The sequence below is a fragment of the Photobacterium satsumensis genome (genome assembly GCF_050336935.1).
Taxonomy (GTDB): Bacteria; Pseudomonadota; Gammaproteobacteria; order Enterobacterales; family Vibrionaceae; genus Photobacterium; species Photobacterium satsumensis.
Genome location: NZ_JAKJSK010000011.1, coordinates 1 through 56664, shown reverse-complemented (window position 1 = coordinate 56664; position 56664 = coordinate 1). Strand labels below are relative to the sequence as shown.

Sequence of the window (56664 nt, the reverse complement as noted above, 5' to 3'; positions counted from 1 at the left end):
TTTTCTTACCGTGTTCCGCGTAAGGGCTGATGTATTCGCCATTCCACTCTGCCATTTTTTACCTTCTCAGCGATATAAAAGTGAAGAAATATAGTATGCCTGAATTTTAGCGGGATTTACTGCCATAAGCAAAGACATATAGACGTCTAGAAGTGTTGACGTCCTCTTCGTTTGTGGTTATGTTGTTGCATAAAAGTTATTCAGCAGGGCCGCCCTGACAAGGAAAGTAATTATGAGTGACAAGAAGCTAGCCACCGTCGCTGTTCGCACCGGCATCGAATCCGATACCCAGTACAATGCTGTGGTTCCCCCTCTCTATTTAACCTCAACCTATAGCTTCTCGCAATTAGGAGAGGTGCCGCAATATGATTACTCCCGTTCTGGCAACCCAACCCGCAACACGTTGGCCGATGCGCTGGCTGAGCTCGAGGGGGGCGCGGGCGCGGTCGTGACCAACTGCGGTACGGCGGCAATCAACTTGCTTGCTTCAGCATTGATTGGTCCTGAAGATTTGATTATTGCCCCGCACGACTGCTATGGCGGTACTTACCGACTGTTCAACACCCGCGCAGCAAAGGGCGACTTCAAGGTCCGTTTTATTGATCAGACCGATCCGACTGCAGTGGCCGAAGCATTGACATTGCAGCCCAAGTTGATCTGGGTCGAAACACCATCCAACCCGCTGCTGCGTGTGGTTGATGTGGCAGAACTCTGTGTAGCAGCCAAGCAGGCCGGATCGCTGGTGGCTGTCGACAATACTTTCCTGTCTCCGATCCTCCAGCAGCCTATCGCGCTGGGCGCCGATTTTGTTGTTCACTCCACCACCAAATACATTAATGGTCATTCGGATGTGGTCGGTGGCGTGCTGATCTCCAAGTTAGAAGCGCACGCAGAAGAGATTGCCTGGTGGGCAAACTGTATCGGTGCGACCGGGGCGCCATTCGATGCCTATATGACATTGCGGGGGCTGCGGACCCTGGCACCAAGAATGCGGATGCATGAAGAAAATAGCCGCCAGATCTTGGCCTACCTGCAGCAACAGCCACTGGTTGGCAACATTTACCACCCGAGCCAGCCTGAGCATCCGGGCCATGCCATTGCTCTCAAGCAGCAAAAGGGCTTCGGGGCGATGCTGAGCTTTGAAATGGCTGGCGGTATGGCGCAGCTGGAAGTGTTTGTAAAAGAGCTAAACTGTTTCTCATTGGCGGAATCATTAGGCGGGACCGAGAGCTTGATTTGTCACCCTGCCAGCATGACACACCGTGCGATGTCGGATGAAGCCCAGGCCGAAGCGGGTTTGAAGCCGTCGCTGTTAAGGCTGTCGGTAGGCCTTGAGGATCCTGAAGATTTGATTGCTGATCTTGAGCAGGCTTTCAATAAAGCCTCGGAGGTGGCCTAAATGAGCGTTTCTTTTGCACGTCAACTGCATAAGTTCGGGGGCAGTAGCTTGGCTGATCCCGAGTGCTATCTACGGGTGGCTGACATTTTGCGGGAATACTCGAGCGATAACGATTTAGTGGTGGTGTCGGCGGCTGGCAAGACGACTAACGGTTTGATTGAGTGGCTTGAACTGTTGGATAAAGATGGCCGTCAGGCCCATGAAGCTCTGCAGTCCTTACGTAGCTTCCAGCAGACACTGATTGAGTCGTTGCTAGACGGTGAGACGGCCGATGAACTGCTGACCCAGCTGCACCTAGAGCTGGGCGAGTTATCAAGCCTGGCGGAAAAGCCCCGGGATGAAGCCGAGCAAGCTAAGGTGCTGGGGCACGGCGAGTTGTGGTCAGCCCGTTTGTTGGCTGCTTTGCTGAGCAAACAGCAATTGCCTGCGGTGAGCTTGGACTCTCGTTGCTTCCTGCGTGCTGAGTGTTCGGCACAGCCGGAAGTTGACCGTGCACAGTCACGACCGCTGCTCAAGGCGCAGCTGGCACAATATAGCCAGCAGCGGGTGGTGATCACCGGCTTCATGGCCCAGAGCGGTACTGGCGAGACTGTACTGCTCGGTCGAAATGGCTCTGATTATTCGGCAACGGTGATTGGGGCGCTGGCCGATGTTGATCGGGTCACTATCTGGAGTGATGTTGCGGGTGTTTACAGTGCGGATCCGCGTAAGGTGGCCGATGCCTGCCTGCTGCCACTGTTACGTCTTGATGAGGCCAGTGAACTGGCCCGTTTGGCGGCACCGGTATTGCATAGCCGTACCTTGCAGCCGGTTGCCCAAAGTGCAATAGACCTGACCCTGCGCTGCAGTCATCAGCCGGAGCAGGGCTCGACCCGGGTTGAGCGAGTACTGGCCTCAGGGCGCGGCGCTAAGATCATTACTTCGCTCGATGAGGTGTGCCTGATTGAGCTGTCGGTGACCCGGGCTCATGATTTTGCGCCTATCGCTACTGATATCGAGCGTTTCCTGCAGCGTACTCAATTGCAGCCGCTTGCCAGCTGTTTTGAACCGGATAAAGGTCGGGTGCAGCTGGCTTATACCGCCGAGGTTGTAAATAGCGTATTGGCCCAGCTGCAGGACAGCGGCATTGCCGCGGAGTTGCGCTTACGTGAGGGCTTCTCGTTGGTGGCGGCAGTGGGCGCCGGGGTGGTGAACAATGCCGTCCATTGCTATGGGTTCTATCAGCAGCTCAAAGGTCAGGCGTTGGAGTTTATTGCCGAGTCTGAATCGGGCTTGAGCCTCGTTGCTGTGCTGCGCAAGGCCGATACTGACAGCTTGATCCAGGGGATCCACCAGAGTTTGTTCCAGGCCCAGAAACGTATTGGTCTCGTCCTCTGTGGCAAGGGCAATATCGGTAGTCGCTGGCTGGAGTTGTTCGAGAGTGAGAAGGCGACGCTGGAGAAGCGTCACGGCATGAGTTTTACCTTGATCGGGGTGGTTGATAGCCGTCGTCACTGGATTGATTTTGACGGTATTGATGCCGGCCGGGCTCATAATGCGTTTGATGATGAGTCGGTTGGATATGACCAAACCGATGGAGATTGGCTCTCGGTGCTGGCCCACCATACCTATGATGATGTGATGGTGCTGGATGTGACAGCCAGCAGCGAACTGGCTGCGCGTTACCCGCAGGTAGCAGAGTCAGGGCTACACCTGATTTCAGCCAACAAAGTGGCGGGCTCGGCGTCTGGCGAGGATTACCACCAAGTGATTGATGCCTTTGCCAAGAGCAGCCGTTTCTGGCTCTACAACGCCACCGTTGGTGCTGGGCTACCGGTCAACCATACGGTACGTGATTTACGTGAGAGCGGCGATGAGATCATCGCCTTGTCGGGGATTTTCTCCGGTACCTTGTCTTGGCTGTTCCAGCAGTATGATGGCTCGGTGCCGTTCTCGCAGCTGGTCGAGCTGGCTTGGCAGCAGGGCCTGACCGAACCGGATCCTCGCCATGATTTGGATGGCAGCGATGTGATGCGCAAACTGGTGATTTTGGCGCGTGAATCGGGTTTGTCGCTTGAGCCCGAGCAGGTCAAGGTTGAAACCTTGGTGCCCAATTCGCTGTCGACGCTTGGCGTGGATGATTTCTTCGAGCAGGCTGCGGAGCTTGATGAACTGCTGCATGAGCGTCTGCGCAAGGCTCAGAGAGAAGAGAAAGTGCTGCGCTACATTGCCCGCTTGGATCGCCATGGTAAGGCGGCGGTGGGGATAGAGGCACTGCCTCGTGAGCATGCTCTGGCCAATTTGCTGCCGTGCGATAATATTTTTGCCATCGAAAGCCACTGGTACCGTGATAACCCATTGGTGATCCGTGGTCCGGGTGCTGGTCGAGATGTGACGGCTGGTGCCTTGTTATCGGATATCAACCGTTTGGCTTCGATGCTGTAAATGCCTTCGGTGTGGGGATATATCGGAATGTGAGGCAAGTGGTATATGCTGGGGTGTGGGTGGTTATGCGGCGTATTTACCCAGGCATAACCATTCATCCAGCTAAAGTCTCTACAGGAATGATTTATAACCTTAAAGCCCGCTATTTGCGGGCTTTTTGCTATCTGGGGATGTTGAAGTTATTGCAATTTGAAGTTGAAAAATATTCATGATCATCATGTTGACAATAAATTGGTTACAAGACATTCTGTAGACATATAGACGTCTAAACGGTTATTTTGATGTCTCAGTTTAGGGAGTGGCCGCGAGCCAACAAAGTAAGGAAAGGATTATGGGGTATTCACACGCAAGCCACCTGGATTCACTGAACCAGAATATTGCTGACATTGACGGCAACATCAATGTGTCATTCGAGTTCTTTCCGCCAAGCAGTGAGCAGATGGAGCAGACACTGTGGAACTCCATTCACCGCCTGAAGACGCTGCAACCAAAATTTGTCTCGGTGACCTATGGAGCCAACTCGGGCGAGCGTGATCGTACCCACTCAATTATCAAGGACATCAAAGATCAGACTGGCCTGGTTGCAGCCCCGCACCTGACCTGTATCGATGCAACTCGTGATGAGCTGCGTACTATTGCCCGTGACTATTGGAATAACGGTATCCGCGACATTGTTGCCCTGCGTGGCGACTTGCCGGAGCAAGGCTCCAAGCCCGAAATGTATGCCGCTGACTTGGTTGAATTACTGCGTTCGGAAGCCGATTTTGATATTTCGGTTGCGGCTTACCCGGAGGTCCACCCTGAAGCCAAGAGTGCCCAGGCAGATCTTATCAATCTCAAGCGCAAGGTCGATGCCGGTGCCAGCCGTGCCATTACCCAGTTTTTCTTTGATGTAGAAAGCTATCTGCGTTTCCGCGACCGCTGTGTGGCGGCGGGTATTGATGTCGAAATTGTGCCGGGGATCTTGCCTGTGTCCAACATGAAACAGGCCAAGCGTTTTGCCAATGCCAATAACGTGAAAATTCCAGGTTGGCTTGAGAAGCAGTATGAAGGGCTTGATGATGACCTGCTAAGCCGTCAGATGCTGGGTGCCAGTAACGCTATCGATATGGTGCGGGTACTCAGCCGCGAAGGAGTGAAAGATTTCCACTTTTATACTCTAAACCGAGCCGAGCTGACCTACGCAATTTGCCATACGCTAGGAGTGCGCGCTAAAGGTTAACCTTGGCTAGACCGGATAACAGACAAAAGAAAAGCCGCATGAGCGGCTTTTTTTATGTTTGGTAGTTAGTGCTTAAAGTGCAACCGGGCTACCCGCTGAGTCCATGTCTTTCAGCTCGATCAATACTTCCTCGGCCCAGTCAATCCAAGCCTGGCGGTTGTGGATCGCACGGCGAAGGGTTAGACGGTCAAGGCGGGATTGGCGATCGAGATTTTTGTGGTCAGCAAAATGGATTTTTTCCATTTCGTTGTAGTGGTTGATTAGCGTGTGCGACTCTTCAATCAAACCTTCGAGCTGTTGTTGCATTGGCTCTGAATTGTGCACACCGCAAACGACCAGCTTGGCTGAAAACTCATCGCGGATGGTTGGGTTACGGGCAGGCTCTTGGAACCACTCAAATAGGGCCTGACGGCCCAGATCAGTAATGGAATATACCTTACGATCGGGTTTGCCTTCTTGTGGTTCAAGTTGACAGGTTACCTGGTTGTTACCGGCCATTTTATTCAGCTCGCGGTACACTTGCTGGTGGCTGGCTTTCCAGAAATAACCAATGCTATGGGAAAACTCTTTGGTGATATCGTAACCGGTGGCATCGCGGTTACTCAACACAGTTAAAATAACGTGTGGTAGTGACATCTCTTCTATCCGTTAAAATACTACATAAAAAAATAACTCGACTGGCATGGCCGTAAGTGGCCGCAACGTACCCATCGCTCATTGGCGTTTTTATAATCGTATTGTTGCAGTGCCTGATCGAGATCACGTAGCATACACATCAATGGGCTAATTTTCGACATCAGAGTGGGATATCGACGAAAACTGGTGCAACCAATTGCCCGTCTTGTGATGCTGGTCTATATAATGCGTGTTAATTCGTATTTATCATTTGATGCAAATTGTTTTTTATCAAATGGTTTCAGTGCGTGCTGTTTAGTTTAGCTAAGGGCGTATTGGTGGGGCTGTCTCATTAATGAGGCAAATGAAAAATAAGCGGAAAAGAGAAAGGGCTAGCATGATAGATGCTAGCCCTTGTGGTTATTTTACGGACTAATTAACCCGTGTTACGCATACCCGTTGCAATACCGGCAATAGTCACCATCAAGGCTTCTTCCAGCATCGGAGACGGTGTTTCCTGGCGGCGGTTACGGTAGAGCAGCTCAGCCTGAAGCATATTCAATGGCTCGACGTAGATATTACGCAGGCGGATAGACTCGGCACCCCATGGGTTTTGCTCCATCAGGTGGGCGCTGTTTTCCACGGTCAATACAGCCTTGATATCTTGCTGCAGCTGGTCGCGAAGCTTCTGGCCCGTAGGCCATAGCGATTCATCGGTCAGGCGTTGGTCGTAGTATTCGGCTATCCCGATATTGGTCTTGGTAAAGACCATTTCCAACATCCCTAGGCGAGTTGAGAAGAATGGCCACTCACGGCACATTTCTTCCAACTGCGGGGCATGGCCCTTGTCAATCGAGAACTGGATCGCTTCACCGGCACCCAACCAAGCAGGCAGGATCAAGCGGTTCTGACTCCAGGCGAAAATCCACGGAATAGCGCGTAGACTCTCTACGCCGCCTTTCGGGTTACGCTTGGCGGGACGTGAGCCCAGAGGCAGTTTGCCCAGCTCCAGCTCAGGGGTTGCGGCACGGAAGTACGGCACAAACTTCTCATTGCCACGCACCACATCGCGGTAGGCGTCGCAGGAGACTTCAGATAACACGTCCATGAGTTCGCGCCATTCTTGTTTCGGCTGCGGCGGTGGCATCAGGTTCGCTTCGAGGATCGCGCTGGCATACAGGCTCAGACTGTTGACCGCGACTTCAGGCAGACCCAGTTTGAAGCGGATCATCTCGCCTTGTTCGGTAACCCGTAGGCCACCTTTCAGGCTGCGCGGTGGCTGTGACAATAGCGCTGCGTGAGCAGGGGCGCCGCCACGACCGATAGAGCCACCACGACCGTGGAATAGGGTCAGCTCAACAGCGGCTTCTTCACACACATTAACCAGTGACTCCATCGCATGGTACTGGGCCCAGCCAGCCGCCATGACGCCGGCATCTTTGGCCGAGTCGGAATAGCCAATCATCACCATCTGGTGGTTCTGGATATAGCCACGGTACCAGTCGATATTCATCAACTGTTTGATCACGCTCTCGGCGTTATTGAGATCTTCCAGGGTCTCGAACAGCGGGCAGACATCCATACGGAATTTGCAACCGGCCTCTTGGAGCAGCAGGTGAACCGCCAGTACATCGGAGGCGGTACGGGCCATGGAAATTACGTAAGCACCCAATGCTTCACGAGGTTGGTCGGCAATCGCCTTGCAGGTGTCGATGACTTCTTTGACTTCGGCTGAGGGCTCCCAGTCGCGCGGTAGCAGCGGGCGCTTGGACGACAGTTCACGGACCAGGAAGGCCACTTTATCCTGCTCACTCCACTGATCGTAGTCACCCAGACCGAGGTAGCGGGTTAGCTCCGAAATGACGTTGGAGTGGCGGGTGCTTTCCTGGCGGATATCAAGGCGAACCAGGTGCACACCGAAACATTTGATACGGCGCAGCACATCAAGCAACAGGCCGTCGGCAATGATCCCCATGTCGCACTCGTGGAGTGAGCGGTAACACGCGTATAGCGGGTTCCACAGCTGCTCGATATCATCAATGATCCCGAAGCTTGGCGCGTCGAGGCCTTTGATTTTGGCATCCAGTACGTCCCGGGTGTTGGTTAGCTTGGCACGAAGAACCTTGAGGATGGCACGGTACGGTTCATGTTCGTCACCAGCCAGCTCGCGTACTTCGTCGTTGCATTTGACCATCGACAGCTCGCTGACCAGCTCTTTGACATCCTGAAGGTAGAGATCGGCCGCTTTCCAGCGTGAAAGCAACAATACCTCACGGGTCACTTCAGAGGTCACAAATGGGTTACCGTCGCGGTCGCCCCCCATCCATGACGAGAAGGTCACTGGCGCGGCATCAATAGGGAGCCCTTCACCGAGGTGAGTCGTTAGCTTCTCATCAAACTGGCGCAGGAACTCCGGTACGGCGTGCCACAGTGAGTTTTCAACCACCGCAAAGCCCCATTTGGCTTCATCGAGCGGAGTCGGGCGTTGTTTGCGGATCACATCAGAGTGCCATGCCTGGGCAATGAGCTGCTCAAGGCGGCGTTCAACACGCTGGCGCTCGCTGGCCGACAGTTCGCTCAGCTCCAGCTTGGAGAGGCATTTATTGATCTGCACCAGCTTGTGGATCATGGTACGACGGGCAATTTCCGTCGGGTGGGCTGTCAGTACCAGATCAATATTAAGGTCGCGAACCGCCTGAATAGAATCGAATTGGCTGATGTCTTGCTCATCCAGTTTGGCAAACAGGGCATCGATAGAGTCTGGGCTGCAGATATGTTCTTCGCTATGGCGAGACACCGTGTGGTACTGCTCGGCAATATTGGTCAGGTTCAGGAACTGGCTGAAGGCCCGGGCAACAGGCAGTAGCTGGTCGTCTGGCAGGTTCTGCAGTTCGTCGATCAGCTTGGCACGATCGTCCTGGCTACCTGCGCGGGCAGATTTGGACAGTTTGCGGATGGTTTCTACTTTACTTAGTAGCGCTTCACCATGCGCATCCTTGATTGTCGTACCCAGCATGTGGCCGAGCATACTGACGTTGCTTCTAAGCGCGCTGTACTTTTCGTTCATATCGCATCCATCTCGTAAATTTATTACATCCAATTAACTCAATAGACAACAATCTAGCCGTGTTCAGGCTTTGAGGTCAACATTGATCGTCATAACTAGTAAGAAAACGACAGTGCATTGATTTTTATCATGTTATGAAACGGAGGGTGTAACAAAGTGTCACTAAAATGGCGTGATAAAGCACAAAACCTGCGTGCTTGTTGCGCAATATGTCGCGAAAGGAGGCACTTTACGGTCGATTCAGTGCTTTGTGCTGCGCTATATAGAGAGGGCGTTGGTGAAGAGGTGTCGATAAAGGGGGAATTATTATTTTTTCTCCACGAAGAGTTGACACCGGTCATAAATCTCGGTAAAAACATATTAATTCAAAAGATATGAATAAAAATATTCATGTTGAGTGATGGTTAACAACGGCATTATGTTAACCGAGCGGTATCAAGAATTGTAACGAAACTGAAATAGGTACGAACCCCATGAACCAAGCGACTAGCCAATCACAAAACACCCTCCGACGACGCTGAGTTTCGCTTGGTGCCTCTGCGCACCCCATCCCGAGACAGCCCTGCTGTCAGCTATACCTCCAACACCCATAAATCAAACAAACGGACTTATTATGTTGAACACCCATATTATCGGTGCCAGCGGCTACACCGGCGCAGAGCTGGCCAAAATGGTACACCTGCATCCCAATCTCAACTTGGCGGGATTATATGTTTCAGCCAACAGTACCGACGCCAACAAGCCGATCAGTGATCTTCACGGTCAGCTAAAGGGGATTGTCGATATGCCGCTGCAACCATTGGTCGCACCGGCTAAGGTCGCAAAGACTGGAGATATTGTGCTGCTGGCAACGGCCCATGAAGTGAGCCATAACTTGGCGCCGACGTTCTTGGAGGCAGGTTGTCAGGTGTTTGATTTATCGGGAGCCTTCCGGGTTCAGGGCGACCTCTTCTATACCCAGTATTATGGCTTCGAACATCAGTTCCCGGCTTGGCTGGAGCAAGCGGTGTACGGACTTGCCGAGTGGAACTACGATGCTATCGCGACCGCCCAGCTTATTGCTGTACCGGGTTGTTACCCTACCGCCTCGCAATTGGCGTTGAAACCCCTGTTGGAAAAGCAGCTATTGAATACGCAGCAGTGGCCGGTGATCAATGCGGTAAGCGGCGTATCCGGTGCCGGCCGTAAGGCTTCGATGACTAACAGCTTTTGCGAAGTTAGCCTGCAGGCTTATGGCATTTTTACCCACCGTCACCAGCCTGAAATCACAGCCCACCTCGGCCAGGAGGTGATCTTTACCCCGCATCTTGGCAATTTCAAACGGGGCATTCTGGCAACCATCACGGCAAAACTGGCCGATGGCGTCACGGCTAAGCAGGTCGAGGCGGCAATGGTTGCGGCCTATGGTGCGGAAGGTGATAAGCATGCCGTTCGTCTGCTGGGCCATCAGGCCGCGAAATTACAGAGCGTGGTCAACACTTGCTTCTGTGATATCGGTTGGCAGATACAGGATGGACACATAATCTTAACGTCTGCGATTGATAACCTACTCAAAGGGGCATCATCGCAAGCGATGCAGTGCATAAATATTCGAAATGGTTTCCCTCAGCTTACAGCGTTGGTATAAAGGTAGGAGAGTCGCGATGAATCAGGTTCCTTTGGTAATAAAGCTCGGCGGTGCAGTACTGTCTTGCGGTGACACCCTAGAAAAATTGTTTGGTGCTATCAATGCTTACCAGCAGCAGGCACAGCGCCCTCTGGTGCTTGTCCATGGTGGTGGTTACCTGGTCGATGACCTGATGGCCAAGCTGCAGTTGGAAACGGTGAAGAAAGAAGGGCTGCGGGTGACCCCGGCTGAGCAAATCCCTTATATCGCCGGTGCGCTAGCGGGTACAGCCAATAAGCTGCTACAGGGGCAGGCACAAAAAGCGGGTGTTGCAGCCGTAGGCCTCAGCCTTGCCGATGGCGGATTGTGTGAAGTGACCGAGCTGGATCCTGAATTAGGCGCAGTGGGCAAAGCCCAACCGGGCGACAGCAGTTTGGTTAGCCAAATTATGCAGGCGGGTTTCTTACCTATTGTCAGCTCAATTGGCCTTGATAGTCAGGGTCAGCTTATGAATGTGAATGCTGATCAGGCGGCCGTTGCGGTGGCCGCTGCACTCGACGGGGAGTTGGTGTTGCTGTCGGATGTCAGCGGGGTTTTAGATGGTAAGGGACACCTTATCAGCAAGCTGACCGAGTCTGAAGCCGAGGCGTTGATCGCCCAGGCGGTGATCACCGATGGCATGGTAGTGAAAGTCCGCGCCGCATTTGAAGCGGCGAATGCGCTAGGGCGTTCAATCGAAGTTGCGACCTGGCGCTACCCAGATAAGTTGGCTGCGTTGTTTGATGGCCAGAGTATCGGTACCAAATTTTCACCTCAGGCGTAATGCCTGCGGTTATTGAATACCTACAAATGTAGTACACATGGATTGATAAATCGCCTGAACGGGAAGACCGTCGAACAGGCAATCAGGAGAGAGTTATGAGCAAAGTAAATAAAGTGGTATTGGCTTATTCCGGCGGTCTGGACACCTCGGCGATTATTCCTTGGCTAAAGGAAAACTATGACTGTGACGTGGTGGCGTTTGTGGCCGATGTTGGCCAGGGCGAAGAAGAGTTGGAAGGCATCGAAGAAAAGGCGTTGGCCTCAGGGGCATCCGCTTGTTACATCGCCGATCTGAAAGAAGAAATGGTCAAGGACTATATCTACCCAAGCTTGAAGACTGGGGCGATTTACGAAGGCAAGTACCTGTTGGGCACGTCAATGGCCCGTCCTATTATTGCCAAGGCGCAGGTTGAATGTGCGTTGGAAGTCGGGGCCGATGCGCTATGTCACGGTTGTACTGGTAAAGGAAATGACCAGGTGCGTTTCGAAAGTGCCTATGCGGCACTGGCACCACAGCTGGAAGTGATTGCGCCGTGGCGTGAGTGGGATCTTCGTAGCCGTGAGGCGCTGCTGGACTACTTGGCTGAGCGTGATATTCCGTGTACGGCTTCGTTGGAAAAAATCTACTCGCGTGATGCCAATGCTTGGCATATTTCCACCGAAGGTGGCGTGTTGGAAGAGACGTGGAACCAACCTAACGAGCTTTGCTGGGTATGGACCAAAGATCCTGAAGATGCACCGGAAAAACCTGAACAGGTTTCTATTCTGGTTGAGAAAGGTGAAATCGTCGCTGTCGATGGTGAAGCTATGTCGCCATACAATGCGTTGGTTTACCTCAACGAGAAAGGTGCCGAGCACGGTGTTGGCCGTATCGATATTGTCGAGAACCGCCTGGTAGGGATCAAGTCCCGTGGTTGTTACGAAACGCCGGGGGGGACCATCATGAATGAAGCCCTGCGTGCCGTAGAACAGCTGGTACTGGACAAAGACGCATTTGAGTTCCGTGAGAGTGTCGGCCTGAAAGCGTCGCACCTGATCTATGATGGCCGTTGGTTTACCCCGCTGTGCAAGTCCTTGCTGGCTGCTGCACAAGAGCTGTCACAAGATGTGAGCGGTGAGGTTGTCGTGAAACTTTATAAAGGTCAAGCTACGGTAGTCCAGAAGCGTTCGGTCAATAGCCTGTACTCCGAAGAGTTTGCAACCTTTGGCGAGGACGAGGTATACGATCACAGTCATGCGGGTGGCTTTATCCGCCTGTACTCGCTGGCAAGCCGTATCCGTGCGCTGAACGAACAAAAAAAATAATCCAGAACACGACATCATAAATCACAGCAAGTCGAGCAAGATACATAGGAGATAGGCCATGGCACTATGGGGCGGACGGTTCAGTCAGGCGGCTGACACACGGTTTAAGCAGTTCAACGACTCATTGCGTTTTGATTACCGTTTGGCGGAGCAGGACATTGTCGGCTCGATCGCCTGGTCGAAGGCGCTGCGTCAGGTCAACGTGCTGTCGGACGAAGAGCAGCAACGGCTGGAGCTGGCGCTCAATGAGCTTAAGCTGGCAGTGATGGAAGATCCGGAGCAGATTTTGCGTTCTGATGCCGAGGATATCCATAGCTGGGTTGAGCAGCAGCTGATTGGCAAAGTCGGTGATCTGGGCAAGAAGCTCCATACGGGTCGCTCGCGTAACGATCAGGTGGCGACGGATCTCAAGTTGTGGTGTCGCCAGCAAGGTCAGCAGTTGTTGTTGATGTTGGATCAGCTGCAGAACCAGCTGGTGACCGTGGCCCGAGAGCATCAGGCGACGGTATTGCCGGGCTATACCCACCTGCAGCGTGCGCAGCCGGTAACTTTCGCCCATTGGTGTTTGGCCTATGTCGAGATGTTCGAGCGTGATCACTCGCGCCTGTCCGATGCGCTAGAGCGGTTGGACACCTGCCCGCTGGGTTCTGGTGCTTTGGCCGGTACTGCCTATCCAATTGACCGTGAAGTGCTGGCCCATAGCCTGGGCTTCCAGCGCGCGACGCGTAACAGTCTCGATTCGGTATCAGACCGTGACCATGTGATGGAGTTGCTATCGACCGCTTCGATTTCCATGCTGCATCTCTCCCGGATGGCGGAAGATTTGATCTTCTACAACTCTGGCGAGTCCAACTTTATTGAACTGGCCGACACCGTGACTTCGGGCTCGTCCCTGATGCCGCAGAAGAAAAACCCGGATGCACTGGAGCTGATCCGTGGTAAGTGTGGCCGGGTCTACGGGGCGATGACCGGCATGATGATGACGGTCAAGGCATTGCCGCTGGCCTATAACAAGGACATGCAGGAAGACAAGGAAGGCCTGTTCGATGCGTTGGACAGCTGGTATGAATGTATGGAGATGGCTGCACTGTGCTTTGAAGGCATCAAGGTCAACAAGGACAGAACGCTGGAAGCGGCCATGCAGGGCTATTCCAATGCGACTGAACTGGCCGATTATCTGGTGGCGAAGGGGATCCCGTTCCGTGAAGCCCACCATATTGTCGGTGTCGCGGTTGTCGCGGCCATTGCGAAGGGCTGTGCCCTTGAAGAGTTGTCACTGGACGAGATGAAAGCCTTCTCCGAGGTGATCGATGAAGATGTCTACCCGATCCTCACCATCGAGTCCTGTCTTGAAAAACGCTGTGCCTTGGGTGGTGTGGCACCAAATCAGGTCGATTTTGCCATTGGCCAAGTCGAGAAGCGCCTCGAGAAGCGTTACTCACCGGGCGTGAAAGTGCGTGGAGCCCGCCTGACCGATCTCGATGCTATCGAGGGCATGGTGGTGTACTGGGCTGGCCTTGGCGAGAACTTACCACGGATGCGCAACGAACTGGTGCGGGATATCGGCTCGTTTGCAGTGGCTGAGCATCACGGTACGGTTACCGGTTGTGCGTCCTTGTATGTGTATGACTCTGGCTTGGCAGAAATTCGCTCCCTTGGCGTGGAGGCTGGCTGGCAGCATCAAGGGCAGGGTAAGGCTATCGTTGATCACTTGATTGAAAAAGCGGGTCAGATGGCCATTAAGAAGGTGTTTGTCCTGACCCGTGTGCCTGAGTTCTTCATGAAGCAGGGCTTTGTACCGACGTCGAAATCCTTGCTGCCGGAGAAGGTGATGAAAGATTGCGACCGCTGCCCACGCCAGCATGCCTGTGATGAGGTGGCGCTGGAAGTGCGGATGGATCAAGAGCAGGCCATCCCTACAGTAAATGTGGCATAAGTCTGTTCGGGGCTGACCCCAAATAATGAATTCTCTTAGTCTATTTGCCCGGCTTTATGTCGGGCTTTTTTATGTTTTTTGTAGGGCGGTTGGGAAAGTCGTTGTTTAAGAAACGGCTATTTGGAAATCGCTGTTCGGGATCTAAGCTGCCAGGCCCGGATACCATGGGCAACCAGCAGTAAGGTCGTGCTACTGGCGGCGACAAAGAGGGTGATAGCGTCGATAGTCGTCGGCTGGTGGCGGTAAAAAATGAACCATCCTACCCAGCACAGTGGGCTCAATACTGACAGCTGGCGGATACAGCGCTGGCAGCGCCCGAGCTTTTGCCAGAAAACAGAACGGGTACAGGCTTGGCATCCCATCTTGATCTCATCCGTTAGTCCCTTGAAGTTATCGGCAGTTTACTCTGGTCATAAAGGGTAAAGCAAAAAAAGCCCTCACGAGGAGGGCTGTTCGGTAGTGCAAGGGAGAGTTTTCACGTTAATTGTTGTTATTAGCAGCCTGGGCCACAGTCGAGGCAGTGCTTGACCATTTCCGGGCCTAGGTGCAATTTGGCGTTTAGGTCACGCAGGGCAGTACGGACACCCTCTTCTATAACTGGATGGTAGAACGGCATATCCAGCATGTCGGCAATGGTCATTTTATTCTGGTGTGCCCAAGCTAACAGGTGAGCGAGGTGTTCGGCATTCGGGCCCATCATTTCTGCGCCGAGGAAGCGGCCAGTACCTTGTTCACCGTAAACGTGCAGCATGCCTTTGTTGCGCAGCATGACACGGGAGCGGCCTTGGTTTTCGAACGAGACTTCACCGGTCTCGAAGCAGCCACACTGGCCCTGCCGGGTCGTGATTTCTTTGTAGGTTTCACCGACCATGGCAATTTGCGGATCAGAGAACACGGCTGAAATCTTCGAGCGGCGATGGCCGGCACGGATATCTGGGAAGCGTCCGGCATTGTCACCGGCAATACGGCCCTGATCAGCCGCTTCGTGCAGTAAAGGGAGCTGGTTGCTGGCATCACCTGCTACGAAAATTGACTCGACAGACGTTTGCATGGTGTAGTAATCCGCTGTCGGTACACCGCGGGCATCAAGTGTCATCGTGGTATTTTCGATATCTAGCTTGTCGACATTCGGGCGGCGACCGGTGGCGGCCAGTACATAGTCGACATTGATCACCTGCAGGGCACCAGCCTTGTCGAGGTACTGGATCTCAACGTCGTCACCGATACGTTTCATGCTTTCAATACGTACGTCAGCATCGAGGTAGAACTCGTCGTTGAAGGCTTTGTCTGCATAGGCCATTACTGCCGGATCGGTCAGAGGGCCGACTTGGCCACCAAGGCCGAACATCACGACTTCTACCCCAAGGCGCTTGAGAGACTGGCCAAGTTCAAGGCCGATAACGCCCGGGCCGAATACCGCAACCGCTTTTGGTAAATCATCCCAGTCGAAGACATCATCATTGATGATCAGGCGATCGCCCAGCTCATTCCACACGGCAGGGTAAGCAGGGCGGGAGCCGGTCGCGATCACAATACGCTTGGCATGGATGGTGGTATGGCCGTCAACAACCAGTGTGTTGTTATCGATGAATTTGGCGTAGCCGGCAATTTTGTCCTCGGCTGGAATTTCTTCAACCCCTTCCAGGACAAAGCCGACGAAACGGTCACGTTCGCGCTTCACACGGTCCATGACTTCACGGCCGTTGATCACGATGTCACCTTGTGGGTGAACGCCGAAGGCCGGGGCTTTTTCAATCTGGTGAACGCTTTCTGCTGCTGCAATCAGCAATTTTGATGGCATACAGCCTACGCGGGCACAGGTGGTGCCGTATGGGCCGCCTTCGATCATTACTACGCTGTCGGTATGGGCTTTGGCTGCACGGTACGAGCCAAGGCCAGCGGTACCACCGCCGATTACAGCAACATCAACATTCAGGGTTTTCATAGGTTCTCTCCAGTCCAGCACTTGCCGGTCAAATATTGCAGCATATTTTTGCTGGTTTGGGCCCGTCGAGCGGGCCCTTATCGTTATCGGTAGGGTATTAGCCTAGGTAGCTTTCCAGTTCTTCGCTGCCACCGATGTGCTTACCACCGATGAAGACTTGAGGTACCGTGCTGCGGCCAGAGATAGCACGCAGGCTGATGGTGGTTGCATCTTTGCCAAGAATAATTTCTTCGTAGTTCAGGCCTTTATCGATAAGGCTCTGCTTCGCTTTGACACAGAACGGACAACCAGGCTTGCTAAATACCGTGATTGACTCTTGCAGTTTGTGCTCAGGTGCGATGTAGCCCATCATCGTATCAGCGTCAGAAACCTTGAACGGGTCGCCCGGCTCGTCGTTTTCGATGAACATTTTTTCGACCACACCGTTTTTCACCAGCATGCTGTAGCGCCATGAGCGAGCACCGAAGCCTAGGTCATCCTTACCGACGAGCATGCCCATACCTTTTGAGAATTCACCGTTGCCATCTGGGATGAAGGTAATGTTGTCCGCTTCCTGATCGGCTTTCCATGCATTCATGACGAAAGTGTCATTTACAGAAACACACAGGATGTCATCAACACCGTGCTCAGCGAATACTGAAGCTAGCTCGTTGTAGCGAGGCAGGTGGCTAGAAGAACATGTCGGTGTGAATGCGCCTGGTAGGCTGAATACGATGACTGTCTTATCAGCAAATAGCTCTTGAGTTGTTACGTCAACCCACTGATCGCCTTGGCGGGTATGGAAAGTAACCTGAGGGACTGCTTGGCCTTCTTTTGATTCAAACATAATTTTTTCCTTTGGATTAAGTTAGTTGTTTAGTGCAACTGGAGCCTAATCTGTCTTGCTCCCTGTTGATGTGATGATTATGCAATTTTGATATTGATAGATCTAATCGTTTGGTGTTATGGTTTTGATAGTTATTTTCTATCAATGTGGTGAGTGATGAATATTCGGGATCTTGAATATTTGGTGGCGTTGTCTGAGCACAAGCATTTCCGCAAGGCGGCAGAAGCCTGTTTTGTCAGCCAGCCGACCCTGAGCGGCCAGATCCGTAAGCTGGAAGAAGAGCTGGGTGTTGCGTTGCTGGAGCGAACCAGCCGTAAAGTGTTGTTCACCGATGCCGGTTTGGCGCTGGTAGCCCAGGCACAGAAAGTGCTGCTCGAGGTCAAGGTACTGACTGAGCTGGCCAGCGAGCAAGGGGGGAGTATGTCCGGTCCTTTGCATATTGGCTTTATTCCGACCGTTGGACCGTACCTGTTGCCGCATATTATTCCCAAGATGAAGGCGAACTTTCCTGAGCTGGAACTATTCCTCCATGAAGCGCAAACCCACCAGCTGGTACAGCAATTAGAAGACGGTAAGCTCGACTGCATTATTTTGGCCGCGGTGAAAGAAAGCGAAGCGTTTATCGAATTGCCGCTATACCATGAGCCGATGGTATTGGCGGTGCCAGAAGATCACCCTTGGTCAGATCGCCAATCTCTGCCAATGGAAGAGTTGCATGGCCATACGCTATTGATGCTGGGCGACGGCCATTGCTTGCGCGATCAGGCTATGGGGTTCTGTTTTGCGGCTGGCGCACAGGAAGACGGCAGTTTCAAGGCCACTAGTTTGGAAACCTTACGTAATATGGTGGCCGCCGGTAGCGGAATTACTCTGATGCCAAAACTGGCGACGCCGAAGGAGCAGCGCCGGGACGGGGTATGTTATATCTCGGCAGAAGACCCAGTACCGAGCAGGCTGATCACCCTGGCGTATCGTCCCGGCTCACCGCTCAAAGGGCGTTACGAGAAACTGGCCGAATTGATCCAGGGCCACCTTGAAGCGCAGTTGCCCACTTAATATTGATTCATAAAAAAAGAGCGCCGAGGCGCTCTTTTTTAGATCTAAAGTTTAAGCTCTTGGTTTCTGTCTTAGGCTTAAACTTCCAGAGAACTAGAACAGCTCGTCAGAACTATCTGATTCGAAAATCCCTTCAGAAGCCGATTCGCTGACCGATTCAGTCGGCTCGGTGCCTTCCTCAAAGTACTCGAACATCGATGTGTAATCATTCTGGTTGCTGAGCTTACCGCTATCGCGGTCGATACGAACTTGAATGATATCTTCCGGTAATTGCTTACGCTGGACCGGAACACCCTCCAAGGCATTCTTCATAAACTCAATCCAGGCTGGTTGGGCTGTTTTGGCACCGGCTTCAGCACCGGAGATCTGGTTCTTGTCCTGGTTGTTGTTCCATGATGTACGGCCGAGGTTACGGCTGTGGTCATCGAAGCCAACCCATGCGGTTGCGACGATGCCTGGACCGAAGCCTGAGTACCAAGCATCTTTCGAGTCATTGGTGGTACCGGTTTTGCCACCGATATCACGGCGCTTGAGCACCTGGCCACGCCAGCCGGTGCCGTTCCAACCCGTACCATGGCGCCAGTCACCGCCACCCCAGACGTTGCTTTCGAGCATTTCACGCACCAGGAAGGCATTCTGCTCGGAGATCACCTGCTGGGCATAGTGAGGGCCTTGGGTTTGCTGATCATCACCCAGTGCCTCTTCGCTGATCGCGATATCATTGAGGATCGGGCTGGTTGTGTTTGATTGTCCAGCCAGCCCTTGCTCCTGCTGGCACTCGGTGCTGCAGACGACGCTTGGGCTAGCTTGGAAAACCACGTTGCCATATGGGTCTTCTACACGCTCAATAAAGTAGGGATCGACGTAGTAGCCACCATTGGTAAACACGGCAAAACCTTGTGCCACTTCCAGTGGGGTCAGGCTACCGGCACCCAGTGCCAATGGTTCTGCACGCGGTAGATCTTTCTTCTTGAAGCCGAAACGGGTCAGGAAGTCGATAGTTTCATCGAGGCCGACATTCTGCAGTACGCGCACTGCCATGACGTTCTTTGACTGAGCCAAACCGATCCGCAGGCGGGTTGGGCCATTATAGGTTGGTGGCGAATTCTTCGGACGCCATGCGGTGCCCATGCTCTGATCCCAGCGGTTGATTGGCGCGTCGTTGACCAGGCTGGCCAGGGTCATACCGTTATCCAAAGCCGCCGAGTAGATAAACGGCTTGATTGCCGAGCCAACCTGACGGACTGACTGGGTGGCACGGTTGAACTTGCTGTGGACGAAGTTGAAACCACCGACCATGGCTTTTACAGCTCCATCTTGCGGCGAGACAGCCACGAAAGCGGTGTTGGCATCGGGCACCTGGCTCAGTACCCAGTTGTCACCACGTTGCTGAACCCAGATCTGCTGGCCGGTCGCCAAGATATCGCTGGCGGTTTTGGGGGCGGGTCCTTGACGGTTGTCGGTAATGAACCTACGGGCCCATTTCATGCCATCCCACTCCAAGGTGTGTTGGCTGCCGCCTTTGGCTTGGACTGTTGCCGTTTTGCCTTCTACCTGGGTAACGACTGCAGGTAGAAGCTGGCCGTAAGTCGGCTGCTTGGCAAGGTGCTCATTGATTTGCTCACCCGACCAAGCGGCTTGCTCCGGTTTCCACAAGGTGGCAATGGCACCGCGGAAACCATGGCGCTGATCGTAGCCAAGCAGGTTATCAATCGCCGCCTGTTGGGCAGCATTCTGCAGCTTGGGATCGACAGTAGTAAAGACGCGCATGCCCGACGTGTAGGCATCTTCGCCGTAACGGCTAATCATCCAAGCGCGAGCCTGCTCGGCAAAGTAAGGGGCACTTAGCTCGATCTCTGCAGAGTGGTAACGGGCTACCACGGGTTCGGCACGAGCTTGGTCAAACTCTGCTTGAGTAATATGGTTTTCAGCGAGCATCCGGCCCAGCACGACATTACGGCGAGACGTTGCTCGACTGACTGAGTAGATTGGGTTCATGGTCGATGGGGCTTTCGGCAAGCCGGCTATTACCGCGATTTCACTAAGGGTTAGCTGACTGACTTCTTTACCGTAATACACTTGCGCTGCGGCACCCACCCCGTAGGAGCGGTAGCCAAGATAGATTTTGTTCAGGTAAAGCTCAAGGATTTCATCTTTGCTGAGCAACTGCTCGATGTGGATAGCGATGAAGATCTCTTTGACCTTACGCATGATCTTTTTCTCGTTGGAGAGGAAAAAGTTACGCGCAAGCTGTTGGGTGATGGTACTCGCGCCTTGCTTGGCCGAACCGGATGTTGCGACAACAAATGCGGCACGGGCAATACCAATCGGGTCAATACCCGGGTGATCGTAGTAGCGGCTGTCTTCTGTCGCGAGGATCGCATTGATCATTTGCGGTGGGATCTCATCAAGAGTGAGCGGGATCCTGCGCTGCTCGCCGAATTGGGAAATCAACTTTCCGTCTGCACTGAACACCTGCATAGGTGTCTGTAATTCAACATTTTTCAGGGTGGCGACATCTGGCAGTTCTGGCTTGACGTAGAGGTAAAAGCCAAAAATTGTAGTGACTCCAAGAATAATGCAAATCAATGCAAAAGTTAGTAATCGCTTTATGAACTTCACTTGAGATTTCCCGTTACACCAGTATTCATGCGTTTCTTCGGTTTCCGCGAGTAGTATAAAGGTAACTTAAGGAAAATTAACGCTAAAAAGCTGGTGTTTGTTTTAAATAAGTAATTTGCTTTTCTGTCTAAAGGGAGCATAGCACGGTATGTTTCGTAACCCACTAACAATTGGGGTCGATATTGGTCATCACAGCATTAAAGCCGTGGTCTTACGACAGAAGAAGTCAGAGCTTGAGCTTGTCGCTTTTGCCGAAGTTGTATTGCCAGCTCCAGTGTTGAACAAGCAGCATAGCGTAAATGCCCCCGCTTTGTTGTCAGCGATGCGTAAATTAAAAAAGGCCCTGCCTTTTGGTGCAAGGCAGGCAGCACTGGCCCTGCCTGACAGTGCGGTGATCAGCAAGGTTGTCCAACTTGATAGCCATCTAACTGAAGACGAATCGGTATTTGCCGTCGAGCAGGCTATCAGTGCCTCATCTCCCTTTCCCGTTGAAGAGCTACGACTGGACTTTTTCCCGATGATGGGGGATACGTTCGGCGAACAATCACAAACTCACCCGGTACAGGTTTACGCCACTCGGAAAGAAGCGGTCGATAGCCGGGTGGCGGTGATGCGCGAAGCCCGGCTGGAACCGACAGTGATGGAGCTGCAGACCCATGCACTGGTATGGCTTGAGCAATATCTCGCCGAGCAACAAGGCACCGAAGGGGATTGGGGAGTGGTGGATATTGGCCACACGACAACGGCCATCGGGATCAGGGGACCTGCCGGTACAGTATATCGGCGTGAAGTATCATTTGGTTGCGAAGCGATGGAGCAGGTCGACAGTACCTTTTCCGGTAGTGGGGATACTACTGCTCGGGCTGAACAGTTCACCAAGCTACTGGCAGACAACCTAAAGCGGCAGCTACAGCTTTACAGTACGACCTACCCACGCTCTGCCTTGCAGGGGATCTGGTTGTCTGGCGGCGGGCAACATCTGATCCTTGAAGAAATGTTGGCGAGGATGCTGTCAATATCGGTACGTAAGATCCACCCACTGTCCGGCTTCCAGCGTTCGGCCAAGCTTGATCTTGCTTTGGATGAGGGGGCAAACGGCCAGTATGCGGTTGCGGCTGGTTTGGCGATTCGAGGGGGGAGCGCATGATAGCCAAGGTCAATTTACTGCCGTGGCGGGAAGAGGGACGAAAGCGCTACAGGCAACGCTTTGGCTTGATGCTAGCCGGCACTGCCACAACCGTTGTCGTACTGGTCGGCCTCGCTGGCTGGTTGCTGGATTGGCAGCAGGATATTCAATCGGGACGCAATGCCCAGATAAGGCAAGAAGTGACGTTGCTTGAGGAAAAGTTGGCCCTGCTGCCGGAAATGGATACCCAGCGAGAAGCCTTGCTCAAGCGTTTATCTGTCATCACCAATATTCAAGAAGGACGCAACCATATTACCCAGTTGCTGAGCTTGTTGCCCGGTCTGGTTCCTCAAGGGGTCTATCTTGACGACATTTCGTTGACCGGAAACCATGTCAAGCTCAGTGGCAAAGGAGAATCAAACGGGCATTTGGCCACTTTGCTGGCCAATGCCGAGCAATCCGCATGGATAGAGGGGATTACCATGCACTCGATAGTGCGTGCCGAGGAGGAGCAAGCTCTGATTCATTTCAGGGCTTCATTTGTGATCAACCCGGTTCAGCAGGCCCACAGTACTGATAAGGGGCCCCAATGATTGACTGGCGAGAGTTGGAACTCGATGAAATGGCGGACTGGCCGGTGGCTGCCCAAACGGTCGTGGTTATTGTGCTGGCGGGGTTGCTGTCATTGGCGGGGGCTTGGTATTGGGTATCCCCAAAACTGGAAGCACTCGAGGGGCTCAAATCACAAGAGCAGGAGCTGAGAATGCACCTTTCCCGTAGGGCAAGCCAGGTGGCGGCGCTGCCCAAGGTGAGGGAACAGGTTGACATTTTGCAAAACCGTTACCTGCAGGTGGTCGAACAACTTCCCGAAGAGGAGGAGCTATCTAGCTTGTTGGCCAGTGTGAATGATAGCGGGGTGCGCAATGGCTTGGTGTTTGAGCGGATCGAATGGGCGGCCAGAAGAGATCATCCTTTGTATTTTGAATTGCCAATCCACATCAATGTGGTTGGCCAGTATGAAGATATCGGTCGCTTTGCTGCTGATATCGCGCACTTGCCCCGGATAGTCCTGCTCAAGGATATCGATCTGCGAAGGCGCGATCCGGAGCAGGCACAATTGCAGCTCAAGGTCTCTGCAACAACGTTTCGTTTTAAAACGCCGCCCATGGAGGGAGGACGATGAATATCAAACGCTGGGTTTGGCTCGGGCTGTGGCTCGGGTTAATGGGATGCCAGGCCAATGATGACTCTGTCGAGCAGTTTATCAACCAGGCCCACCGGCATGCGGTGGCACAGGTTGAGCCGTTGGATGAACTCGAGGTGTTCCGGGCCGAAGCGTTTGCCATGAGCCGCGATCGGGTTCCGTTTCAGCTTCCCAAACCAGAGCCGGACGTAAAGCTACGCAAGGAAGAGAAGGTGTGCTGGCAGCCAGCTGCGCGCAAGCGTTCTTCACCCTTGGAGAGCTATTCACTGGAACAGCTCAGTATGCGTGGGGCCATTGGTGGTGCGAACCAGGAGTGGGCGTTGATTTATACCCCTCAGGGTAGCTTGGTCCGGGTTCGCGAGGGGAGTTATATCGGCCGTAACCATGGCCGGGTGCTAGAGGTCACCGCGAATAAAGTGGCTATCGAACAAATCATGCCGGACGGTGACGGGTGCTGGCTAAAAATACCCGCCACACTGACATTGGCGTCGCAATAAGTACCAGAATAGAGATGGAATGATGACAAGGAATCTGTTGCAAGTCCTGCGGTTGATGGGTGGGCAGGCGTTGAGGTGGGCGGGCATAGCATGGTTCGGGCTGCTATATAGCTCTGTCGCAGCCGCTGAGCCTTTGCCCCAAGTAAGCAGTATTGACTTTTCCCGTGGTGAGCAGGGGGCGGGCGTGTTGGAAGTGGTACTGGCTAGCGGGACGGTAGACGTCGGTGCTCGGCGGCTTGATAACCAACTGGTCCTTGAGATCCCCCAGGTTGAACTGCCACAAGAGCTAGTCTATGTACTCGACGTCAACGATTTCGCTACCCCGGTGCTAGCGGTTGAGACTTTCCAAAGTGAAGGTGGGGCCCGATTGGTTCTGTCGGTAGAAGGCGACTACAGCTATGACTATGCGGTGAAAGGAACCGCGCTATTGGTAACGGTTCAACCGACGCAGCTTCTCACTGGTGACTCAGTGGCGAACCCTGCTATTGCTTATAAGAGCAAGCCGATATCGATCAACTTTCAGGATGTGCCGGTGCGTAATGTGCTACAGCTGGTTGCTGAATATAACGATTTCAATCTGGTGGTATCGGACTCGGTTCAGGGCAACCTTACTCTGCGGTTGGACAATGTGCCTTGGGAGCAGGTACTGGATATTATCCTTCGGGCCAAAGGGCTGGATAAACGCGAGCAGGGATCTGTATTGCTGGTTGCACCGAAAGAGGAGTTGGCACGGAGTGAGCAGCAAGTGATGGAGTCAAAGCGAAAAGCCGAAGAATTGGCCTCCCTGCGGTCGGAAATCTTCAAGATAAACTATGCCAATGCCCTTGAGCTCGGAGAGCTGTTGCAGGGGGCCGATGACGGGATCAGCATGTTGTCTGGTCGTGGCTCTCTGCATATCGATGATCGGACTAATTCACTGATTGTAAATGATATATCAGACAGTTTGGCTAATATTCGCGATATCATCGCCGCACTGGATGTGGCTGTCCAACAGGTTGAGATTGAAGCTCGGATTGTCACCGTCAATGAAGGGGATGTGGATGAGTTGGGGGTACGCTGGGGGATCCTCAATACCAACGGTAGTACGACTGTGGGTGGTTCGATTGAGAGTAATCTCAATTCCGCTGGGCTGTTGAGTGAGGAAGCAACTGTTACCGATTTTCTCAATGTTAATTTGGCGGCGACCCAGCCTGGGGCATCAAGTATTGCCTTCCAGGTGGCAAAGGTCGGTGACATCTTGCTGGATTTGGAGCTGTCGGCGTTGCAATCGGAGCAGAAAGCAGAAATTATCTCTAGCCCAAGATTGATGACCACCAATAAAAAGACCGCGTTTATCGAGCAGGGCACTGAGATCCCTTACCTCGAAGCAGCTTCCAGTGGTGCTGTCTCGGTCAGTTTTAAAAAAGCGGTCTTGAGTCTGATGGTGACCCCGCAAATCACCTCGGACGGCAATTTGGTGCTGGATTTAGTGGTGACCCAGGATAAAAAAGGCGAAGTGGTACAAACCGGGACCGGTGAAGCGGTGGCGATCGATACCCAGCGTATTGGCACCCAGGTGCTGGTGGCAAACGGCGAGACGGTTGTGCTGGGAGGTATTTATCAGCACGCAATAAGTAATGCTGTGCGCAAAGTGCCGCTATTGGGTGACCTCCCGGTACTGGGGACCTTGTTCCGCCATAAACTCGAAGAGCTGCAGAAGAAGGAGCTACTGATTTTTGTGACGCCAAAAATTGTCTATCAGTGAGTCACTTGGCGCAATGCTGGGGCAATAATTGTCCCAGCATTGCGCCATAAATGAATAAATCCCCACCTAGCTATTGCCAACAGCAGCCCTGTCCTGAGATAATTTTCGATCTTATCACGAATTAAATGTGAGGAAGTTGGCGCCTCGGGCTTGATTTATCGAAGCCTGCGGGCGGTGTCGTTTTATTAACCGCGCGTAAATATTGCTAAAAATGGCTGAAAAACGAAATATTTTCCTGGTCGGCCCAATGGGTGCCGGCAAAAGTACTATCGGTAGACACCTTGCACAGCAGCTGCATATGGAGTTCTTTGATTCAGATACTGTGATTGAAGAACGTACCGGTGCTGATATTAGCTGGGTATTCGATGTTGAAGGTGAAGACGGTTTCCGTATTCGTGAAGAAAACGTGATTGACGATCTGACCCAGGAACAAGGTATTGTTCTGGCAACGGGTGGTGGCTCAGTGATGAGCAAAGAAAGCCGTAACCGTCTTTCTGCCCGTGGCATTGTCGTATACCTAGAGACGACGATTGAAAAGCAGCTGGCACGTACTCAGCGCGATAAAAAGCGTCCTTTACTGCAAACAGATACGCCTCGTGAAGTGCTGGAATCACTTGCAGGCGAGCGTAATCCATTGTATGAAGAAGTAGCTGACTATGTGGTTCGCACTGATGATCAGAGCGCCAAGGTAGTGGCAAACCAAATCATTAAAATGCTAGAAGAGCGCTAATCGAAAAGAGAGCTGGCCATGGAACGGATCAACGTCAATCTTGGTGACAGAAGTTACCCAATATCAATCGGCGCCGAGTTATTTGATAACCCGGCGCTATTCTCCCCTGCCATTCCGGCAGGCCGACGCGTTGTTGTGGTCAGTAATGAAACGGTAGCCCCGCTGTATGCTCAGCAGATCATCGGGACTATCCGCTCGCTGCCATGCGAGGTCGCTTTACTTTCATTGCCTGACGGCGAGCAGTACAAGACCCTTGATACCTTCAACCAAATTATGTCCTTCCTGCTTGAGGGCAACTATGGCCGCGATGTGGTTCTGGTTGCTTTAGGGGGCGGTGTGATTGGCGATGTTGTTGGTTTTGCGGCGGCTTGTTTCCAGCGAGGGGTGGATTTTGTCCAAGTCCCGACCACGTTGTTGGCGCAGGTCGACTCGTCGGTGGGTGGCAAGACTGCGGTGAACCATCCGTTGGGTAAAAATATGGTTGGGGCGTTTTACCAGCCAAAAGCGGTGGTGATTGACAACCATTGCCTGAAAACACTACCAGCCCGTGAGTTTGCTGCCGGTATGGCCGAGGTGATCAAGTACGGCATCATTGCCGATGGTGATTTCTTTGTCTGGCTCGAGCAGAACATCGACAAGCTTCAGGCGCTGGATAATGACACACTGAGCTATGCGATTGGCCGTTGTTGCCAGATCAAGGCAGATGTCGTGGCCGCTGACGAAAAAGAGTCTGGGGTTCGTGCTTTGCTCAATCTTGGTCACACGTTTGGTCACGCTATCGAGGCCGAAATGGGCTATGGCAACTGGTTACACGGCGAAGCCGTTGCTGCCGGTACGGTCCAGGCTGCTCGTGCTGCTCAATTGCAGGGGCTGATCAGTCCGGCTGATGTTGAACGTATTATTCGCTTGCTGGAAAAAGCCAACCTGCCGGTACACGGTCCGGAAGGCATGGGCTTTGACGCCTACATCAAGCACATGATGCGTGACAAGAAGGTGCTGTCTGGCCAGCTACGTTTGATCCTGCCGACCGGTATTGGCAGTGCTGAGGTTGTGGCTGGTGTACCGGAAGATGTACTGCGCCAAGCGGTACAAGCCTGATCCTGTAGGTTGCCTATGAGTCGCGGCCTACACCTTACCCCGCTGGATTTGGACTCCCAAATCCAGCTCCTTTCTCGACTGCAGTTTCTCACCCGCTTCAGCTCTAACCTTATCCAGGTAACGGGCACCGAGGGAGCTGGTAAAACCTGGTTGTCCCAACGTTACCTCGAACACTGGGCCGGAGACTCCCGTCAGTCTTTGTTGCTTTGCCACCCAAACCAGCAAGATGGTCAACACCGCGCTATCATCCTTCAACAGCTCGCTCCCCGTGCTGTATTCAACGAACAAGACCCGTTAGGCCAGAGCCTTGAACGCCTGTTCGAGCAACAGCCTGTCAATGTCCTGATTGTTATCGATGACGCACATTTGCTGAGCCCTGATCTGCTTGCAGAGTTATGGGGGGTCGTGCAGCAGGCTCGTTTGTACCCTGACTGGCAGGTCAATGTGTTGCTGTTTAGCCATAACGGCAGGCTGGATAAATACTTGGGCCAGTTGGTTCAGGGGCAGGGGAATGCGCCATTAGAGGTAGAAATAAGTCCATTGTCGGAACAAGAAGCCCAATTGATGGTCGAAATGATGTTCGATGGCGAGCACCTTGATGCACCAGGAAGGCGCAGGATCCGCGAGCATGCTTCAAGCTGTGCCCCGGCTCCGGGGGAACTGCTCAAGCTCGATTTAGCAGAGGATAAGGATATGTCAGAGAGTACATCCCGTTTGGTTTCGCCAATGGCGCTGCTGGGTGGATTGCTGGTGGTGATGATCGCCGTGATTGCGTGGTGGTTTGTACCGGCTGGTGAAGATAAAACACTGGCAACCAATGGGATCCCGCAAGAACAGCTGGACAAGCTGTCCGAAGAGCCGGTGAGTGTTGCCACCGCGGAAAGCAACGTGGTAGGTGATAAAGGACAAGAACCGGCGCTGGTATTTGAAGACGATAGTGATGCCCTGCCGCCGGATGTTTCAGTCGAGGGCCTGACTGTAGGCCGGCGCGATACCAACCCTAGGGTGGTGGTGCCTTCCGATGTCGTTGATGCGATGCTTGATGAGCAGAAGCTTGGCGGTACCGGCGAGAAGGCAGTGGAAGAAGGCAAAGAGAGTCTGCAACCGGTATTGCCTGAAGGGCAGCCAATACAGCGGCCTGAAATGGTTCTGCCAGACTCAGCGGCTCAGGTATCGTCGCAGGGAGATACAATCTCGGCTGATATTGCTGAGGGAGATGGGTCTACGATGGCGCCCCAAACTGCGGCCGCTGAACCGTCTGTCGAGGAGATCGGCAGCAAGTTGCGCGGCGTTGCCCCCGAACACTATGCTCTGCAACTGGCGGCAATGCGTTCATTACCGACAGCGGAGCAGTTTATCGCCGATTATGATATTGAGGCATTGGCCGAGGTGTATGAAACCCGCCGTAACGGGGTAGCATGGTTCATTATCGTGACCGGTGATTACGCGGATGTACAAGCGGCCCGTATTGCCGAAACTCGTTTACCGTCCCAGCTCCAGTCGGTCGATCCATGGGTGAAATCCTATCGCCAGATCCATACCGAAATGGATCGGGCTAAATAACCCGTTTCTTTCTCAGATATTTCCCTCAAGCGGTACAGACACAGATTGAAATGGTGTACAATCCGCCACCTTTCGTTACAAAGTCGGTATTGGTGGTCAGCTGAATGAAAAAGCATCGTGCATTCCTGAAATGGGCTGGAGGAAAATATTCCCTGGTCGAGGAGATCGAGCGCCGCTTGCCGCCAGCACGAAAGCTGGTTGAACCTTTCGTTGGTGCCGGTTCAGTATTTCTCAATACTGACTTCGAGCAGTACCTGCTTGCCGATATCAATCCTGACTTGATTAACCTCTACAATATCCTCAAAAATGATCCCGAGCAGTATGTTCGTGACAGCAAGGCGTTGTTTACCCCTGAATACAACCAGAAGGGGGCGTACCTTGAGATCCGTGAGGCCTTCAATAAAACCAAAGATCCATATTTGCGTTCTTTGTACTTCCTGTACATGAACCGCCATGGCTTCAATGGCTTGTGCCGCTATAACAAGAAAGGTGGCTTTAACGTCCCGTTCGGCTCATACAAAAAGCCTTATTACCCGGAAGATGAGCTGTATTTCTTTTCAGAAAAAGCCAAGCGGGCGACGTTTGTCTGCGAAGGCTACCACCAGACATTTTCACGAGCTCGCAAGGGCTGTGTGGTATATTGCGATCCGCCTTATGCGCCGCTATCGACCACGGCAAACTTTACCTCTTATGCCGGTAATGGCTTCAGTCTCGATGATCAGGCTGCCTTGGCCGATGCCGCCGAGAAAGCAGCGAACGAGCGTGATATTCCGGTGCTGATTTCCAACCATGACACCACATTGACCCGTCGTTTGTATCATGGTGCCGATTTGTCGGTGGTCAAGGTAAAGCGAACGATCAGCCGCAACGGTGGCGGTCGTAACAAGGTCGATGAGCTACTAGCGCTGTTCAAGTCTTCTCAAGACTAGGTGTTAACCGCGCAGTTTCTTGTTAACCACATAGTCTCTTGTTAATCACGTCGTCTCTTGTTGGCCAGCCCCTCGCTGGCTACCCGCTCGCTATCAAGTAACTGAACGCGATCAGTAGCCCGACAAATACCGCAATAGCAGCGATACCGGCCAAAATAAATGGCAGCGGACGCTGCTGGCTGAAATCAATTTCCCTGTTCTTCTCCGACTGTACCCCGAACAATGCCCCGGCAATGCTTTTGATTAAATTGGGGCGCGGTGGCTTGTTCCCTGCCATGGTTCATCTCCTTAGTACCCAAGTCATATAAATAGCCGTAACCCCTTGCTACATCGGTTCGCTAGAACATAAGTGTAGCTGCCCTGTGGCACACCCGCCTTGAAATCCGGTAAGACATCATCTTGATGATCGGGTAGAATTGCGCCGACTTCCGATAACGTTTTCGTTTGTACCGTATAGAGGCTGAACATGAAGGACTTTTTGATCGCTCCATCTATCCTGTCTGCAGATTTTGCTCGTCTTGGCGAGGATGTAGAGAAAGTATTGGCTGCTGGTGCCGATGTTGTGCACTTTGACGTGATGGACAACCACTACGTACCTAACCTGACTTTTGGTGCCCCGATATGCAAGGCCCTGCGCGATTACGGTATTACTGCACCGATCGACGTACACCTGATGGTGAAACCAGTGGATCGCATTATCCCTGACTTTGCCAATGCGGGCGCTACCATGATCACTATCCATGCCGAGGCCAGCGACCACCTGGACCGTTCGCTGCAGTTGATCAAAGAGCACGGTTGCCAGGCGGGTGTGGTATTCAATCCGGCGACACCGCTGCACTACCTTGATTACATCATGGACAAGGTCGACATGATCCTGCTGATGTCGGTTAACCCGGGCTTTGGTGGCCAGTCATTTATCCCGTCAACCCTAGACAAGCTGCGTGAAGTGCGTAAGCGCATTGATGCGTCTGGCCGTCAGATCCGCCTTGAGATCGACGGTGGGGTGAAGGTTGACAACATCCGTGAAATCGCCGAAGCCGGTGCTGACATGTTTGTGGCGGGCTCGGCGATTTTCAGCCAGCCAGACTACAAAGCTGTGATTGACGAAATGCGTGCAGAGCTGGCCAAGGTTGAGCGTTAATGAGTCAGCTAAGTGGTATTGATTTTATTGCCTTTGATCTTGATGGCACGCTGCTCGACAGTGTGCCTGATTTGGCTGATGCTGCGGATAAAACCATGCGCGCCCTGGGGCGTGCAGGGGTGACCGTTGAGCAGGTGACGACCTGGATTGGCAACGGGGCTGATATCTTAATCGGCCGTGCGTTGAGCCAGAGCGTCGAGGTTGACCCTGAACTTGACCCGGCGCTGCACCGCGAGGCCCGCCAGCTGTTCGATCGCTACTACGAAGAAGGCGGTCACGAGAAGAGCGCGCTGTATCCGGGCGTTAAAGAGACACTGGCAGCGTTTCATGATGCTGGCTTGCCAATGGCTATCGTCACCAACAAGCCGGCCCAGTTCGTGCCTCATTTGCTTGAGGAGCATGGCATTGCTGATTACTTTGTCGATGTGATCGGCGGTGATACCTTCCCGCTGAAAAAACCTGATCCGTATGCCCTGAACTGGTTGCTCGATAAGCACAGCCTGACGGCAGAGAAAATGCTGATGGTCGGTGACTCCCGCAACGATATCTTGGCGGCGAAAGCGGCGTCATGTTATGTTGTTGGGCTGACTTACGGCTACAACTATGGCCAGCCGATCAGCGAAAGTAATCCAGATATTGTACTGGATCACTTTAGTCACTTGGCAGAAGTGGTTAAACTAGGTAGCTAGTACGCTTGGCATTGTGCCGGGCTCAGAATGATATTATGCCGGCGGCAGATGGCCGCGGCTTTTTTGTGACATAGGAAAATCTCATCATGACCAAACCCATTGTATTGAGTGGCGTACAGCCTTCAGGTGAATTAAGTATCGGTAATTATCTGGGTGCGCTGCGTCAGTGGGAACAGATGCAGGATGATTATGATTGTCAGTACTGTGTCGTAGACCTGCATGCCATTACCGTACGCCAAGATCCGAAAGCGCTGCATGAAGCAACGCTGGATGCGCTGGCAATTTGCTTGGCTGTGGGTGTCGACCCGAAGAAAAGCACCTTGTTTGTCCAGTCTCACGTACCTGAGCATGCCCAGCTAGGCTGGTTGCTGAACTGCTACACCCAGATGGGTGAGCTAAGCCGTATGACCCAGTTCAAGGACAAGTCGCAGCGCCACGCTAACGATGTTAACGTTGGCCTGTTTGGCTATCCGGTACTGATGGCGGCCGATATCTTGCTATACGGTGCCCACCAGGTCCCGGTAGGCTCAGATCAGAAGCAGCACCTTGAGCTGGCGCGTGATATCGCGACCCGTTTCAACAACATCTACGGTGATGGTGAGGCGATCTTCCAGGTCCCAGAGCCGTACATTCCGACGGTTAATGCCCGTGTCATGAGCCTTCAGGATGCAACCAAGAAGATGTCTAAGTCGGATGATAACCGTAAGAACGTGATCACCCTGCTGGAAGAGCCGAAATCGATCATCAAGAAGATCAACAAGGCCCAGACTGATACCGAGACCCCACCGCGTATCGCCCATGATATCGAGAACAAAGGCGGTATCTCTAACCTGATGGGCTTGTACTCGGCGGCAACTGGTAAGACATTTGCTGAAATTGAAGCCCAATACCAGGGCGTTGAGATGTACGGCCCGTTCAAGAAAGATGTTGGTGAAGCCATTGTTGCGATGCTGGAGCCTATCCAGTCAGAGTACCACCGTGTTCGTGCTGACCGTGCTTACCTTGATGAAGTGATGAAGGCGGGTGCTGAGAAAGCGTCTGCTCGTGCGGCCGAGACCTTGAAACAAGCGTTCGCTGCTGTCGGTTTTGTTGCGCGTCCGTAGTGATGCAATCAGATCTATAATGTAAAGATAGGAAACCGGCCCCAGGCCGGTTTTTTTTCGTCTATGCTTGCCTTTCTGCTGTCCTGTTGCAAAATAGGCCGCTGTAATTTTCAGGGAGCAGAAGTACCCATGCTATTGATGATCGATAACTACGACTCGTTTACCTATAACCTGTATCAGTATTTCTGTGAGCTGGGGGCCGAGGTAAAGGTAGTGCGTAATGACGAAATCGACATTGCCGGTATCGAGGCTTTAGCCCCCTCCCACTTGGTGATCTCGCCGGGGCCCTGTACGCCGGATGATGCGGGGATCTCACTCGAGGCGATCCGCTATTTTGCGGGCAAACTGCCGATCCTCGGGGTTTGCCTCGGCCACCAGTCAATTGCTCAGGTGTTTGGTGGCGATGTTGTCCGTGCCCGCCAAGTGATGCACGGCAAGACCTCCCCGGTCGTCCACACAGATAGCAGTGTATTCTCTGGGTTGAATAACCCGCTTACGGTGACCCGTTACCATTCGTTGGTGGTCAAGGCTGATACGCTACCCGATTGCTTTGATATCACCGCATGGACAGAAAAAGACGGTGAGCGCGATGAAATTATGGGGATCCGCCATAAAACCTTGCCGATTGAAGGGGTCCAGTTCCACCCCGAGAGCATCCTGACCGAGCAAGGTCATCAACTGCTGGCGAATTTTCTCCGTCGCTAAGTTATCAAGAGAGCAGAGCAGCAGAAAATGCTGCCTTGCTAAGCCACAGCACCATTTTTTGCCAATCAAACTGCTTCTTCCTCCGCCGCAAACAGCCAATCTAAGGCTTTTTGCTATCTTAATGGCGCGATCCTTGTCACCTTTCTTAACATTTCCTTATCTTTTTTGCTTTTTTTGGCACGGAAAAATTATGCACAATATCGCTGTGTTTGATTTTTATTTCCTTGCAGGAAAAACACCTTTTAATGAATTGGGCTTAATAAGTTTTCCTCAGTCTCGCATAAATATGTATTTTGTAGGTGATTAACCGTTAACCGAGAGGGAATAAAAAATATTCTGCTATTGGAATTGGTTAATAAAATGTAAATACTATGCTTAGGGCAAAAACATTAGAAGGAAACGATAATGGCAAAGGAGTATAAAGTTGATCGTCAGGTATTTGATGACGTGATGGTGCCGTGCTACGCGCCGATGCAAATGATCCCGGTGAAGGGAGAGGGTGCACGGGTGTGGGATCAGGAAGGGCGAGAGTATGTCGACTTTGCTGGCGGTATTGCAGTGAGCTGCTTGGGCCACTGCCACCCGGTAATGGTTGATGCCCTCAAGGCACAGGCCGAGAAAATCTGGCATCTCAGTAATGTGATGACCAATGAGCCTGCATTGCGGTTGGCGACGTTGCTGACCGAGCACAGTTTTGCCGATAAAGTATTTTTTGCCAACTCCGGAGCTGAGGCCAATGAAGCGGCGCTGAAACTGGCCCGCCGTTATGCGGCCGATACGTTTGGTCCGGAGAAATCTGAAATTATCTCTTTCAAACAGGGCTTCCATGGCCGTACCTTCTTTACCGTCACTGTCGGTGGCCAAGAAGCGTATTCCGATGGCTTCGGGCCGAAGCCGGGCGCGGTAACCCATCTTGCCTATAACGATTTGGCTGGTTTGGCCGAACATATGTCGGAGCGTACTTGTGCGGTGATGATGGAGCCGTTGCAGGGCGAGGGCGGTATTGTGTCGCCGACGGCTGAATTTATCCAAGGCGTGCGCGAGCTGTGTGACAAGCACAATGCCTTGCTGATCTTCGATGAGGTACAAACCGGTAATGGCCGTACGGGGGATTTCTATGCCTATCAAGGTTTAGGAGTCACACCGGATATCCTCAGCACGGCCAAATCCTTGGGCGGCGGTTTTCCAATCGGCGCTATGCTGACGACCACCGAGCTGGCTGCACACCTGAAAATTGGCACCCATGGCTCGACCTATGGCGGCAACCCACTGGCTTGTGCCGTGGCCGAAGCTGTGGTCAGTGAAGTCACCAAGCCGGAAGTACTGGCTGGCGTCAAGCAGCGTGAGCAGTGGTTCCGCGAAGCACTTGAGGCGATCAATACCAAGTATTCGGTATTTGCCGAAGTACGAGGCAAGGGCTTGCTGTTGGGCGCCGCTCTCAATGATGAGTGGCAGGGCCGGGCAAGAGATATCTTACTTGCCGCTGGTGAAGAAGGCCTGATGGTACTGGTTGCCGGTACCAATGTGGTGCGCTTCACACCGTCATTAGTGATCGACAAAGCCGATATTGACGAGGGGATGGCCCGCCTTGAGCGCGCGATCGCCAAAATTTACTCATAGTTTGATTCAACGGGAGGCGGCTGGCAGGAGCTAGGCCGCAACCTCCGGCCCAGTGCCGGTCTTATCATTAGTTGGCAGCCATGCTGCAGCTTGCATCAGGAGGGAGTTCGATGCTGGTTATACGTCCTATTACTGCCGCGGATCTACCGGCACTGCTACAGTGCGCGGAAGAGTCGGGCCATGGTTTCACCTCGCTACCGGTTAACGAGGAAATTCTCGCTAATCGAATTCAGCATTCCGAAGAGAGCTTTGCCAAGTTGGTCACCCAACCTGGCTCGGAAGGTTACCTGATGGTGGCAGAAGATACCGAGACCGGGGAAATTGCAGGGACGACGGCGATCGAAGCCGCGATTGGGCTGGACAACCCGTTTTATACCTACCATCTCAGTACCGTGGTGCATTCATCGCGCCGCCTCAATGTCCACAATGTGGTGAAAGTGCTGACGTTCGGCAATGACTACACTGGGGTGAGTGAGCTCTGTACCCTGTTTCTACGCCCGGAGTGGCGTGAAGGCCTCAATGGCCGTTTGCTGTCGAAGTGCCGCTTCCTGATGATGGCCGAGCACCCTGAGCGCTTTGACAACACGGTGATTGCCGAGATGCGCGGGGTGTCAGATGAAGACGGCAATTCCCCGTTCTGGGAGTGGCTAAAAGAACACTTCTTCTCGATTGACTTCACCTTGGCCGATTACCTGACCGGTATCGGTAAGAAAGGTTTTATTGCCGATTTGATGCCCAAGTTGCCGATCTACGTCAACTTGCTCAGCCCGGAAGCACAGGCGGTGATCGGGCAAGTGCATGAGAAAACCCGTCCGGCACTTCGTCTGTTGGAGAAGGAAGGTTTCACCTGCCGTGGTTATGTCGATATTTTCGATGCCGGCCCGACGGTAGAGTGTGATGTCAGAAATATCGAGTCGGTACGCCACTCGCAAGTGTGCCGGGTTGAGATCGGCCAACCGGTCGCACAGACGGATTGCATCGTCAGTAACTCTTCGTTTACCCATTTCCGCGCTATCGTCGACAAGGTCGACGTACTGGATGGCACGGCATTGATGAGTGCAGCAGCGGCCAAGGCGCTGGATGTTAAACAAGGGGATCAGGTTCGCCTGATCGCCCAATAAAGGAGTAGACCATGACCCAATGGATTGCAGGTCGCTGGCAAGACGGCGAAGGACAAGCGATGCAGTCGCTCAACCCGTACACCAGTGAAGTCGTATGGCAAGGTTTGTCGGCAACCGCAGAGCAGGTTGAGCAGGCTGTTGCTGCCGCAAGGACGGCACTGGTGAGCTGGCGTAGCCTACCTATTGCTGAGCGTCAGGCGATTGTTGAGCGCTTTGCCGAGCTGGTCAAAGCGCACAGTGAAGCTATTGCGGTGGTTATTGCCGAGGAAACGGGCAAGCCATTGTGGGAAACCCGTACCGAAGCTGGCGCGATGGTGGGTAAGATTGCCATATCGCTGCGTGCCTACCATGAGCGTACAGGCGATAAGCAAAAAGACGTTGCTGGCACCCAAGCCGTGCTTCGTCACCGTCCATTGGGTGTCATGGCGGTCTTCGGACCCTATAATTTCCCGGGACACCTACCCAATGGCCATATCGTCCCGGCCTTGCTGGCAGGGAATACCGTGGTATTTAAGCCATCGGATCTGACCCCTAAGGTGGCTGAAGAATGTATGAAGTTATGGCAGCAGGCCGGTTTGCCTGAGGGTGTGATTAACCTGGTTCAGGGCGCACGGGCAACCGGTGAAGCCCTAGCGGGTGCCAAGGGCATTGATGGACTGCTGTTTACCGGTAGTGCCAATACCGGCCATTTGCTGCACCGTCAGTTTGCCGGCCAGCCGGGTAAAATGCTGGCGTTGGAAATGGGCGGCAATAATCCGATGGTGATCTCCCGTCACTATGGCGAGTTGGATGCGACTGTCTACACTATTATTCAGTCTGCCTTTATCAGTGCCGGACAGCGTTGTACCTGCGCTCGTCGTCTGTACTTACCTCACGGTGTGGAAGGCGATCGTATTTTGGCGCGCTTGCTCGAGTTAACCCGCCAGATCCGCGTCGGTGGCCAGTTCGATGAGCCAGCACCGTTTATGGGGGCACAAGTGTCGCTTCAGGCGGCTGATAATATTGTGCAGGCCCAGTCGCAGTTGGTCGAGCTAGGTGGTGAAGTGCTGCTGCCAGCGACCCGTGGCCAAGGGGCGATTGTCACACCGGGGATCATCGACGTCAGCAATATCGATGAACTACCTGATGAAGAATACTTTGGTCCGCTGCTGCAGGTTGACCGTTATCACGATTTGGACGAAGCGGTAGAAAAGGCCAATGATACCCGCTATGGCCTATCGGCAGGCTTGGTATCGACCGATGACAGTGAGTGGCAGTATTTCATTGAACATATCCGGGCCGGCATTGTAAACCGCAATCGCCAGCTAACGGGAGCTAGTGGCGATGCGCCATTCGGTGGACCTGGCGCGTCGGGTAACTTACGGCCAAGTGCGTATTACGCGGCAGACTACTGTGCATACCCGATGGCGTCGATGGAAGGTGAACAGCCGGAGCTTCCCGCTCAGCTATCACCGGGTCTTTCGCTTTGATGGCCATCAATCATTCACCAGCCAAAGAGGATAGCGAGCACATGGAAAGGGTAGAGCAACTATTTGCCGGGCTATGGCAGGATTACATCCAGCGCCTATGCCCATCAGCCGCTCAGGTTCATGATCTGCTGACCGAAGAAGAGCCGCTGCTCAACGATCATATTGCGCTGCGGACATTCAACCTGCCGAAGGTCGGGCTTGACCGGCTGGCGGCCCCGTTCATTGCCATTGGCTACAAGCCGTGTGGCCGCTATCACTTTGAGGCCAAAAAGTTGTATGCCGAGCATTTTGAGCATCCGAACCCGCTGGCACCCAAAGTGTTTATCAGTGAGTTGATGGTTGGCCAGTTCAGCTCGTTACTGCAGCAGACGGTTAGGGATTTGGTCGATCAGGTGCCGGAGCAGGCCATGCATGATCCGGCCTTTCTCTATGGTGGGCGGTTATGGGACTTGGACTACGCGACCTATGAGCTATTGGCGGCTGAAAGCGAATATGCCGGCTGGCTGGCCGCCCATGGTTTCGGTGCCAACCACTTTACTGTTAGCCTGAACCAGCTTGAGCAGTTTACCGAGGTCGATGAGGTCAATCACTTGTTGCGTCATAATGGCTTTGAAATCAACAGTGCAGGCGGTGAGGTCAAAGGCAGTCCTGAAGTGATGCTCGAGCAGTCATCGACCATGGCAGACCGGGTCGAGGTTGGGTTTATCGATGGCGTGCATACTATACCGGGCGGCTTCTATGAGTTTGCCAAGCGCTATCCGAAAGAGGACGGTGAGCTATATACCGGCTTCGTTGAAGCGTCGGCAGATAAAATCTTTGAAAGCACGGATGCCAGTTAAACCAACTGAATCAGCAAGGCCCTTTCATGAGGGCCCCTGCATTATCATAACTGGGTAAAACATAAAGCGCCTGTGGCTGATAGGGTCACAGGTTTTTTTGCGCCCGACTTTAGTGTTTGAGGCTGTCGAGCGGATACCCAAAGTGGGACTCCGGTGTATGGCGCTTTACCTTCTCGTGTTGCTCAAGGTAGTGACGGCTGTCGCTGAAACCGGTCATTTCAATTGTATCGGGTAGTGGCGAAATGACGCCGCGCTGCACGTGGTGGGAGCTATGTGGTGAAAAGCGTTCGATGTCCATACCGGTATTCCATTACAGGTGATGAGAATTGATATGCACAATGTAGCACTAAGCCGGGTAGATACAAGCACAAAAAGAGTGATGGGGTAGACAGTAATGCCCTGTAAGTATGAAAGTGGGCAGGGTAGGCAATAAAAAAGCCGCATAGTGCGGCTTTTTGAGTATCTGGCAGTAAACCGGATGGTTTAACGGGTACCGTAAACAACGATAGTTTTACCGTGGGCAGAGATCAGGTTCTGCTCTTCTAGCATCTTCAAGATACGACCAACAGTCTCACGGGAACAACCAACGATTTGGCCGATTTCCTGACGGGTGATCTTGATTTGCATACCATCTGGGTGAGTCATTGCATCTGGCTGTTTAGCCAGGTTCAATAGTGTCTGTGCGATACGGCCTGTTACATCCAGGAATGCCAAGTCACCGACTTTCTGGCTCGTCACCTGTAGGCGGCTTGCCATCTGTGCTGAAAGGCGCATCAGGATGTCTGGGTTAACTTGGATTAGCTGGCGGAACTTCTTGAAAGAAATTTCTGCGACTTCACAAGGGGTCTTAGCACGAACCCATGCAGTACGCTCTTGGCCTTCTTCGAATAGGCCTAATTCACCGATGAAGTCACCTTGGTTTAGGTAAGACAGGATCATTTCCTTACCTTCTTCATCCTTGATCAGGACCGCAACAGAACCTTTGACGATGTAGTAGAGCGTCTCGGCTTTTTCACCCGCGTGGATCAAAGTACTCTTTGAAGGGTATTTATGAATGTGGCAATGGGAAAGAAACCACTCTAGAGTTGGATCTGTTTGAGGTTTACCTGGAACCATATTACTAACTTCCTCTGCGTTTGTTGCCCAACAACGACGTCCTTTAAAAAATGAGGCTGGGCCTAACCATAATGAGTTCGTCGTTTAGGATATTCAGTCAACCGCTGGGCTGCAAGCTCACGTGAATAATTAGTTCAGATTTTATCTTTTTTCGGCGCGCTTTTCTTGATATTGATCTATGTGAAAAGGCCATTTTGTAGTCATAAGTGTGCACATGATCACACAGTTGCTAGATAGTGCCGAAACCCCCTATAAGTTGTAAGGAGAAACCAATGCAATCACGAGTGAAATGGGTCGAGAATATGACCTTCCTTGGACAGTCAAATTCCGGCCACAGCGTGGTTATGGACGGCAATGGCGGAGAAAAAGCCCCGAGTCCAATGGAGCTGGTACTGATGGCTGCGGGTGGGTGCAGCTCGGTGGATGTGGTTGACGGACTCAAATCTGCAGGACAGAAGATCACCGGTTGTGAAGCGCAAATCAATTCGGTGCGTCGCGAGCAGGCTCCTCGTATTTTCACCACCGCCAACTTGCACTTTGTGGTGACGGGTGAAAACCTCGATGAAGCCGTTGTGGCCAAAACAGTGGCCGACTCGCTGGAAAAATACTGCTCGGTGTGCCTGATGCTGGGAGAAGGAGTTGAGATGACCCACTCGTATGAGGTGGTGGAAGAGTAATATAGCGGCAAGAAATGGCGATGGGCCCGGGGCGAGAGGAAAATCACGCCTATCGCCTATCGCCTATCGCCTATCGCCTATCGCCTATCGCCGGTCTTAACCTATTTTCCCCGTATCAATCAGCTGCTGGATCAGCGGCCGCATGATCAGCTCCATGGCAAAACTCATCTTGCCGCCAGGTACCACCAGGGTGTTGTGGCGCGACATAAACGACCCTTGGATCATCGATAGCAGGTAGGGAAAGTCCACCTTCTTGATCCCGCGGAATCGGATCACCACAAAGCTTTCGTCGAGGCTTGGAATGGCCTTGGCACTGAACGGGTTGGAAGTATCTACCGTCGGTACCCGCTGGAAGTTGATGTGGGTACGGGAAAACTGCGGGGTGATGTAATTGAGGTAGTCATCCATCGAGCGGACAATCGACTCCATTACCGCTTCGCGGGAATGGCCACGATCCCGGGTATCCCTGACAATTTTCTGGATCCATTCCAAGTTGACGATCGGCACCATGCCAATCAGCAAATCGACATGCTGGGCGGCATTGACCTCACCGTCGACGACACCACCGTGCAGGCCTTCATAGAACAGCAGGTCGGTATTTTCCGGTAGGGTCTGCCAAGGCGTGAAGGTGCCGGGCATGAGGTTGTAAGGCACGGCTTCGTCGAATGTGTGCAGGTAACGGCGGAACTGGCCGCTACCGTCTTCACCGTACTGGCGGAAAAAAGTCTCCAGCAACGGGAAGTCGTTGGCTTGGGGGCCGAAATAACTGATATGACGGCCTTGCTCTTTGGCTTTACGGATCTCGACGTCCATCTCCGGTCGGGTAAACCGGTGGAAACTGTCGCCTTCAAGCCAAGCAGCATTGATGCTCATCATATTGAACATCTTACGGAAAGCTTCGGAGGTGGTCGACGTACCTGCCCCCGAGGACCCTGTTACTGCAATAATCGGATGTTTTGCAGACATGACAAACCCTGTCGTTAACATTAACGGAAAGAGTTATTAACAGGGCTGGGCGGTAAGGTCAAGCCGGGATGTCAAAAATGCCGGGTCTACAAAGCTTACGTAGGGTTAATGTTGCCCCAGTTGGCGCTTGGATTTGATGTCGATGGTTTCATGCAGCTCGGAGTAAACAATCACCGCCTCGCCTTTTTCCAGCTGCTGGCGCACTCGGGCAACCTTGGCGGCCATCGAGAGTTCGCGCTCGCCGTAGTCGGTGCCTTCACGCAGGACAAAATGCTCTATCAGGTTAGTCAGGGTATCGGGATCAATGTCTTGCCAAGGGATATTCATGGTTACAGCTTTTTGGTGGCGGATGGTTAGGACAATTATATTGGCAAAAGCATCAGTTGTAGAGAGGGAAGAGCCTAGTTCCTAGTTCCTAGATCCTAGGCAGAGAAAGAGCGAGAGATTTAAGCCCGAGACAATTAGGAGCCAGAAAAGCAGGGTTTCTTCTCTAGGATCGAGGATCTCGAACCTAGGATCTTGTCAAACCACTCCGGTATTGTCTTCTCCAGCCAGAAATCCGGTTGGCGCCACGAGCCGGTGACAAAACCGACATGGCCGCCGTACTGGTACAGGTCATATTGGATATGCGGTGGCAGCGGCTCGGTAGGGATCACCGCCTCGGTCATAAACGGGTCGTCCTTGGCGTGGATCACCCGCAACGGGGTCTTGACCTCTCTCAGGCGAGGTAGTCCGCTACAGCGCTGGTAGTAATCGGTGGCGTCTTTGAAACCGTGCAGGGGTGCGGTGACGAACTCATCGAACAGCCACAGGGTGTCAAGCTGCTCGACATCATCATGGGTAATGGGCATCGCATTGGGCAAGGCGGTGATTTTCCTGCTCAGGTTGCGCTTCATCGAGCCGAGCAGGTACCGCTGGTAGACCTTTGAAAATCCTTGCTGGATCCGCTCCGAGCAGGCGGCTAGATCCAAGGGAGGGGAAATCACTTGTGCCGCAGCCAGCTCCGAATGCTCACCACTTTCAGCCAGGTAGTTAACCAGCATATTGCCCCCGAGTGACACGCCGACAGCCAAGAAAGGCTGGGTGGGCAGTTGCTGGCGCAACCACTGGAGAAAGAAACGCGCGTCGGCCGTTTCGCCTGAGTGGTAACTGCGGGGCTTGCGGTTCATCTCGCCGCTGCAGCCGCGGAAGTGCATCATGACCCCGAGCCAACCTTGTTGTGTTGCCGCATGGAGCAAGCCGTTGGCATAGGGGCTGTGGAAGCTGCCTTCCAAGCCGTGAAACAGGATCATCACGGGTTGCTTTGGCTGGGTATCGGTCACGGGGGCCGTCCACGCCAAGTCGAGGAAATCCCCGTCTGGCGTCTCGATACGCTGGGTGTGAGGCGTGAACAATGGCTTACGGCGCAAAAAGCGCGGCAGCAGGGTTTGCAGGTGAGGATTTGCGAGCCCTTTGGCTGGATTGAAAGCCATTGTCATGTCTATACCTCGGAGTGGATCTATTTCGCCATCAATTTATCTATCAATGCCACAGCCCCCAGGCGATGGCAATAGCGGGCTAGGTTTGCGGCGTCTTCATTATCAGCTACGTGGCGAAGTGGCAGTTGGTTTAACGTCGCAATCAGGTCGTGCTGTTGCTGGCGTTCCATTTGCAGCTCGAAATCTTTGAGTTGCTCGTATCCGGTTGTATCCAGTTGAGGCTTTAGGGAGCGTCGCATATGGCGGTAGCGCTCGAGCAGGCCTTCGGTTGGCTGGAGGCTCAGTTCCAACTGCTGCCGTTGCTGCTGTGTCAGGTCAATAGCCTGCGCATCAAGCCAGATCATCAACAGGGCCAGATTCACGCTGCCTCTGTGGAAGGTTTGTAGTGCAAGGCAGGCGGCCTCGACGTCCGCCTTGAAGTAGTGGCTGTAGCTGAACTGCCAGAAGGCATCATGGCTCAGCGGTGCTTGGCTCGAGTCATTATGCTTCAGTTCATCACTCTGGGGCATGCTGCTGCTCCATCGCTTCTAGCTCTTCTTGGAGCTCCATCCACTCCATCTCGACCTCTTCCAGCGTTGATTTGGCATCTGCCTGACGCTGCAGTTGTTCGTTTAGCCGCGCCTTGTTCTCTGCCTCGTAGATACTGCCGTCACTGAGTTGGGTTTCGGCGTCGCTGATAGTGGTATTGAGCTTGTCCATCTTGGTTTCAAGCTGGGTGATTTTCTTGCGGATAGGTGCGGTCAGCTTACGCAGCTCTGCCTCTAGGCGCTTTTGCTCCTTGCGCGAGGCCGCACTGTTATCCTTGCTGACTTCCGGCTTGCTGGCCTGCTGTTCGCGGCGCTCGTTACGCTGCTGCTCGGTCAGCCACTTGTGGTAGTCATTCAGATCACCATTGAACGGCACTACCTGACGGTCATGGACAAGATAGAGATCGTCGGTAGTCGCACGCAGCAAATAGCGGTCGTGGCTAACGATAACCATGGCACCTTCAAAAGATTGTAGGGCAAAAGTCAGTGCCTGACGCATGTCGAGATCGAGGTGGTTGGTCGGTTCATCGAGTAGCAACAGGTTAGGACGCTGCCATACGATCAATGCCAAGACCAAACGGGCTTTCTCGCCACCGGAGAAAGGCCCCACTTTTTCCAGCGCTTTGTCACCCAGGAAGCCGAAGCTACCGAGGTAATCACGCAGTTGCTGCTCGGTCGACTGTGGCGCGATACGGGCCATGTGCTGGACAGGCGTATCGTCTAAATACAGGGTCTCGAGCTGGTGCTGGGCGAAGTAGCCAATCTTCACCCCTTGTGAATAGGTGAGATCTCCCGCTTTGGCCGGCAGATCGCCGGACAGCATTTTGATCAGGGTGGATTTACCGGCACCGTTGCGTCCGAGCAGGCCGATACGGCTACCCGGCACCAAGTTCAACCGGATCTTCTCGAGGATCAGGTTGTCGTCATAACCGGCTGCGACCTGATCCATCATCAAGATAGGATTGGGCAGGGCGCTTGGCTCGCGGAATTCGAAACTGAATGGGTTATCGAACTGGGCGGGTAATACTTTTTCCATTCGCTCCAGCGCTTTGATCCGGCTCTGGGCCTGACGCGCTTTGCTGGCTTTGTAGCGGAAGCGGTCGATGTATGACTGCATATGCGACATTTGTTTTTGCTGCTTCTGGTACATCGCCTGCTGCAAAACCAATTTCTCTGCCCGTTGGGTTTCAAACGACGAGTAGTTACCGGTGTAGCTATTCATGGTTTGGTTTTCGACATGGATGATCCGGTTAACCACTGGGTCGAGGAAGTCACGGTCATGGGAGATCAGTACCAGCGTACCGCGGTAGCTTTGGAGCCATTTTTCTAGCCACATCACCGCATCGAGATCCAAGTGGTTGGTCGGTTCATCGAGCAGCAGCAGATCGGAGCGGCACAGCAGGGCCTGGGCAAGGTTGAGGCGCATACGCCAGCCCCCCGAAAACTGGGTCAGGTGCCATTGCATTTGTTCTTGCGAAAAGCCAAGGCCGTCTAGCAGCTCGGCAGCACGGGCGCGGATACTGTAGCCGCCAATGGCTTCCAGTTTGCCATGCAGTTCTGCCACTTTGGTGCCGTTGTCCGCTTGCTCGGCAGCAAGAAGATCGACCTCCAGCTGGCGGTATTCACGGTCACCGTCTATCACATATTCCAGTGCATCACGCTCAAGGGCCGGGGTTTCCTGAGCCACCCAGGCGAGCTCCCAGTTGGCTGGGTACTGACAGTTGCCGGCATCGACGCTGAGCTCATGCTTGAGCAGGGCAAACAGGGTGGATTTACCACAGCCATTTTTGCCGACCAGACCGACTTTGTCGCCCGGGTGGATAGTCGCCGTGGCTTGATCGAGCAGGACCTTGCCACCGCGTAGAAGTTGGATATCGGAAAAAGTGATCATTGACTGTGCCGGGGTTGCCCCGCTCCGCAAAAGCTAAATGCAAGAATTAAGTGCGGAGTCTACCGCAAAGCGGCGGTGACCGCTAATACCGCCATGCGAGGATAAATACCAAGGAAGCGAATGGTGAAGGTGATTAATCGATCTACTTTGCCTGCAATTATGTATTATGTGGATATAGGTTAATGAAAAGTTGTAACTTACGGCGCTATAGGCATATTTTGCCGTATAACAAGGAATGCTATGTCAGAAAAAGGACTTCCTCGCATACTCGTACTCTATGCCCATCCAGATCCCGTGGCATCGGTCGCAAACAGCACCATGTTGGCGGCGATCAGTCAGCTTTCCCATGTCACGGTCCATGATCTCTATGCGGCCTATCCTGACTTCTTTATCGATGTCACCTTTGAGCGGGAGCTGGTTAGGGATCACGACATCATTGTTTTCCAGCATCCTCTTTATATGTACTCCTGCCCATCGCTGCTCAAGGAGTGGATTGATGTTGTCCTCAGCAAGGGGTTTGCCCATGGCGAGGGCAACCAGACTAAAAACAAGTACTGGCGCTCGGTGATCACCACCGGTGGGGCTGCGGAAGCTTATACCCCGGATGGTTATAACCGTTGCAGCATGGATGAAATCCTGCGGCCATTTGAGCTCAGTGCCATGTTGTGCCGGATGAAGTGGTTGCCACCTTTGGTATTGCACTGGGCCCGGCGGGTGCCGGTTGAAGAGCGCAAGCAGCATGGCGAGGACTATCGCCAGTGGTTGGAAGCACCCAGCACACTGATGGAGGAGGCAAAGTATGGCGAGTGATGTATTGTCGGTCAGTGTGGTGTTCCTTGCCGCTGCGGTGGTTGCGGTGCCGATTGCCCAGCGTTTGGGTTTGGGCTCGGTACTGGGCTACTTGTTGGCAGGGATCGCGATTGGCCCGTGGGGGCTGAGGCTGATCTCCGATGTCGATGCGATTCTCCATTTCTCTGAATTTGGTGTGGTGCTGCTGCTGTTTCTCATCGGGTTGGAGCTTAATCCCAAGAAGCTGTGGCAGATGCGAAAACCGATTTTGGGGCTTGGTGGTAGCCAGGTAGTGGTGACGACGTTGGTGATTGCCGCTTTGGTGCTGCTGCTGGCCGGACAGTCATTGTTACCTGCGGTGTCATGGCGAGATGCTTTGGTGGTCGGGATGGGACTGGCTTTGTCATCGACGGCCATTGCTTTACGGGTGATTGAAGAGCAGAACCTCGGTGGCAGTGAAACGGGTCAGTCAGGGTTCGCGGTGTTGCTGTTCCAGGACATCGCGGTGATCCCTATGCTGGCGATACTGCCGGTATTGGCGGGTGGCGGTGGCGGTAGCTGGCTTGATTTTAGCTGGATGATCGGCGGTATCTTGGCCTTGCTGGTCGGTGGCCATTTCCTGCTGCGCCCGTTGTTTCGCTGGGTGGTACTCAGTGGGGTGCGTGAGCTGTTCAATGTCGCGGCATTGCTGCTGGTGATCGGAATAGCCCTGGGGATGCAGTCGCTGGGGTTGTCGATGGCCCTGGGTACTTTCCTCGCTGGAGTCCTGTTGGCAGAGAGCGAATACCGCCATGAGCTGGAAATCGCTATCGAGCCCTTTAAGGGATTGTTGCTGGGGCTGTTTTTTATCTCGGTCGGTATGGCCGTTAATCTTGGATTGTTACTGCAGTACCCGCTGCAGATCTTGATGGCTGTTTTTGCGCTGATCAGTATCAAGGGGTTGATCCTGTATGGTTTGGCAAGGTTCTTCGGTACCCGTGCCAAGTCACGTAGCCAGATGGCGGCTATCCTCAGCCAGGGGGGGGAGTTTGCCTTTGTTCTGTTCACCGCCGCAATGGGGGAAGGGCTGCTGGGTGGCGAGTTGTCGGCGTTCTTGCTGGTGGTGGTCAGTCTGTCGATGATGACCACGCCATTGATTCTGTTGTTGCAGGACAAGTGGTTCATCCACACCTTCAAAGCAGAAGCCGAGGCAGAGCTGGAGTCGGACGTAATAGACCGAGAGCCGCGGGTGATCATCACCGGGTTCGGTCGTTTCGGGCAGGTGGTGGGGCGCTTGTTATTTGCCAACAAGATCCGGGTGACGGTGTTGGAGCGGGATCCGAGCCAAATTCAGTTTCTGCGCAAATTCGGTTATAAAGTGTATTACGGCGATGCGACCCAACTGGACTTGTTGCGCGCGGCCGGGGCCGACAAGGCTGAAGCCATTATTATCTGTACCGATGAGCCGGACGAGGTGATGGAAGTGGTCGATTTGTGCCAGCAGTATTTTCCTAAGCTTAAAGTACTGGCAAGGGCCAGAAGCCGGGTCGAGGCACACCAGCTGCTCAGCCACGGGGTCGAGAACTTTTCTCGGGAAACTTTTGCCGGAGCCCTTGATTTGGGCCGTCAGGCCCTCATATCTCTTGGCATGCATCCCTATCAGGCCAAGCGGGCCGAGGCGCATTTCCGTCGTTTGGATACTACCGCCTTGAGAGACTTACTTCCGCAGCACTCTGAGGATGTCCATTTGGCAACCCGAGCACGTGAAGCGCGCAAAGAGCTGGAAGAGATTTTTGACCGGGAGATGCGGGGAGAGCGGGAACGCCATGATGGCTGGGACTGACAAGTCTCCCTAATTAACACAGAGGCAAGGAGCGAAAGCATGGCCAAGAAGCGATTTATCGCCGGTGCAGTCTGTCCAAGCTGTAGTCAGCAGGATACGCTGCGCTGGTGGCAGGAAAATGATGTGGAGCGGGTTGAATGCGTGTCTTGCGGTCATGCCGATGTGAGAGCACCACAATCGGTCGAGCAGAGCGAGCAACTCTCTACACAAACCAAACAACAAGTTATCGGTATATTTAAGCCCGAAGACTGATTTGGCTGAACAGCCTTTAAACAGAATATTGGCATCTAGCTGCCATTATCCGGTATCATGCGGGCGAAATCCTTTGATACCCAGTTCAAAATTGGAGTAAACATGAAAGTCGCTAAAGACATCGTAGTAAGCCTGGCTTACCAAGTGAAGACCGAAGAAGGCGTTGTTGTTGATCAGTCGACAACTGAAGCACCTCTTGATTACCTACACGGCCACAACAACCTGATCGTGGGTTTGGAGAAGGCGCTTGAAGGCCGCGAAGCTGGCGACAAGTTTGAAGTGACAGTTGCTCCAGAAGAAGCGTACGGTGAGCACGTTGACGAGATGGTTCAGCGTGTACCGGCTGACGTATTCCAGGGCGTAGACGAAATCACTGTTGGCATGCGTTTCCTAGCTGATACTGATCAGGGTCCAATCCCTGTAGAAGTTACTGAAGTTGACGGTGACCACGTTGTTGTTGACGGCAACCACATGCTAGCAGGTCAGACTTTGACTTTCGGCGTAGAAGTTGTTGCGGTACGAGCTGCGACTGAAGAAGAAGTTGCTCATGGCCATATCCACCAGGGCGGCGGTTGCTGCGGTGGCGGTAGCTGTGGCGATCACGACCACGGTGAGCAGGAAGAAGGCTGTTGTGGCGGCGAAGAAAAAAGCGGCGGTTGCTGCTCACACTAATCGCTCGCGGTTAGAATGAAAAAAAGGAAGCTATTGGCTTCCTTTTTTTGTTTTCAAATCAATAATGCGGCGGTGGTGTTTCTTCCGACTCGCTGGCCATATTCGATGGCTCTATGCCCTTGACCTTGCCAACCATGAATTTCAACTGGGTCTGCATTTTATCAATCAGGAACTGCTGCTCAGTAAGGGCCTGGTTTAGCTCCTCGATAGTTTGCTCCTGAAAAGCCTGCTTCATTTCAAGCTCGTCGATACGGGCCTGTAGCTGTTCGATTTCTTTCATTGCGTTATTCCGTCGTCCATTGCTGGGCGATACCTGCCGAAGTTCCCGAGACCACATGACCGTCGGGAGTAATGGCCACATCATACACCACCGCTGCTGGGGGTCGAGTATCTTGTTTGGCTGCAGCCTCCCAGCGGCCAAGGTTGTCCCCGGTTTGGGTATCCCATAATTCTACCCGTCGGGCAGGGGTGCCGGTAGCGAGCAGCTTACCGTCATCGGAGAACCGGGCACTGGATAAAATCTGCTGGCGTAGGCGCACGGCCAGTGACGAAACTTGCTCTCCGCTGGGTAAATCCCAAATGACGATCTCGTTGCTACCATCGGCAGTCATTGCCAGTTTACCGTCGCGTTGCAGGGCTACACGGCTGATCCGACTCTGGTGCTCGAACTGCTGGAGGATCTGGCCACTTTGGGTGTCCCACAGGTAAGCCGAATGATCATTTCCCCCCGATAAGGCATAGCGTCCATTGGCTGAAATCGCCACCGAATTAACTTTTTCATGGTGGGCGAGGAACTCTAGTCGTCTTCCGCTGCCCAAGTCGACATACAGGGCTTTGCTGTTGGACAGGGCTAGCAGGACATGTTGACCGTTGTTGGCAACAGCGGCATCGCGGATCAAACCGTCGGAAATGGACCACAGTCCCTCGGATTGGCCCCAGGCGAGATCCCAGACCGCAAAGTTTTGCGCCGTGGCGGTAATGGCGTAGCGGCTGTTGTCGGATATCTGGCTGCAGAGCACCGTATTGTGATGTGGATCTTGAGAACCAAAATCAGCTAACTTTTTGTTTTGCTGTAAATCCCACAGCACGATACCTTGTTGGGCTGAGTGGTAAAGGGCAAACCGTCCGTCCCGGCTCAGGCTGAAACTGGTGGTGCCTTCTGGTGCAAGATCCCAGCGTTGTAACTCTGTACCGGAAAAAAAGCAGCCAGTGAGAATGAAAAGTGCCAAAATGAAGCAGGGCACGTATCTTTTTGTTTGCATTAAGGTCTTGTTCCACTTGGTTAACACATAGTGTCATTTCCTTATGAATGTACTGTTGGGCAGTGAATTCATAAGGTGCATATTAGTATATTGATCTACAGTGCTTTTCATACCGCTTGTTGAAAAGGCTGGTGAATGATTTTTGAGGTTTTGCCTCAGTTTAAAATGGAGAAATACATGAAACCTGTTCTAAAGATGTCTGTTTTGGCTGCAACAATCCTGCTAGCTGTAGGCTGCCAAGATGAGAAAGCAGCGGAAACAAAACCGGCAGAGCCTGCAAAAGTAGAGCAGGTCGCAGCGGAAGCCGCACCGGCGACATTTGCTACTGAAGATGACAAAGCAGCTTATGCGATCGGTGCTTCACTGGCCCAATACCTAGCCGCTAACCTAGACCAGCAGAAAGAGCTGGGCTTGGAGCTGAGCCGTGAGCAAGTCCTTGCCGGTGTGACTGACGTATTTGCTGGCCAGAGCCGTCTGACAACGGAAGAGACTCAGCAGGCGCTTCAGTCGCTGGATCAGCGTGTGTCTGAAATGGCGCAGCAGAAAGCCCAGGAAGAAGCAGAAAAGAACATCAAAGCTGGTGAAGATTACCGCGCTGAGTTCGAGCAGAAAGACGGTGTAGTCAAGACTGACTCAGGCCTGCTGTACCAAGTCGATACTGCAGGTGAAGGAGACAAGCCGGCAGCAACAGATACTGTTAAAGTACACTACAAAGGTATGCTAACTGACGGCACTGAATTCGATAGCTCTTACGCACGTAATCAGCCTGCGACATTCCCGCTAAACCAAGTGATTTCTGGTTGGACTGAAGGCGTACAGCTAATGCCTGTTGGTTCGAAGTTCACTTTCGTTATCCCGCCAGAGTTGGCCTACGGCTCTCAGGCAAATCCAAGCATTCCTGCTAACTCGACCCTAGTGTTCGAAGTCGAGCTACTGGATATCGTGAAAGCAGAACAGCCAACTGCAGAAGAAACGCAGTAAGTCCCGCCGTTTTACCACCATATCGGTCATTATTAAAAACCCAGCGAAAGCTGGGTTTTTTTATCATTCTAGTTGTATATGATGTGAAAATGTTCAGGCTCGTGTCCGAAATCTGATAAACTTGCAAGCAAGATTTGAAAATTTATCAATCGCCGTGAAAGATCCTTTTTCGGTGAGGCATAGCCCATTCTATTAATTTTTCCCATTTCTGTGGTAAAGAAGTTAAATAGAATGGGCAACAGCAAGGAAGATAATCGCGTGGTATCTACTGAAAACTATGGCTCAGAAGTGATGGTCGAGAGTGACTTGATTGAGCCGCGTGCTTTTAGCGAGCATGATTACATTATCCTACGTTCATACGAGGCTGTCGTCGATGGCTTGGCGGCACTGATTGGTCCGTTCTGTGAAATCGTGCTCCACTCGCTAGCCGATCTCAATACCTCGGCCATCAAAATCGCCAATGGTGAGAATACCGGCCGTAAAGTCGGCTCCCCGATCACTGATCTTGCCCTGCGCATGCTGCGTGATATCGAAGGTTCAGAGCGTAACTTTTCCCGAGCCTACTTCACCCGCGCCAAGGGGGGGGATTTGATGAAGTCGATCACCATTGCTATCCGCAATGGCGATAATGACATCATTGGCCTGCTGTGTATCAACGTCAATCTGGATGCGCCATTTTCGCAAATCCTGCAATCCTTCATGCCGACCGATGAAGCCAAGCAGGCGGCATCGAGCGTAAACTTCGCCAGCGATGTCGATGAGCTGGTGGATCAGACCGTTGAGCGCACCATTGAAGAAATTAATGCCGACAAGAATGTCTCGAACAATGCCAAGAATCGTCAGATCGTGATGGAGTTGTACGACAAGGGGATTTTCGATATCAAAGACGCGATCAACCGGGTTGCCGATCGTCTTAATATCTCCAAGCACACGGTATACCTCTACATCCGCCAGCGTAAAACCGAGGATGGCGAAAAATGAGCCTGAACTATGTGCTGGTAGTGGAAGGCCCGGCTTACGGGACCCAGTCGGCACGGTCAGCTTACCAGTTTGCCCAAGCGCTGTTGGCTGAAGGGCACCGCTTGTCGCGGGTGTTTTTCTATCAGGACGGGGTCCACAACGGCTCAGCCCTGACAGCTCCGGCTTCGGACGAGTTTGACTTGGTCGGGGCTTGGCAGCAGTTGGCGCAGGACCATGGCACCGAGCTGCAAACCTGCGTCGCGGCTGCTCTGCGTCGGGGGATCATAAGCCCTCAGGAAGCAGAGCAGAATCAGTTAGTGGGCAGCAACCTGGCCGCCGGTTTTGAGCAAGCCGGCTTGGGTGGGTTGGCTGAAGCCATGCTGACCGCTGATCGCGTCATTCAATTTTAACGAGGTAGTCATGACAACCTTAGGTTTTGTATTCCTCCACGCGCCGCATGGTATCGCCTCGGGTCGTGAGGGGTTGGATGCCGTATTGGCTACCTCGGCCTATAGCGAAGATATTTCACTGTTCTTTCATGGTGATGGTGTTTACCAGTTGCTTGATGGGCAGCAGCCCCAGGGGATCTTGTCACGTGATTATATTGCTACGTTCAAGATGTTAGAGCTCTATGATATCGAGCAGGTTTATGTCTGCCGCCAGTCGCTGCAGGCGCGCGGACTCACTGTGGGGGATTTGCTGATCGACGTCATTGAGTGTGAATCGGCGGCATTTACCGAACACCTCCATGCCTGCCAGCGCGTTCTGACGTTCTAGGTTTCTCACTTTATAGCACAATCAACAACGCCATAATCACTCAGGCATAGTTTCGAGGCACAGCATGCTGCATATTTTTACCCGCTCCCCATTCCAGTCTCAAGCCTTCAGCGAAGCCGCGACGATAATCAGCAAAAATGACTCGATTTTGTTGATCCAGGATGCAGTAATCGCTGCTACGGTAGAAAACACCCCAATTTTTCAGTTTCACGAAGCCGGCGTAAAAATTTATTTACTGTCTGAGGATATCATTGCCAGAGGGCTACAGGCCAAGCTCAAGCTTGAAGTCAATGTTGTTGATTATAAAGGGTTTGTTGGCTTGACCGTTGATAATGAAACCCAGATGAAATGGGTTTGATAGGGACTCTCAAACCTTGGAAAACCAGTGGATATTTGGTTGATTAAGAAATAATCATTTAATTGATCGCTGGTTACATCTTGACACCCTTGGGTGCGATGCCTAAAATTTCGCGTCCTCCTGTTGTTGGGAGGCAGATTTTTCATCTTTACGAAAGTAATATTTCAGGAGCTATTTAATGGCAACTATTAACCAGTTGGTACGTAAGCCACGTGCTAAGCAAGTTGTAAAAAGCAACGTGCCTGCACTAGAAGCGTGCCCACAGAAGCGTGGTGTATGTACTCGTGTATACACTACTACTCCTAAGAAACCTAACTCGGCACTACGTAAAGTATGTCGTGTTCGTCTAACCAACGGTTTCGAAGTAACATCATACATCGGCGGTGAAGGTCACAACCTTCAGGAGCACTCAGTTGTTCTTATCCGTGGTGGTCGTGTTAAAGATTTGCCAGGTGTGCGTTACCACACCGTTCGTGGTGCACTTGACTGTGCAGGCGTTAACGACCGTAAGAAAGGTCGTTCTAAGTACGGTGTGAAGCGTCCTAAGTCTTAATGGATTCCGTTAAGTAAGGCCAAACACTAAAATTATTTAATTTTGAAGAAACTGTAAAGTTTTGGATAACCTGAAGACACAACGGAGATTTCCATGCCACGTCGTCGCGTAATTGGTCAGCGTAAGATCCTTCCAGATCCAAAGTTCAAATCTGAGCTGCTGGCAAAATTCGTCAACATCCTAATGGTTGACGGTAAAAAATCTACTGCAGAAAAAATTGTTTACTCTGCACTAGAAACTATGGCTGAGCGTTCTGGTGAAGAACACCTAGCTGTATTCGAAAAAGCTCTTGAAAATGTACGTCCAGCGGTAGAAGTTAAATCTCGCCGTGTGGGTGGTTCAACTTACCAGGTGCCTGTAGAAGTACGTCCAGTACGTCGTAACGCACTAGCTATGCGTTGGTTGGTTGAAGCTGCGCGTAAGCGTGGTGAAAAATCTATGGCTCAGCGTCTAGCAGGCGAAATGCTTGATGCGGCTGACAACAAAGGTTCTGCTGTTAAGAAACGTGAAGACGTTCACCGTATGGCAGACGCGAACAAAGCGTTCGCACATTACCGCTGGTAATTTACCCGGTAATACAAATAGGGCGCGGCAAGCTTGGCTTGTCGCGCCTAAACCATACTCTAAGGACCCCCTTAGTAAGAGGATACTGCCGTGGCTCGTAAAACGCCTATCGAGCGCTACCGTAACATTGGTATTTGTGCTCACGTTGACGCCGGTAAAACAACAACTACCGAGCGTATCCTGTTTTATACAGGCTTATCTCACAAAATTGGTGAGGTTCACGACGGCGCAGCTACCATGGACTGGATGGAGCAGGAGCAGGAACGTGGTATCACCATCACATCTGCTGCGACTACCACCTTCTGGCGTGGTATGGAAGCTCAGTTCCCAGAACACCGCGTAAACATCATTGATACCCCTGGACACGTTGACTTTACTATCGAAGTAGAGCGTTCATTACGTGTGCTTGACGGTGCCGTTGTTGTTTTCTGTGGCTCTTCTGGTGTTGAGCCTCAGTCTGAAACCGTTTGGCGACAGGCTGATAAGTACGAAGTACCGCGTATGGTTTTCGTAAACAAGATGGACCGAGCTGGTGCTGACTTCCTTCGTGTTGTTGACCAGATCAAAAACCGTCTTGGTGCGAACCCAGTGCCAATTCAATTGAATATCGGTGCTGAAGACGAATTTAAAGGCGTTGTTGACCTTATCAAGATGAAGGCTATCAACTGGGATGAATCTGATCAGGGTATGTCATTTACCTATGAAGATATTCCAGCGGACATGACTGAGCTTGCTGAGGAATGGCGTCAGAACCTGGTTGAATCAGCTGCGGAAGCAACTGAAGAGCTGATGGACAAGTACCTTGAAGAAGGTGAGTTGTCTGAAGCGGAAATCAAAGCCGGTCTTCGCCAGCGCACGCTAGCGAACGAGATCGTGCTGGCAACCTGTGGTTCAGCATTCAAAAACAAAGGTGTTCAGGCTGTACTTGATGCAGTTATCGAATTCCTGCCTTCGCCAACGGAAGTGAAAGCTATCCGCGGTGAAGACGAAGACGGTAACGATGTTGAGCGTCACTCAAGCGATGACGAACCATTCTCAGCGCTAGCGTTCAAAATCGCAACCGACCCATTCGTTGGCACTTTGACCTTCATGCGTGTTTATTCTGGGGTTGTAAATTCTGGCGACACCGTCTACAACTCTGTAAAAGAAAAACGCGAGCGTTTCGGTCGTATCGTACAGATGCATTCGAACAAACGTGAAGAAGTGAAAGAAATCCGTGCGGGTGATATCGCAGCGGCGATCGGCCTGAAGAATGTCACTACCGGTGACACGCTATGTGACCAAAACCACCGAGTGGTTCTTGAGCGCATGGAATTCCCAGAGCCTGTTATCCAAATCGCTGTTGAGCCTCGTTCACAAGCTGACCAAGAAAAAATGGGTATTGCGCTAGGTAAACTGGCTGCAGAAGATCCATCGTTCCGCGTCGAAACCGACGAGGAATCTGGTCAAACTTTGATTTCAGGTATGGGTGAACTTCACCTTGATATCATCGTTGACCGTATGAAGCGCGAATTCAGCGTTGAATGTAACGTTGGTAAGCCTCAGGTAGCATACCGTGAAACTATCCGTGGTAAAACGGAAGTGGAAGGGAAGTTTGTGCGCCAGTCAGGCGGTCGCGGCCAGTATGGTCACGTATGGCTGAAAATCGAACCATCGGAGCCTGATGAAGGTTTCGTGTTCGTGGACGAAGTCGTTGGTGGTGCGGTACCGAAAGAGTACATCAGTGCTGTTTCTAAAGGTATCGAAGAACAGATGAACAACGGTGTGCTTGCAGGCTATCCTGTAATGGATGTCAAAGCGACCTTGTTCGACGGTTCTTACCATGACGTTGACTCCAACGAAATGGCATTTAAGATTGCCGGCTCTATGGCTTTCAAGAAGGGTGCGCTAGACGCTCAACCCGTTATTCTTGAGCCATTGATGAAGGTTGAAGTAACCACACCGGAAGACTGGATGGGTGATGTTGTTGGTGACCTTAACCGTCGCCGCGGCATGATCGAAGGTATGGATGAAGGCCCTGCTGGCCTGAAAATTGTCCGTGCTAAAGTACCGCTTTCGGAAATGTTTGGTTACGCAACTGACCTACGTTCAGCGACTCAGGGTCGTGCGTCATATTCAATGGAATTCAGTGAATACTCTGATGTTCCAAAGAATGTCGCCGATGCTATCATCGCCGAGCGTGGTTAATCGCAATATCTATATTGCGCCAATGGCTGTTGGCGCATAAAATAGCAACTTCTGACGCGTCCCATATTTTTGTCAATGGGGCGTATCACAACTAGGAAGGAACACGATCGTGTCTAAAGAAAAATTTGAACGCGTAAAACCGCACGTTAACGTTGGTACTATCGGCCACGTTGACCACGGTAAAACAACTCTAACTGCTGCTATCTGTACTACGCTTGCAAAAGTGTACGGTGGCCAAGCTAAAGACTTCGCATCTATCGATAACGCTCCAGAAGAGCGCGAGCGTGGTATCACAATCTCTACTTCTCACGTAGAGTACGATACTCCAACTCGTCACTACGCACACGTAGACTGCCCAGGACACGCCGATTACGTTAAAAACATGATCACTGGTGCTGCGCAGATGGAC

At 52.6% G+C, this 56664-nt stretch carries 56 protein-coding genes (1 of these 56 only partly in view); 39 read left to right on the top strand and 17 right to left on the bottom strand.

What is annotated here, in order from left to right; genetic code table 11:
- Positions 1–55, bottom strand: the beginning of a protein-coding gene (gene metJ, locus L4D79_RS21505; RefSeq protein ID WP_068330548.1) for a met regulon transcriptional regulator MetJ. 263 nt of this gene lie to the left of the window's left edge; only the first 55 of its 318 coding nucleotides appear in the window; the start codon lies at positions 53–55; the stop codon falls past the left edge of the window.
- Positions 56–232: 177 nt separating this feature from the next.
- On the opposite strand from metJ, the gene L4D79_RS21500 reads away from it, so the two are divergent.
- From L4D79_RS21500 to metF, 3 genes are all read left to right on the top strand, one after another.
- A complete protein-coding gene (locus L4D79_RS21500; protein WP_428654218.1) occupies positions 233–1399 on the top strand; it encodes an O-succinylhomoserine (thiol)-lyase in 1167 nt (388 codons plus the stop codon).
- Positions 1400–3823: a bifunctional aspartate kinase/homoserine dehydrogenase II gene (locus L4D79_RS21495; protein WP_428654216.1), complete on the top strand. Its 2424-nt coding sequence runs from the start codon at positions 1400–1402 to the stop codon at positions 3821–3823.
- A gap of 331 nt (positions 3824–4154) precedes the next feature.
- A complete protein-coding gene (gene metF, locus L4D79_RS21490) occupies positions 4155–5045 on the top strand; it encodes a methylenetetrahydrofolate reductase (protein WP_428654214.1) in 891 nt (296 codons plus the stop codon).
- A 72-nt stretch (positions 5046–5117) separates the two neighbouring features.
- Here the strand turns inward: metF and L4D79_RS21485 are convergent, their stop codons facing one another.
- Both L4D79_RS21485 and ppc read right to left on the bottom strand, forming a co-directional pair.
- Positions 5118–5681, bottom strand: a complete 564-nt coding sequence (locus L4D79_RS21485) for a PadR family transcriptional regulator (RefSeq protein ID WP_428654212.1) — start codon at positions 5679–5681, stop codon at positions 5118–5120.
- A 415-nt stretch (positions 5682–6096) separates the two neighbouring features.
- Entirely contained in the window at positions 6097–8727 is a 2631-nt protein-coding gene (ppc, locus tag L4D79_RS21480) for a phosphoenolpyruvate carboxylase (RefSeq protein ID WP_428654210.1), read from the bottom strand.
- Positions 8728–9340: 613 nt separating this feature from the next.
- On the opposite strand from ppc, the gene argC reads away from it, so the two are divergent.
- The 4 genes from argC (at position 9341) to argH (ending at position 14396) form a co-directional block, all read left to right on the top strand.
- Positions 9341–10354: an N-acetyl-gamma-glutamyl-phosphate reductase gene (gene argC / locus L4D79_RS21475; protein WP_428654208.1), complete on the top strand. Its 1014-nt coding sequence runs from the start codon at positions 9341–9343 to the stop codon at positions 10352–10354.
- Positions 10355–10370: 16 nt separating this feature from the next.
- Entirely contained in the window at positions 10371–11156 is a 786-nt protein-coding gene (gene argB / locus L4D79_RS21470) for an acetylglutamate kinase (RefSeq protein WP_428654206.1), read from the top strand.
- 95 nt (positions 11157–11251) lie between these two features.
- Entirely contained in the window at positions 11252–12460 is a 1209-nt protein-coding gene (locus L4D79_RS21465) for an argininosuccinate synthase (protein ID WP_428654204.1), read from the top strand.
- A 58-nt stretch (positions 12461–12518) separates the two neighbouring features.
- On the top strand, positions 12519–14396 hold the full coding sequence (gene argH / locus L4D79_RS21460; protein WP_428654201.1) for an argininosuccinate lyase: 1878 nt from the start codon (positions 12519–12521) through the stop codon (positions 14394–14396).
- Positions 14397–14512: 116 nt separating this feature from the next.
- On the opposite strand, the gene L4D79_RS21455 is transcribed toward argH, so the two are convergent.
- From L4D79_RS21455 to L4D79_RS21445, 3 genes are all read right to left on the bottom strand, one after another.
- Positions 14513–14758: a DUF3624 domain-containing protein gene (locus L4D79_RS21455; RefSeq protein WP_428654198.1), complete on the bottom strand. Its 246-nt coding sequence runs from the start codon at positions 14756–14758 to the stop codon at positions 14513–14515.
- 131 nt (positions 14759–14889) lie between these two features.
- Complete coding sequence (locus L4D79_RS21450) at positions 14890–16341, bottom strand: dihydrolipoyl dehydrogenase (RefSeq protein ID WP_428654196.1); 1452 nt, start codon at positions 16339–16341, stop codon at positions 14890–14892.
- 97 nt (positions 16342–16438) lie between these two features.
- The gene (locus L4D79_RS21445; protein ID WP_428654194.1) at positions 16439–17167 is read right to left on the bottom strand and encodes a glutathione peroxidase; all 729 of its coding nucleotides are present in this window, start codon (positions 17165–17167) and stop codon (positions 16439–16441) included.
- 156 nt (positions 17168–17323) lie between these two features.
- Between L4D79_RS21445 and oxyR the strand changes: the two genes are divergently transcribed.
- Positions 17324–18223 carry a DNA-binding transcriptional regulator OxyR gene (gene oxyR / locus L4D79_RS21440; protein WP_428654192.1) on the top strand — a complete coding sequence of 300 codons (900 nt, stop codon included), beginning with the start codon at positions 17324–17326 and terminating at the stop codon, positions 18221–18223.
- A 93-nt stretch (positions 18224–18316) separates the two neighbouring features.
- Here oxyR and L4D79_RS21435 read toward each other — a convergent pair whose 3' ends face one another.
- Positions 18317–20845 (bottom strand): penicillin-binding protein 1A, encoded by a 2529-nt coding sequence (locus L4D79_RS21435; protein WP_428654190.1) that lies wholly within the window; start codon positions 20843–20845, stop codon positions 18317–18319.
- A gap of 148 nt (positions 20846–20993) precedes the next feature.
- Here L4D79_RS21435 and pilM point away from each other — a divergent pair, with 148 nt between their 5' ends.
- The 9 genes from pilM to L4D79_RS21390 all read left to right on the top strand — a co-directional run bounded on the left by pilM (position 20994) and on the right by L4D79_RS21390 (position 29736).
- On the top strand, positions 20994–21992 hold the full coding sequence (gene pilM / locus L4D79_RS21430; RefSeq protein WP_428654188.1) for a type IV pilus biogenesis protein PilM: 999 nt from the start codon (positions 20994–20996) through the stop codon (positions 21990–21992).
- Complete coding sequence (locus L4D79_RS21425) at positions 21989–22564, top strand: PilN domain-containing protein (RefSeq protein ID WP_428654185.1); 576 nt, start codon at positions 21989–21991, stop codon at positions 22562–22564. Before pilM ends, L4D79_RS21425 begins: the two co-directional genes overlap by 4 nt.
- Positions 22561–23154, top strand: a complete 594-nt coding sequence (locus L4D79_RS21420; protein WP_428654183.1) for a type IV pilus inner membrane component PilO — start codon at positions 22561–22563, stop codon at positions 23152–23154. Before L4D79_RS21425 ends, L4D79_RS21420 begins: the two co-directional genes overlap by 4 nt.
- Entirely contained in the window at positions 23151–23672 is a 522-nt protein-coding gene (locus L4D79_RS21415; protein WP_428654181.1) for a pilus assembly protein PilP, read from the top strand. The genes L4D79_RS21420 and L4D79_RS21415 overlap by 4 nt, the downstream gene beginning before the upstream one ends.
- 19 nt (positions 23673–23691) lie before the next feature.
- Positions 23692–25416, top strand: a complete 1725-nt coding sequence (locus tag L4D79_RS21410) for a type IV pilus secretin PilQ (protein ID WP_428654179.1) — start codon at positions 23692–23694, stop codon at positions 25414–25416.
- Positions 25417–25627: 211 nt separating this feature from the next.
- Positions 25628–26146 carry a shikimate kinase AroK gene (gene aroK / locus L4D79_RS21405; RefSeq protein ID WP_107349823.1) on the top strand — a complete coding sequence of 173 codons (519 nt, stop codon included), beginning with the start codon at positions 25628–25630 and terminating at the stop codon, positions 26144–26146.
- A gap of 18 nt (positions 26147–26164) precedes the next feature.
- Positions 26165–27244: a 3-dehydroquinate synthase gene (aroB, locus tag L4D79_RS21400; protein WP_428654176.1), complete on the top strand. Its 1080-nt coding sequence runs from the start codon at positions 26165–26167 to the stop codon at positions 27242–27244.
- A 15-nt stretch (positions 27245–27259) separates the two neighbouring features.
- A complete protein-coding gene (locus L4D79_RS21395) occupies positions 27260–28807 on the top strand; it encodes an SPOR domain-containing protein (protein WP_428654173.1) in 1548 nt (515 codons plus the stop codon).
- Between the two features lie 104 nt (positions 28808–28911).
- Positions 28912–29736 carry a Dam family site-specific DNA-(adenine-N6)-methyltransferase gene (locus L4D79_RS21390; protein ID WP_428654171.1) on the top strand — a complete coding sequence of 275 codons (825 nt, stop codon included), beginning with the start codon at positions 28912–28914 and terminating at the stop codon, positions 29734–29736.
- Positions 29737–29815: 79 nt separating this feature from the next.
- Here the strand turns inward: L4D79_RS21390 and L4D79_RS21385 are convergent, their stop codons facing one another.
- Positions 29816–30013, bottom strand: coding sequence for a DUF2970 domain-containing protein (locus tag L4D79_RS21385; RefSeq protein WP_428654169.1), 198 nt, complete (start codon positions 30011–30013; stop codon positions 29816–29818).
- 189 nt (positions 30014–30202) lie between these two features.
- Between L4D79_RS21385 and rpe the strand changes: the two genes are divergently transcribed.
- The 8 genes from rpe to L4D79_RS21345 all read left to right on the top strand — a co-directional run bounded on the left by rpe (position 30203) and on the right by L4D79_RS21345 (position 38423).
- Entirely contained in the window at positions 30203–30877 is a 675-nt protein-coding gene (gene rpe / locus L4D79_RS21380; RefSeq protein ID WP_428654166.1) for a ribulose-phosphate 3-epimerase, read from the top strand.
- Positions 30877–31566, top strand: a complete 690-nt coding sequence (locus L4D79_RS21375) for a phosphoglycolate phosphatase (protein WP_428654164.1) — start codon at positions 30877–30879, stop codon at positions 31564–31566. Before rpe ends, L4D79_RS21375 begins: the two co-directional genes overlap by 1 nt.
- An 86-nt stretch (positions 31567–31652) precedes the next feature.
- Positions 31653–32669: a tryptophan--tRNA ligase gene (gene trpS / locus L4D79_RS21370; RefSeq protein WP_428654162.1), complete on the top strand. Its 1017-nt coding sequence runs from the start codon at positions 31653–31655 to the stop codon at positions 32667–32669.
- 129 nt (positions 32670–32798) lie between these two features.
- Complete coding sequence (locus L4D79_RS21365; protein WP_428654160.1) at positions 32799–33374, top strand: aminodeoxychorismate/anthranilate synthase component II; 576 nt, start codon at positions 32799–32801, stop codon at positions 33372–33374.
- Positions 33375–33779: 405 nt separating this feature from the next.
- Positions 33780–34994 (top strand): aspartate aminotransferase family protein, encoded by a 1215-nt coding sequence (locus L4D79_RS21360; protein ID WP_428654158.1) that lies wholly within the window; start codon positions 33780–33782, stop codon positions 34992–34994.
- Positions 34995–35104: 110 nt separating this feature from the next.
- Complete coding sequence (gene astA / locus L4D79_RS21355) at positions 35105–36115, top strand: arginine N-succinyltransferase (RefSeq protein WP_428654155.1); 1011 nt, start codon at positions 35105–35107, stop codon at positions 36113–36115.
- Between the two features lie 11 nt (positions 36116–36126).
- Positions 36127–37584 carry a succinylglutamate-semialdehyde dehydrogenase gene (gene astD, locus L4D79_RS21350; protein ID WP_428654152.1) on the top strand — a complete coding sequence of 486 codons (1458 nt, stop codon included), beginning with the start codon at positions 36127–36129 and terminating at the stop codon, positions 37582–37584.
- A 41-nt stretch (positions 37585–37625) separates the two neighbouring features.
- Positions 37626–38423, top strand: coding sequence for a DUF1338 domain-containing protein (locus tag L4D79_RS21345; RefSeq protein ID WP_428654150.1), 798 nt, complete (start codon positions 37626–37628; stop codon positions 38421–38423).
- Positions 38424–38532: 109 nt separating this feature from the next.
- On the opposite strand, the gene L4D79_RS21340 is transcribed toward L4D79_RS21345, so the two are convergent.
- Together L4D79_RS21340 and crp are read right to left on the bottom strand one after the other, a co-directional pair.
- Positions 38533–38721, bottom strand: a complete 189-nt coding sequence (locus tag L4D79_RS21340) for a hypothetical protein (RefSeq protein ID WP_428654148.1) — start codon at positions 38719–38721, stop codon at positions 38533–38535.
- Between the two features lie 185 nt (positions 38722–38906).
- On the bottom strand, positions 38907–39539 hold the full coding sequence (gene crp, locus L4D79_RS21335; RefSeq protein WP_036801200.1) for a cAMP-activated global transcriptional regulator CRP: 633 nt from the start codon (positions 39537–39539) through the stop codon (positions 38907–38909).
- 272 nt (positions 39540–39811) lie between these two features.
- Between crp and L4D79_RS21330 the strand changes: the two genes are divergently transcribed.
- Positions 39812–40216 (top strand): OsmC family protein, encoded by a 405-nt coding sequence (locus L4D79_RS21330; protein WP_317524786.1) that lies wholly within the window; start codon positions 39812–39814, stop codon positions 40214–40216.
- Positions 40217–40312: 96 nt separating this feature from the next.
- Here the strand turns inward: L4D79_RS21330 and L4D79_RS21325 are convergent, their stop codons facing one another.
- From L4D79_RS21325 to L4D79_RS21305, 5 genes are all read right to left on the bottom strand, one after another.
- A complete protein-coding gene (locus L4D79_RS21325) occupies positions 40313–41182 on the bottom strand; it encodes a phosphoribulokinase (protein WP_428654145.1) in 870 nt (289 codons plus the stop codon).
- Between the two features lie 105 nt (positions 41183–41287).
- Positions 41288–41509 carry a YheU family protein gene (locus tag L4D79_RS21320; RefSeq protein ID WP_428654143.1) on the bottom strand — a complete coding sequence of 74 codons (222 nt, stop codon included), beginning with the start codon at positions 41507–41509 and terminating at the stop codon, positions 41288–41290.
- 134 nt (positions 41510–41643) lie between these two features.
- Positions 41644–42654: a hydrolase gene (locus L4D79_RS21315; protein WP_428654497.1), complete on the bottom strand. Its 1011-nt coding sequence runs from the start codon at positions 42652–42654 to the stop codon at positions 41644–41646.
- A gap of 26 nt (positions 42655–42680) precedes the next feature.
- Complete coding sequence (locus L4D79_RS21310) at positions 42681–43169, bottom strand: TIGR02444 family protein (RefSeq protein ID WP_428654141.1); 489 nt, start codon at positions 43167–43169, stop codon at positions 42681–42683.
- A complete protein-coding gene (locus L4D79_RS21305) occupies positions 43156–45078 on the bottom strand; it encodes an ABC transporter ATP-binding protein (protein ID WP_428654140.1) in 1923 nt (640 codons plus the stop codon). Before L4D79_RS21305 ends, L4D79_RS21310 begins: the two co-directional genes overlap by 14 nt.
- A gap of 240 nt (positions 45079–45318) precedes the next feature.
- Here L4D79_RS21305 and kefG point away from each other — a divergent pair, with 240 nt between their 5' ends.
- The 4 genes from kefG to slyD all read left to right on the top strand — a co-directional run bounded on the left by kefG (position 45319) and on the right by slyD (position 48613).
- Entirely contained in the window at positions 45319–45888 is a 570-nt protein-coding gene (gene kefG / locus L4D79_RS21300; protein WP_428654138.1) for a glutathione-regulated potassium-efflux system ancillary protein KefG, read from the top strand.
- Positions 45878–47689, top strand: coding sequence for a glutathione-regulated potassium-efflux system protein KefB (gene kefB / locus L4D79_RS21295; RefSeq protein ID WP_428654136.1), 1812 nt, complete (start codon positions 45878–45880; stop codon positions 47687–47689). The genes kefG and kefB overlap by 11 nt, the downstream gene beginning before the upstream one ends.
- 39 nt (positions 47690–47728) lie before the next feature.
- Positions 47729–47941 (top strand): YheV family putative zinc ribbon protein, encoded by a 213-nt coding sequence (locus L4D79_RS21290; protein ID WP_428654134.1) that lies wholly within the window; start codon positions 47729–47731, stop codon positions 47939–47941.
- A gap of 102 nt (positions 47942–48043) precedes the next feature.
- Entirely contained in the window at positions 48044–48613 is a 570-nt protein-coding gene (gene slyD / locus L4D79_RS21285; RefSeq protein WP_428654132.1) for a peptidylprolyl isomerase, read from the top strand.
- A gap of 58 nt (positions 48614–48671) precedes the next feature.
- Here the strand turns inward: slyD and L4D79_RS21280 are convergent, their stop codons facing one another.
- Together L4D79_RS21280 and L4D79_RS21275 are read right to left on the bottom strand one after the other, a co-directional pair.
- Positions 48672–48893 (bottom strand): SlyX family protein, encoded by a 222-nt coding sequence (locus L4D79_RS21280; RefSeq protein WP_107349846.1) that lies wholly within the window; start codon positions 48891–48893, stop codon positions 48672–48674.
- Positions 48894–48897: 4 nt separating this feature from the next.
- Positions 48898–49875 (bottom strand): WD40 repeat domain-containing protein, encoded by a 978-nt coding sequence (locus L4D79_RS21275; RefSeq protein ID WP_428654130.1) that lies wholly within the window; start codon positions 49873–49875, stop codon positions 48898–48900.
- Between the two features lie 177 nt (positions 49876–50052).
- Here L4D79_RS21275 and fkpA point away from each other — a divergent pair, with 177 nt between their 5' ends.
- The 9 genes from fkpA to L4D79_RS21230 form a co-directional block, all read left to right on the top strand.
- Positions 50053–50856, top strand: coding sequence for an FKBP-type peptidyl-prolyl cis-trans isomerase (fkpA, locus tag L4D79_RS21270; RefSeq protein WP_428654127.1), 804 nt, complete (start codon positions 50053–50055; stop codon positions 50854–50856).
- 291 nt (positions 50857–51147) lie between these two features.
- On the top strand, positions 51148–51837 hold the full coding sequence (locus L4D79_RS21265) for a helix-turn-helix transcriptional regulator (protein WP_420849251.1): 690 nt from the start codon (positions 51148–51150) through the stop codon (positions 51835–51837).
- Positions 51834–52226 (top strand): sulfurtransferase complex subunit TusD, encoded by a 393-nt coding sequence (gene tusD / locus L4D79_RS21260; RefSeq protein ID WP_428654125.1) that lies wholly within the window; start codon positions 51834–51836, stop codon positions 52224–52226. The genes L4D79_RS21265 and tusD overlap by 4 nt, the downstream gene beginning before the upstream one ends.
- Before the next feature lie 10 nt (positions 52227–52236).
- Entirely contained in the window at positions 52237–52593 is a 357-nt protein-coding gene (gene tusC, locus L4D79_RS21255; protein WP_428654122.1) for a sulfurtransferase complex subunit TusC, read from the top strand.
- 64 nt (positions 52594–52657) lie between these two features.
- Positions 52658–52951 carry a sulfurtransferase complex subunit TusB gene (gene tusB / locus L4D79_RS21250; RefSeq protein WP_428654120.1) on the top strand — a complete coding sequence of 98 codons (294 nt, stop codon included), beginning with the start codon at positions 52658–52660 and terminating at the stop codon, positions 52949–52951.
- 178 nt (positions 52952–53129) lie between these two features.
- The gene (gene rpsL / locus L4D79_RS21245; protein WP_005417208.1) at positions 53130–53504 is read left to right on the top strand and encodes a 30S ribosomal protein S12; all 375 of its coding nucleotides are present in this window, start codon (positions 53130–53132) and stop codon (positions 53502–53504) included.
- Positions 53505–53597: 93 nt separating this feature from the next.
- Complete coding sequence (gene rpsG / locus L4D79_RS21240) at positions 53598–54068, top strand: 30S ribosomal protein S7 (protein WP_005371760.1); 471 nt, start codon at positions 53598–53600, stop codon at positions 54066–54068.
- Positions 54069–54158: 90 nt separating this feature from the next.
- Entirely contained in the window at positions 54159–56255 is a 2097-nt protein-coding gene (gene fusA, locus L4D79_RS21235) for an elongation factor G (RefSeq protein WP_428654116.1), read from the top strand.
- Between the two features lie 109 nt (positions 56256–56364).
- A partial coding sequence (locus L4D79_RS21230) for a GTP-binding protein (protein WP_428645725.1) occupies positions 56365–56664 on the top strand: 300 nt, incomplete at its 3' end.

Bases quoted from the DNA above. Each gene is read 5' to 3' on its own strand.
- L4D79_RS21500 (WP_428654218.1), top strand. From the start codon at position 233: ATGAGTGACAAGAAGCTAGCCACCGTCGCTGTTCGCACCGGCATCGAA.
- L4D79_RS21495 (WP_428654216.1), top strand. From the start codon at position 1,400: ATGAGCGTTTCTTTTGCACGTCAACTGCATAAGTTCGGGGGCAGTAGC.
- metF (WP_428654214.1), top strand. From the start codon at position 4,155: ATGGGGTATTCACACGCAAGCCACCTGGATTCACTGAACCAGAATATT.
- L4D79_RS21485 (WP_428654212.1), bottom strand. From the start codon at position 5,681: ATGTCACTACCACACGTTATTTTAACTGTGTTGAGTAACCGCGATGCC.
- ppc (WP_428654210.1), bottom strand. From the start codon at position 8,727: ATGAACGAAAAGTACAGCGCGCTTAGAAGCAACGTCAGTATGCTCGGC.
- argC (WP_428654208.1), top strand. From the start codon at position 9,341: ATGTTGAACACCCATATTATCGGTGCCAGCGGCTACACCGGCGCAGAG.
- argB (WP_428654206.1), top strand. From the start codon at position 10,371: ATGAATCAGGTTCCTTTGGTAATAAAGCTCGGCGGTGCAGTACTGTCT.
- L4D79_RS21465 (WP_428654204.1), top strand. From the start codon at position 11,252: ATGAGCAAAGTAAATAAAGTGGTATTGGCTTATTCCGGCGGTCTGGAC.
- argH (WP_428654201.1), top strand. From the start codon at position 12,519: ATGGCACTATGGGGCGGACGGTTCAGTCAGGCGGCTGACACACGGTTT.
- L4D79_RS21455 (WP_428654198.1), bottom strand. From the start codon at position 14,758: ATGGGATGCCAAGCCTGTACCCGTTCTGTTTTCTGGCAAAAGCTCGGG.
- L4D79_RS21450 (WP_428654196.1), bottom strand. From the start codon at position 16,341: ATGAAAACCCTGAATGTTGATGTTGCTGTAATCGGCGGTGGTACCGCT.
- L4D79_RS21445 (WP_428654194.1), bottom strand. From the start codon at position 17,167: ATGTTTGAATCAAAAGAAGGCCAAGCAGTCCCTCAGGTTACTTTCCAT.
- oxyR (WP_428654192.1), top strand. From the start codon at position 17,324: ATGAATATTCGGGATCTTGAATATTTGGTGGCGTTGTCTGAGCACAAG.
- pilM (WP_428654188.1), top strand. From the start codon at position 20,994: ATGTTTCGTAACCCACTAACAATTGGGGTCGATATTGGTCATCACAGC.
- L4D79_RS21425 (WP_428654185.1), top strand. From the start codon at position 21,989: ATGATAGCCAAGGTCAATTTACTGCCGTGGCGGGAAGAGGGACGAAAG.
- L4D79_RS21420 (WP_428654183.1), top strand. From the start codon at position 22,561: ATGATTGACTGGCGAGAGTTGGAACTCGATGAAATGGCGGACTGGCCG.
- L4D79_RS21415 (WP_428654181.1), top strand. From the start codon at position 23,151: ATGAATATCAAACGCTGGGTTTGGCTCGGGCTGTGGCTCGGGTTAATG.
- L4D79_RS21410 (WP_428654179.1), top strand. From the start codon at position 23,692: ATGATGACAAGGAATCTGTTGCAAGTCCTGCGGTTGATGGGTGGGCAG.
- aroK (WP_107349823.1), top strand. From the start codon at position 25,628: ATGGCTGAAAAACGAAATATTTTCCTGGTCGGCCCAATGGGTGCCGGC.
- aroB (WP_428654176.1), top strand. From the start codon at position 26,165: ATGGAACGGATCAACGTCAATCTTGGTGACAGAAGTTACCCAATATCA.
- L4D79_RS21395 (WP_428654173.1), top strand. From the start codon at position 27,260: ATGAGTCGCGGCCTACACCTTACCCCGCTGGATTTGGACTCCCAAATC.
- L4D79_RS21390 (WP_428654171.1), top strand. From the start codon at position 28,912: ATGAAAAAGCATCGTGCATTCCTGAAATGGGCTGGAGGAAAATATTCC.
- L4D79_RS21385 (WP_428654169.1), bottom strand. From the start codon at position 30,013: ATGGCAGGGAACAAGCCACCGCGCCCCAATTTAATCAAAAGCATTGCC.
- rpe (WP_428654166.1), top strand. From the start codon at position 30,203: ATGAAGGACTTTTTGATCGCTCCATCTATCCTGTCTGCAGATTTTGCT.
- L4D79_RS21375 (WP_428654164.1), top strand. From the start codon at position 30,877: ATGAGTCAGCTAAGTGGTATTGATTTTATTGCCTTTGATCTTGATGGC.
- trpS (WP_428654162.1), top strand. From the start codon at position 31,653: ATGACCAAACCCATTGTATTGAGTGGCGTACAGCCTTCAGGTGAATTA.
- L4D79_RS21365 (WP_428654160.1), top strand. From the start codon at position 32,799: ATGCTATTGATGATCGATAACTACGACTCGTTTACCTATAACCTGTAT.
- L4D79_RS21360 (WP_428654158.1), top strand. From the start codon at position 33,780: ATGGCAAAGGAGTATAAAGTTGATCGTCAGGTATTTGATGACGTGATG.
- astA (WP_428654155.1), top strand. From the start codon at position 35,105: ATGCTGGTTATACGTCCTATTACTGCCGCGGATCTACCGGCACTGCTA.
- astD (WP_428654152.1), top strand. From the start codon at position 36,127: ATGACCCAATGGATTGCAGGTCGCTGGCAAGACGGCGAAGGACAAGCG.
- L4D79_RS21345 (WP_428654150.1), top strand. From the start codon at position 37,626: ATGGAAAGGGTAGAGCAACTATTTGCCGGGCTATGGCAGGATTACATC.
- L4D79_RS21340 (WP_428654148.1), bottom strand. From the start codon at position 38,721: ATGGACATCGAACGCTTTTCACCACATAGCTCCCACCACGTGCAGCGC.
- crp (WP_036801200.1), bottom strand. From the start codon at position 39,539: ATGGTTCCAGGTAAACCTCAAACAGATCCAACTCTAGAGTGGTTTCTT.
- L4D79_RS21330 (WP_317524786.1), top strand. From the start codon at position 39,812: ATGCAATCACGAGTGAAATGGGTCGAGAATATGACCTTCCTTGGACAG.
- L4D79_RS21325 (WP_428654145.1), bottom strand. From the start codon at position 41,182: ATGTCTGCAAAACATCCGATTATTGCAGTAACAGGGTCCTCGGGGGCA.
- L4D79_RS21320 (WP_428654143.1), bottom strand. From the start codon at position 41,509: ATGAATATCCCTTGGCAAGACATTGATCCCGATACCCTGACTAACCTG.
- L4D79_RS21315 (WP_428654497.1), bottom strand. From the start codon at position 42,654: ATGGCTTTCAATCCAGCCAAAGGGCTCGCAAATCCTCACCTGCAAACC.
- L4D79_RS21310 (WP_428654141.1), bottom strand. From the start codon at position 43,169: ATGCCCCAGAGTGATGAACTGAAGCATAATGACTCGAGCCAAGCACCG.
- L4D79_RS21305 (WP_428654140.1), bottom strand. From the start codon at position 45,078: ATGATCACTTTTTCCGATATCCAACTTCTACGCGGTGGCAAGGTCCTG.
- kefG (WP_428654138.1), top strand. From the start codon at position 45,319: ATGTCAGAAAAAGGACTTCCTCGCATACTCGTACTCTATGCCCATCCA.
- kefB (WP_428654136.1), top strand. From the start codon at position 45,878: ATGGCGAGTGATGTATTGTCGGTCAGTGTGGTGTTCCTTGCCGCTGCG.
- L4D79_RS21290 (WP_428654134.1), top strand. From the start codon at position 47,729: ATGGCCAAGAAGCGATTTATCGCCGGTGCAGTCTGTCCAAGCTGTAGT.
- slyD (WP_428654132.1), top strand. From the start codon at position 48,044: ATGAAAGTCGCTAAAGACATCGTAGTAAGCCTGGCTTACCAAGTGAAG.
- L4D79_RS21280 (WP_107349846.1), bottom strand. From the start codon at position 48,893: ATGAAAGAAATCGAACAGCTACAGGCCCGTATCGACGAGCTTGAAATG.
- L4D79_RS21275 (WP_428654130.1), bottom strand. From the start codon at position 49,875: ATGCAAACAAAAAGATACGTGCCCTGCTTCATTTTGGCACTTTTCATT.
- fkpA (WP_428654127.1), top strand. From the start codon at position 50,053: ATGAAACCTGTTCTAAAGATGTCTGTTTTGGCTGCAACAATCCTGCTA.
- L4D79_RS21265 (WP_420849251.1), top strand. From the start codon at position 51,148: ATGGTCGAGAGTGACTTGATTGAGCCGCGTGCTTTTAGCGAGCATGAT.
- tusD (WP_428654125.1), top strand. From the start codon at position 51,834: ATGAGCCTGAACTATGTGCTGGTAGTGGAAGGCCCGGCTTACGGGACC.
- tusC (WP_428654122.1), top strand. From the start codon at position 52,237: ATGACAACCTTAGGTTTTGTATTCCTCCACGCGCCGCATGGTATCGCC.
- tusB (WP_428654120.1), top strand. From the start codon at position 52,658: ATGCTGCATATTTTTACCCGCTCCCCATTCCAGTCTCAAGCCTTCAGC.
- rpsL (WP_005417208.1), top strand. From the start codon at position 53,130: ATGGCAACTATTAACCAGTTGGTACGTAAGCCACGTGCTAAGCAAGTT.
- rpsG (WP_005371760.1), top strand. From the start codon at position 53,598: ATGCCACGTCGTCGCGTAATTGGTCAGCGTAAGATCCTTCCAGATCCA.